Origin of the sequence: Ectopseudomonas oleovorans (genome assembly GCF_003052605.1) — a bacterium.
Lineage (GTDB): Bacteria > Pseudomonadota > Gammaproteobacteria > Pseudomonadales > Pseudomonadaceae > Aquipseudomonas > Aquipseudomonas oleovorans_A.
In genome coordinates, this window is record NZ_QASO01000142.1 from 1 (window position 1) to 54995 (window position 54995).

General features: G+C 63.1%; 52 protein-coding genes and 3 pseudogenes (1 of these 55 running past the window's edge). 14 read left to right on the forward strand and 41 right to left on the reverse strand.

Translation table 11 applies throughout. The features are described 5' to 3' along the window. Positions 1–121: 121 nt before the first annotated feature. Together DBO86_RS25270 and olsB are read right to left on the reverse strand one after the other, a co-directional pair. Positions 122–910 (reverse strand): lysophospholipid acyltransferase family protein, encoded by a 789-nt coding sequence (locus DBO86_RS25270; RefSeq protein ID WP_074859335.1) that lies wholly within the window; start codon positions 908–910, stop codon positions 122–124. 151 nt (positions 911–1061) lie between these two features. Continuing rightward, a complete protein-coding gene (olsB, locus tag DBO86_RS25275; RefSeq protein ID WP_003459597.1) occupies positions 1062–1793 on the reverse strand; it encodes an L-ornithine N(alpha)-acyltransferase in 732 nt (243 codons plus the stop codon). A 147-nt stretch (positions 1794–1940) separates the two neighbouring features. On the opposite strand from olsB, the gene DBO86_RS25280 reads away from it, so the two are divergent. The 6 genes from DBO86_RS25280 (at position 1941) to DBO86_RS25305 (ending at position 7061) form a co-directional block, all read left to right on the forward strand. After that, on the forward strand, positions 1941–2831 hold the full coding sequence (locus DBO86_RS25280; RefSeq protein ID WP_108235195.1) for an acyl-CoA dehydrogenase family protein: 891 nt from the start codon (positions 1941–1943) through the stop codon (positions 2829–2831). Positions 2832–2897: 66 nt separating this feature from the next. Next, positions 2898–3683, forward strand: a complete 786-nt coding sequence (locus DBO86_RS25285; RefSeq protein ID WP_003459601.1) for an oxygen-binding di-iron domain-containing protein — start codon at positions 2898–2900, stop codon at positions 3681–3683. An 83-nt stretch (positions 3684–3766) separates the two neighbouring features. Beyond that, positions 3767–4885, forward strand: coding sequence for a serine hydrolase domain-containing protein (locus DBO86_RS25290; protein WP_084341565.1), 1119 nt, complete (start codon positions 3767–3769; stop codon positions 4883–4885). Further along, positions 4882–5202 (forward strand): amidase, encoded by a 321-nt coding sequence (locus DBO86_RS25295; RefSeq protein WP_108235196.1) that lies wholly within the window; start codon positions 4882–4884, stop codon positions 5200–5202. Before DBO86_RS25290 ends, DBO86_RS25295 begins: the two co-directional genes overlap by 4 nt. 129 nt (positions 5203–5331) lie before the next feature. Then, positions 5332–5904 (forward strand): YceI family protein, encoded by a 573-nt coding sequence (locus DBO86_RS25300; protein ID WP_108235197.1) that lies wholly within the window; start codon positions 5332–5334, stop codon positions 5902–5904. 2 nt (positions 5905–5906) lie between these two features. Next, positions 5907–7061: a phospholipase D-like domain-containing protein gene (locus DBO86_RS25305; RefSeq protein WP_244185620.1), complete on the forward strand. Its 1155-nt coding sequence runs from the start codon at positions 5907–5909 to the stop codon at positions 7059–7061. Positions 7062–7100: 39 nt separating this feature from the next. Here the strand turns inward: DBO86_RS25305 and DBO86_RS25310 are convergent, their stop codons facing one another. The 4 genes from DBO86_RS25310 to DBO86_RS25325 form a co-directional block, all read right to left on the reverse strand. Next, positions 7101–8444, reverse strand: coding sequence for a short-chain fatty acid transporter (locus tag DBO86_RS25310; protein ID WP_108235199.1), 1344 nt, complete (start codon positions 8442–8444; stop codon positions 7101–7103). A 183-nt stretch (positions 8445–8627) separates the two neighbouring features. Then, positions 8628–9809, reverse strand: coding sequence for an acetyl-CoA C-acetyltransferase (locus tag DBO86_RS25315; protein WP_108235200.1), 1182 nt, complete (start codon positions 9807–9809; stop codon positions 8628–8630). A 148-nt stretch (positions 9810–9957) separates the two neighbouring features. Beyond that, the gene (locus DBO86_RS25320) at positions 9958–10614 is read right to left on the reverse strand and encodes a CoA transferase subunit B (RefSeq protein WP_108235201.1); all 657 of its coding nucleotides are present in this window, start codon (positions 10612–10614) and stop codon (positions 9958–9960) included. Positions 10615–10625: 11 nt separating this feature from the next. Next, positions 10626–11324: a CoA transferase subunit A gene (locus DBO86_RS25325; RefSeq protein ID WP_108235202.1), complete on the reverse strand. Its 699-nt coding sequence runs from the start codon at positions 11322–11324 to the stop codon at positions 10626–10628. A 121-nt stretch (positions 11325–11445) separates the two neighbouring features. Here DBO86_RS25325 and DBO86_RS25330 point away from each other — a divergent pair, with 121 nt between their 5' ends. Then, entirely contained in the window at positions 11446–12330 is an 885-nt protein-coding gene (locus DBO86_RS25330) for a LysR family transcriptional regulator (protein WP_003459617.1), read from the forward strand. Positions 12331–12383: 53 nt separating this feature from the next. On the opposite strand, the gene DBO86_RS25335 is transcribed toward DBO86_RS25330, so the two are convergent. The 3 genes and pseudogenes from DBO86_RS25335 to DBO86_RS25345 form a co-directional block, all read right to left on the reverse strand. After that, positions 12384–12977, reverse strand: a complete 594-nt coding sequence (locus tag DBO86_RS25335) for a nucleotidyltransferase family protein (RefSeq protein WP_108235203.1) — start codon at positions 12975–12977, stop codon at positions 12384–12386. A 2-nt stretch (positions 12978–12979) separates the two neighbouring features. After that, complete coding sequence (locus tag DBO86_RS25340) at positions 12980–15178, reverse strand: OsmC domain/YcaO domain-containing protein (protein WP_108235204.1); 2199 nt, start codon at positions 15176–15178, stop codon at positions 12980–12982. 129 nt (positions 15179–15307) lie between these two features. Further along, positions 15308–15751: pseudogene (locus DBO86_RS25345) on the reverse strand (LysR substrate-binding domain-containing protein); the annotation flags it as partial. Between DBO86_RS25345 and DBO86_RS25350 the strand changes: the two are divergent. Next, positions 15668–16078: pseudogene (locus DBO86_RS25350) on the forward strand (ATP-binding protein); the annotation flags it as partial. The pseudogenes DBO86_RS25345 and DBO86_RS25350 overlap by 84 nt on opposite strands. Positions 16079–16374: 296 nt before the next feature. On the opposite strand, the gene DBO86_RS25360 reads toward DBO86_RS25350, so the two are convergent. The 4 genes from DBO86_RS25360 to DBO86_RS25375 are packed head-to-tail and all read right to left on the reverse strand — an operon-like array spanning position 16375 to position 23050. Then, positions 16375–17538, reverse strand: a complete 1164-nt coding sequence (locus DBO86_RS25360) for a DUF3322 domain-containing protein (RefSeq protein ID WP_108235205.1) — start codon at positions 17536–17538, stop codon at positions 16375–16377. Beyond that, complete coding sequence (locus tag DBO86_RS25365; protein ID WP_108235206.1) at positions 17525–20899, reverse strand: ATP-binding protein; 3375 nt, start codon at positions 20897–20899, stop codon at positions 17525–17527. Before DBO86_RS25365 ends, DBO86_RS25360 begins: the two co-directional genes overlap by 14 nt. Next, on the reverse strand, positions 20896–21603 hold the full coding sequence (locus DBO86_RS25370) for a DUF4194 domain-containing protein (RefSeq protein ID WP_108235207.1): 708 nt from the start codon (positions 21601–21603) through the stop codon (positions 20896–20898). Before DBO86_RS25370 ends, DBO86_RS25365 begins: the two co-directional genes overlap by 4 nt. Next, positions 21590–23050, reverse strand: coding sequence for a DUF3375 domain-containing protein (locus tag DBO86_RS25375; RefSeq protein WP_017462912.1), 1461 nt, complete (start codon positions 23048–23050; stop codon positions 21590–21592). The genes DBO86_RS25370 and DBO86_RS25375 overlap by 14 nt, the downstream gene beginning before the upstream one ends. Positions 23051–23206: 156 nt before the next feature. Here DBO86_RS25375 and DBO86_RS25380 point away from each other — a divergent pair, with 156 nt between their 5' ends. The 4 genes and pseudogenes from DBO86_RS25380 (at position 23207) to DBO86_RS25400 (ending at position 29541) form a co-directional block, all read left to right on the forward strand. Then, a complete protein-coding gene (locus DBO86_RS25380; RefSeq protein WP_108235208.1) occupies positions 23207–24121 on the forward strand; it encodes a WYL domain-containing protein in 915 nt (304 codons plus the stop codon). A 203-nt stretch (positions 24122–24324) separates the two neighbouring features. Next, positions 24325–25362 (forward strand): annotated as a pseudogene (locus DBO86_RS25390) (IS630 family transposase). A gap of 199 nt (positions 25363–25561) precedes the next feature. Next, the gene (locus tag DBO86_RS25395) at positions 25562–28996 is read left to right on the forward strand and encodes an SbcC/MukB-like Walker B domain-containing protein (RefSeq protein WP_108235209.1); all 3435 of its coding nucleotides are present in this window, start codon (positions 25562–25564) and stop codon (positions 28994–28996) included. A gap of 2 nt (positions 28997–28998) precedes the next feature. Continuing rightward, the gene (locus tag DBO86_RS25400; protein WP_084342409.1) at positions 28999–29541 is read left to right on the forward strand and encodes a hydrolase; all 543 of its coding nucleotides are present in this window, start codon (positions 28999–29001) and stop codon (positions 29539–29541) included. 103 nt (positions 29542–29644) lie between these two features. On the opposite strand, the gene DBO86_RS25405 is transcribed toward DBO86_RS25400, so the two are convergent. From DBO86_RS25405 to DBO86_RS25445, 9 genes are all read right to left on the reverse strand, one after another. Then, entirely contained in the window at positions 29645–30214 is a 570-nt protein-coding gene (locus tag DBO86_RS25405) for a substrate-binding periplasmic protein (protein WP_177326190.1), read from the reverse strand. Positions 30215–30278: 64 nt separating this feature from the next. Continuing rightward, positions 30279–31280, reverse strand: coding sequence for a 23S rRNA (adenine(1618)-N(6))-methyltransferase RlmF (rlmF, locus tag DBO86_RS25410; protein WP_108235210.1), 1002 nt, complete (start codon positions 31278–31280; stop codon positions 30279–30281). A gap of 169 nt (positions 31281–31449) precedes the next feature. Continuing rightward, on the reverse strand, positions 31450–33279 hold the full coding sequence (locus DBO86_RS25415; protein ID WP_108235211.1) for an SLC13 family permease: 1830 nt from the start codon (positions 33277–33279) through the stop codon (positions 31450–31452). 32 nt (positions 33280–33311) lie between these two features. Continuing rightward, entirely contained in the window at positions 33312–33608 is a 297-nt protein-coding gene (locus tag DBO86_RS25420) for a winged helix-turn-helix domain-containing protein (protein ID WP_003459649.1), read from the reverse strand. Positions 33609–33754: 146 nt separating this feature from the next. After that, positions 33755–35185 carry a Na+/H+ antiporter NhaC gene (gene nhaC / locus DBO86_RS25425; protein ID WP_108235212.1) on the reverse strand — a complete coding sequence of 477 codons (1431 nt, stop codon included), beginning with the start codon at positions 35183–35185 and terminating at the stop codon, positions 33755–33757. A gap of 218 nt (positions 35186–35403) precedes the next feature. Further along, positions 35404–38235 (reverse strand): valine--tRNA ligase, encoded by a 2832-nt coding sequence (locus DBO86_RS25430; protein ID WP_108235213.1) that lies wholly within the window; start codon positions 38233–38235, stop codon positions 35404–35406. Positions 38236–38414: 179 nt separating this feature from the next. Continuing rightward, positions 38415–38843: a DNA polymerase III subunit chi gene (locus DBO86_RS25435; RefSeq protein ID WP_108235251.1), complete on the reverse strand. Its 429-nt coding sequence runs from the start codon at positions 38841–38843 to the stop codon at positions 38415–38417. A gap of 60 nt (positions 38844–38903) precedes the next feature. Next, a complete protein-coding gene (locus DBO86_RS25440) occupies positions 38904–39323 on the reverse strand; it encodes a DNA polymerase III subunit chi (protein ID WP_108235214.1) in 420 nt (139 codons plus the stop codon). Between the two features lie 137 nt (positions 39324–39460). After that, the gene (locus tag DBO86_RS25445) at positions 39461–40948 is read right to left on the reverse strand and encodes a leucyl aminopeptidase (protein ID WP_108235215.1); all 1488 of its coding nucleotides are present in this window, start codon (positions 40946–40948) and stop codon (positions 39461–39463) included. 143 nt (positions 40949–41091) lie between these two features. Here DBO86_RS25445 and lptF point away from each other — a divergent pair, with 143 nt between their 5' ends. Both lptF and lptG read left to right on the forward strand, forming a co-directional pair. Beyond that, complete coding sequence (gene lptF, locus DBO86_RS25450) at positions 41092–42216, forward strand: LPS export ABC transporter permease LptF (RefSeq protein ID WP_108235216.1); 1125 nt, start codon at positions 41092–41094, stop codon at positions 42214–42216. Continuing rightward, complete coding sequence (gene lptG, locus DBO86_RS25455; protein WP_108235217.1) at positions 42209–43273, forward strand: LPS export ABC transporter permease LptG; 1065 nt, start codon at positions 42209–42211, stop codon at positions 43271–43273. The genes lptF and lptG overlap by 8 nt, the downstream gene beginning before the upstream one ends. Before the next feature lie 60 nt (positions 43274–43333). Here the strand turns inward: lptG and DBO86_RS25460 are convergent, their stop codons facing one another. From DBO86_RS25460 to DBO86_RS25550, 19 genes are all read right to left on the reverse strand, one after another. After that, positions 43334–43831 (reverse strand): RDD family protein, encoded by a 498-nt coding sequence (locus DBO86_RS25460; protein ID WP_003459663.1) that lies wholly within the window; start codon positions 43829–43831, stop codon positions 43334–43336. A 157-nt stretch (positions 43832–43988) separates the two neighbouring features. After that, on the reverse strand, positions 43989–44201 hold the full coding sequence (locus DBO86_RS25465; protein ID WP_003459665.1) for a cold-shock protein: 213 nt from the start codon (positions 44199–44201) through the stop codon (positions 43989–43991). A 488-nt stretch (positions 44202–44689) separates the two neighbouring features. After that, positions 44690–45061, reverse strand: a complete 372-nt coding sequence (locus tag DBO86_RS25470; RefSeq protein WP_108235218.1) for a hypothetical protein — start codon at positions 45059–45061, stop codon at positions 44690–44692. Between the two features lie 681 nt (positions 45062–45742). After that, positions 45743–45916 carry a hypothetical protein gene (locus DBO86_RS26150; RefSeq protein ID WP_167399162.1) on the reverse strand — a complete coding sequence of 58 codons (174 nt, stop codon included), beginning with the start codon at positions 45914–45916 and terminating at the stop codon, positions 45743–45745. Between the two features lie 3 nt (positions 45917–45919). Continuing rightward, on the reverse strand, positions 45920–46567 hold the full coding sequence (locus DBO86_RS25480) for a helix-turn-helix domain-containing protein (RefSeq protein WP_108235220.1): 648 nt from the start codon (positions 46565–46567) through the stop codon (positions 45920–45922). Beyond that, positions 46560–46751 (reverse strand): hypothetical protein, encoded by a 192-nt coding sequence (locus DBO86_RS25485; protein WP_108235221.1) that lies wholly within the window; start codon positions 46749–46751, stop codon positions 46560–46562. The genes DBO86_RS25480 and DBO86_RS25485 overlap by 8 nt, the downstream gene beginning before the upstream one ends. Before the next feature lie 54 nt (positions 46752–46805). Next, the gene (locus tag DBO86_RS25490; RefSeq protein ID WP_108235222.1) at positions 46806–47402 is read right to left on the reverse strand and encodes a hypothetical protein; all 597 of its coding nucleotides are present in this window, start codon (positions 47400–47402) and stop codon (positions 46806–46808) included. Positions 47403–47596: 194 nt separating this feature from the next. Continuing rightward, the gene (locus DBO86_RS26995; RefSeq protein WP_244185621.1) at positions 47597–47953 is read right to left on the reverse strand and encodes a hypothetical protein; all 357 of its coding nucleotides are present in this window, start codon (positions 47951–47953) and stop codon (positions 47597–47599) included. A 312-nt stretch (positions 47954–48265) separates the two neighbouring features. Continuing rightward, on the reverse strand, positions 48266–50068 hold the full coding sequence (locus tag DBO86_RS25500) for a DUF927 domain-containing protein (protein WP_108235223.1): 1803 nt from the start codon (positions 50066–50068) through the stop codon (positions 48266–48268). Next, entirely contained in the window at positions 50065–50940 is an 876-nt protein-coding gene (locus DBO86_RS25505; RefSeq protein ID WP_108235224.1) for a toprim domain-containing protein, read from the reverse strand. The genes DBO86_RS25500 and DBO86_RS25505 overlap by 4 nt, the downstream gene beginning before the upstream one ends. Further along, complete coding sequence (locus DBO86_RS25510) at positions 50933–51214, reverse strand: hypothetical protein (protein ID WP_108235225.1); 282 nt, start codon at positions 51212–51214, stop codon at positions 50933–50935. Before DBO86_RS25510 ends, DBO86_RS25505 begins: the two co-directional genes overlap by 8 nt. 5 nt (positions 51215–51219) lie before the next feature. Further along, positions 51220–51570 carry a hypothetical protein gene (locus DBO86_RS25515; RefSeq protein WP_108235226.1) on the reverse strand — a complete coding sequence of 117 codons (351 nt, stop codon included), beginning with the start codon at positions 51568–51570 and terminating at the stop codon, positions 51220–51222. Beyond that, positions 51563–51850 carry a hypothetical protein gene (locus tag DBO86_RS25520; protein WP_108235227.1) on the reverse strand — a complete coding sequence of 96 codons (288 nt, stop codon included), beginning with the start codon at positions 51848–51850 and terminating at the stop codon, positions 51563–51565. Before DBO86_RS25520 ends, DBO86_RS25515 begins: the two co-directional genes overlap by 8 nt. Continuing rightward, positions 51847–52134 carry a hypothetical protein gene (locus tag DBO86_RS25525; protein ID WP_108235228.1) on the reverse strand — a complete coding sequence of 96 codons (288 nt, stop codon included), beginning with the start codon at positions 52132–52134 and terminating at the stop codon, positions 51847–51849. Before DBO86_RS25525 ends, DBO86_RS25520 begins: the two co-directional genes overlap by 4 nt. 278 nt (positions 52135–52412) lie before the next feature. Further along, positions 52413–52652, reverse strand: a complete 240-nt coding sequence (locus DBO86_RS25530; protein ID WP_108235229.1) for a hypothetical protein — start codon at positions 52650–52652, stop codon at positions 52413–52415. Continuing rightward, positions 52649–52975, reverse strand: coding sequence for a hypothetical protein (locus DBO86_RS25535; protein WP_108235230.1), 327 nt, complete (start codon positions 52973–52975; stop codon positions 52649–52651). The genes DBO86_RS25530 and DBO86_RS25535 overlap by 4 nt, the downstream gene beginning before the upstream one ends. Further along, positions 52972–53187: a helix-turn-helix transcriptional regulator gene (locus tag DBO86_RS25540; RefSeq protein ID WP_108235231.1), complete on the reverse strand. Its 216-nt coding sequence runs from the start codon at positions 53185–53187 to the stop codon at positions 52972–52974. Before DBO86_RS25540 ends, DBO86_RS25535 begins: the two co-directional genes overlap by 4 nt. A gap of 67 nt (positions 53188–53254) precedes the next feature. Beyond that, a complete protein-coding gene (locus tag DBO86_RS25545) occupies positions 53255–53923 on the reverse strand; it encodes a hypothetical protein (RefSeq protein WP_108235232.1) in 669 nt (222 codons plus the stop codon). Beyond that, positions 53920–54995: the 3' portion of a tyrosine-type recombinase/integrase gene (locus DBO86_RS25550; protein WP_108235233.1), read on the reverse strand. The gene runs 157 nt beyond the window's last position; 1076 of the gene's 1233 nt are visible here — the last part of the coding sequence; its start codon lies beyond the right edge, outside the window; its stop codon occupies positions 53920–53922. Before DBO86_RS25550 ends, DBO86_RS25545 begins: the two co-directional genes overlap by 4 nt.

The window sequence follows — 54995 nt, forward strand, 5'->3', positions numbered from 1 at the left end:
TCCACGCCTATGCGTTTAAGTTTCATGCGGGCTCCCCCTCCGGGATTGTTTGTTTCGTAACCTACAGTCTGGCGCAATGACGCCGTAGGAGGGAGGAGTCCATCTCATTGTACGCGGTGGATCAGGCGGCTTCGGCTTCGGCTTCGGTCGGCAGCGTGACCGGCGTTTCCAGTTGCAGGGCGCTGGCGATCATGGCCTGGCTGTGCCGGGCCAGTTCGTTACGGCTGCGTGAGGCGCTGGGAATCGGCGCGAGCAGGTGTATCTCCACCTCGCAGGCCGGCTGCGAGAGCAGGCGCAGCAGGTGCGAGAGCATGTCGTCATCGCCGACGAAGGGCGCTACCGGACACGGTTGGCCATCGCGCAAATAACGGATGGCCACAGGTTGCAGCGCCACGCCGCTGTCGATGGCGCTGCTCAGCAGACGGCCATGGAAGGTACGCAGGGCCAGGCCGTCGGTGGTGGTGCCTTCGGGAAATATCAGCAGGTGATGACCCTGCTGCAGATGGCGAGTGAGCTGCTGGCCGACCTGGCTGCTGTCGCCCGCACCGCGGCGGATGAACTGCGTACCACCCTTGTGTGCCAGCCAGCCGGCGACCGGCCAGTCGCGCACCTCCGCCTTGGACAGGAAGGACAGCGGCTGCAGAGCGCCCAACAGCGGAATGTCGGTCCATGACACATGGTTGCTGACCCACAGCATCGGTTGCGTCGGCAGCTCGCCCTCGACCCGCACGCGAAACGGCAGGGCGCCACCCAGGCGTGCCAGGAACCCGCGGGTCAGACGTTGGCGCAGCGGCATCAGGTCATGCCGAACCACCCGCTCGAACAGGCTGACGATGCCGGCCAGCAGGGCGCCAAAGGCGATTACCAGGGCCAGATGAAAGAGGCGCAGGGACAGACGCAGTTTGGCCATTGAGGCCTCCGCTTGAGGACGAGTGGCGGCATTATCCATTGATAGAGTCGTTTGGCGATGCTTGGGGGCATGCTGATGTGTAGGAGCGAGCTCTGCTCATGAATGCTGGACACTCTCGTTCGCGAGCAGAGCTCGCTCCTACAGCCGGGTGTCAGACTGCCGCCTTGAAGTGCCGGGCATAGCGCGGGCACAGCTCGTCGCGCTTGAGCAGGATGAACACGTCGGCCACCTGGAAGTCGCGATCCCAGCAGGGCTCGCCGCAGATCTTCGCGCCCAGGCGCATGTAGGCCTTGAGCAGTGGTGGCATCTCGGCGATGACGTTGCCCGGCAGATCCAGCTGTGGCAGCGGGTGCTTCGGCTCGGCGCGCAGGTGCTCGGTGCACAGGTAGCGTTCGCGCAGGCGCTGCATGATGGCCTGGGCCTGGATGCCGCCGTCCTGCATGGAGATGCTGGCGCAGCCCATCAGGTAGCGGTAGCCGCCTTCGTTGAGCACCTCGGCCAGTTCGCCCCAGAGCACGGCGATGGTGGCGCCGTTGCGGTAGGTGACATCGACGCAGGTGCGGCCGATTTCCAGTACCGGGCCTTCCAGTCTGGCCAGGCCGTGCAAGGCGAATTCCTCTTCGCTGTAGTAGCGGCCGAGACCGGCGGCGGCCTGGTGATCGAGCAGGCGAGTGGTGGCGACCAGTTCACCGCTGTTGAGATCACGCACGCCGATATGGCTGCAGTGGATGTCGTAGTCGTCCATGTCCAGACCCAGTTCGGCGCCGTTGAGCTTGGCATCGAATTCCGCGCTGAACACGCGGTAGCGCAAGGCCTGGGCTTCACGCAGGGCGGCGGGGCCTTGCAGGCGTTCGGCCTGCAGACGGCGAGCGGTTTGAGTCATGCCAGATCCTCCGTGTGCCGGCTGAATGCTTGCAGCCGGTCGATCTTGTTGGGCAAGCTCAGGCTAGGTAGCTGTGGTGTCACCACCGTGACGCTTTTTTGATGCTTATATGACGGCGCTCGAAGCGCTGCTGCGAGGAGGCCCGTGATGCCCTGGTCGAGTCTGTTTCAGCCTGTCGAGCGCCTGTCTGCCGAGCAGGGCCTGGAGGACTGGTACGCCCGTCTGCTGACCCGCCTGGGGGATACGCCGCAACCCTTCGAGCTGGCACTGGTGGGCGGCCTGCTGGCGGCCACGCCGTGGTTGGCGTTTCTCGCCGGCTATCAGGCGGCGTTGCGCATGCTGTGGCCGGCGGCGCCCTGGACGGCAGGCGCGCTGTGCGTGACGGAGAACCGCAGCACCCGCCCGGCGGACATGAACACACGTATCGACGGCCTGCAGATCACGGGGCGCAAGGATTTCGTCACCGCTGCCGAATGTGCCGACTGGCTGCTGGTGGCGGCGCGCGAGGAGGACGAGGGGCAGGCGCCGCGTCTGGCTCTGGGCGTGGTACGCCAGGGCGCGCCAGGTGTGCGTATCGAGCCGCTGCCGGCCCTGCCGTTGATGCCGGATATCGGCCATGCGCGACTGCACCTGGAACAGGCCCACGGCGAGCGCCTGGCCGGCGACGGCTGGGGCGACTACGTTAAACCCTTCCGCACCCTGGAAGACGTGCATGTACTTACCGCTGTTGTCGCCTGGCAGTTTGGCGTGGGGCGCGATTGTGCCTGGCCTGAAACGCTGCTATTGCGCCTGCAAGCGCTGCTGGCCGGTTGTGCCGAGGTCGCGCGGCAGGCGCCCGATGCGCCCACCACCCATCTGCTGCTGGCCGGGTTGTTCGCCGAGCAGCAGGCGTTGGCCGTTGAACTGAAGGTGGCCTTTGCCGGCGGGCCTGTGCACTGGGCCGAGCTGTGGCAGCGCGACAAGGGCTTGCTGCGCATCGCCGAGGCGGCACGCAGCAAGCGCCTGGAGAAAGCGCGGCGGATTGTCGCCGGCCGTTGACCCATATCAGTACCCATTGTTGCTTGCGCGCCTAAGCTTGCCTCGCGTTTCTTCTACGAGGTTTCCATGCGCCGCGAGCCCATCGTGCTGTTCGATAACGGCAGCCACCAATGCCTGATGTTCGATGACCTGGTCAGCGGCGAGGGCGTGCAATCCAACCAGTTCCTGATCACCGACAACGAACAGTATCTGCTGCTCGACCCGGGCGGTGACCTGACCTATACGCCGCTGTCGCTGGAACTGTCCAAGCATATTCCGGTGCAGGATCTGACCTACATCTTCGCCTCGCACCAGGACCCGGACATCATCGCCTCGCTGGACAAGTGGCTGCTGCACACCCGCGCGCGGGTAATCTGCTCCAAGCTTTGGGCGCGTTTTTTGCCGCACCTGACGGCCAATTACCTGGCGTTGAGCCGTGGCATCAATACCTATGACCGCATCATCGCGCTGCCCGATCGTGGCCAGAGCATCCCGTTGGGCAAATGCACGCTCAAGGCCGTGCCGGCGCACTTTCTTCACTCGGTGGGCAACTTCCAGGTCTATGATCCGGTGAGCAAGATTCTGTTCTCCGGTGACATGGGCGCCTCGCTGGTCGATGATGCCTCGCCGGTGCGTGACTTCGTCAATCACGTGCCCAACATGGAAGGTTTCCATCGTCGCTACATGGCCGGCAACAAGGCCTGTCGCCTGTGGGCGGCGATGGTGCGGCAGATGGATGTGGAAATGATTGTGCCGCAGCACGGCCGGCCCTTCGTCGGCCCGGAAATGATCAGCGCCTTCCTCTACTGGATCGAGAACCTGGAATGCGGTCTCGACCTGATGGGGCCGGAGGATTACCAACTGCCCAAATGAAGGTGAGAGATGGCGTTTTCGTCGCTTCAAGCCGTCATCATGGCCATGCTAGGGTGCGCCACGATTTCTGATCGAGGCCGTCCATGTCCATCTCCTTGCTTCGTCGACTGAGCCTGGCGCTCGGTTTCAGCCTGGCTGCCAGCAATGCCTTGGCGGAAAACTGGCCGCAACCCGACTGGCAGAGCCAACCCCGTATCGAGAGCCCCGCGCTGGCCGAGCTCGAACAGTACGCCTTCCCGAAGCGCGATGACGTCGAGCGTACGGGCGTGCGCACCGATGCGCTGCTGGTGATCCGCGACGGGCAGATCGTTTACGAGCGCTACGCCGAACCGACCACGGCGCGGACCGCGCACCTGACCTGGTCGATGGCCAAGAGCCTGCTCGCCACCACCCTCGGCGTCGCTTACGCCGAGGGGCGCTTCAAGCTCGATGCACCGGCCGCGCAGTACTACCCGGCGATGGCCGAGCACCCGCAGATCAAGATCGGTCACTTGCTCAACTGGGCCTCGGGCCTGGCCTGGGAAGAGGACTACGAGTACGCGCCGCTGAAATCCTCGGTAGTGGCCATGCTCTACACCCGCGGCCGCGCCGACATGGCGGCCTTCACCGCTGCGCATGCGGCGGACGCTGCGCCGGGCACGCGCTTTCGTTATTCCAGTGGCGACAGCAACGTGCTGGCTGCCGCGTTGCGCGGCATGGTCGGCGAGCAGGTTTACGCCGACTATCCCTGGACAGCGCTGTTCGAGCCGCTGGGCATTACCAGCGCGACCTGGGAGCGCGACGCCAGCGGCACCTTCGTTGCGTCGTCCTATGCCTACCTGAGCGCGCGCGACCTGGCCCGTGTCGGCCTGCTGATGCAGCGCGGCGGTCGCTGGGGCGAGCGCCAGTTGCTGCCGGCTGCCTGGGTCGATTTCGTCTCCACGCCTTTCGCTGGCTACCAGCCGCAGTTGGCCAAGTCGGGGGATGCCGTGCCAGGCGGGCATTGGTGGCTCAACGCCGAACTGCCAGGCAGCACGCGGCCCTGGCCGGATGCACCGGCCGATACCATCGCCGCGCTCGGGCATTGGGGGCAGGGGCTGTACGTGATGCCACAAGAAAACCTGCTGGTGGTGCGTTACGCCGATGACCGTGACGGCAGCTTCCAGCACAACGACCTGCTCAAACGCGTGCGTGCGGCCTTCGCCGCGGAGGTGCAGCCATGATCCGTCGCCATCCGATCCGCAGCGCGCTGGTGCTGCTGTTGGTTCTGCTGCTGGCCTGGGCCTGGCCTAATCGCGCCCATCTGGCCGCCTTCCCCGACATCATCGGCGCCTACACGGCCAAGGAGTACTGCTCCTGCCGCTACGTCAGCGGCAACCCGGCGGCCTACTGTGAAGGCTATGTGAAGCAGTACGTGCCGATCAGCAGCCTGCTGGATGACGAAAGCGCCAAGCGTGTGACCGCCAGCGGCCTTGGCCGCAACCACAGCGCTGTCTGGCTGGGTGAGCGGCAGGGCTGCCAGTTGCTGCCGAGCAAGTAGGGCGGGTGAAACCCGCCACCTCGGCAGCGGCGGGTTGCACCCGCCCTACGGTTCTGTGCGCGCCGGGCTTTGCAAGGCTCGCGCAGGCGACTATCGTTGCCGCTTGGTCATGCCGTTTTTCGAGTTCTCATGCGCCGTTCGCTTCTCGCCCTGTTGCTTGCCGCTGCCTTGCCCGTCCACGCCGACTGGTACCTGGACAACGAGTCTTCGCGGCTGTCGTTCATCTCCACCCATTCCGGCAGTCAGTCGGAGGTGCATCGCTTTCTCACCCTGCACGGGCAGATCGCCGCCGACGGTCGCGCGCGCCTGCGCGTGGATCTTGACTCGCTGAGCACCGGTGTCCCTCTGCGTGACGAGCGCCTGCGCACCATGTTGTTCGACACTTCACGTCTGCCCGAGGCGCGCATCAGCGCCCAGGTCAACCTGCCGCAACTCACCGACCTGGCACCCGGGGCACAGCTGGAACTGCGACTACCGCTGCAACTGACCCTCAACGAGCACAGCCGCGAGTTGGACAGCGAGCTACTGGTGACTCGCCTGGATGATCGACGCTTTCAGGTGGTGACCCTGGCTCCGCTGGTGTTGCATGCCGAAGACTTCGCCCTGGCCAGTGGCGTCGAGGCGCTGCGCAAGGTCGCTGACCTGCCTGCCATCAGCCTGTCGGTGCCGGTGGGCGCCGTGCTGATCTTCACGGCGCGGTGAGCGTGCACAAGCGCGGCCGCATCTTTCCCTGGCGGGGTGGCAATCGCTTCGAATTGCTGCTGGACGGGCCGGTGTTTTTCCCACGCATGCTGGCGGCCATCGAGGGCGCGCTGCAGCAGGTGGAAATCGAGCTTTACCTGATCGAGGACGGCCGCTGCAGTGAGCGCCTGGTCGATACCCTGTGCCGGGCGGCCGAGCGCGGCGTGGCGGTGCGCGGCCTGTTCGATGCCTATGGCGCGGCGGGGCTGGGAGTCGCGCTGCGTGAACGCATGCAGGCCGCGGGCGTGCAACTGCGCTGGTACAACCCGGTGCGTTGGCGGCGTGGCATCCGCAACTTTCACCGCGACCACCGCAAGCTGCTGCTGGTGGATCAGCGCCTTGCTTACGTCGGCGGCACTGGTTCTACCGACGAGTTCTGGCTGCCAGACGAGCCCCGCAGCCCCTGGCACGAAGTCATGGTGGAAATGGAAGGGCCGCTGGTGGGCGACTGGCAGCAGTTGTTCGAGCAACTCTGGCTGGCGCGCTTTTCCTGGCGCCCGAGCCATCAGCCGGCCGCGCTGAGCCTGCCCGAATGCCCGCCAGCAGGGATTGGCCTGGGGCGTGTGGCCTATGCTGACGCGGCGCAGCACCGCGACATCCTGCTGTCGCTGCTACGTGCCTTGCGCGGGGCCAAGCAGCGGGTCTGGCTGGCCACACCGTACTTCCTGCCTACCTGGAAAATACGCCGTGCCCTGCGCCGCGCAGCGGCCCGTGGCGTCGAAGTACGCCTGTTGCTGGCCGGGCGCCACACTGACCATCCTCCAGTACGTTTTGCTGGCCAGCGCTACTACCCCAAGTTGCTCAGGGCTGGAGTGCGGATCTTCGAATACCAGCCGCGTTTTCTGCACCTGAAGATGGTGCTGGTGGACGACTGGGTCAGCGTCGGCTCGTGCAACTTCGACCACTGGAACCTGCGCTTCAACCTCGACGCCAACGTCGAGGCGCTGGATCCGGATTTCACCCGGGCAGTGACGGCCAGCTTCATCGAGGACTTCGGCGTCAGCCGCGAGATCACCCTCGATGATTGGCACCAGCGCCCCTGGTGGCGCCGTGCGCAACAGCGCCTGTGGGGTTGGCTGGATCGGCTGGCGGTGAATCTGCTCGATCGCTGGCGTTGAGACAGGCTCGCTCGGAACGCTGAGCGGGCCTGATGGCTTTTAGCCGAGGAAGTAGAACGCGCCGCTGATGACGATGCCCGAGTACAGCAGCATGATCAGGCAGTAGCCCATGATGTCGCGCGCGCCGAGGCCGACGATACCCAGCAGCGGCAGTGCCCAGAACGGCTGGATCATGTTGGTCCAGGCGTCGCCCCAGGCAATCGCCATGGCGGTAACGGTGGTCGACACACCCAGCGCCTCGGCAGCCGGCAGCATGATCGGCCCTTGCACGGCCCACTGGCCACCACCGGACGGCACGAACACGTTGACCACGCCAGCGCTGAGGAAGGCCAGCAGCGGGAAGGTGTCGGCCGAGGACCAGGAGATGAACGCTTCGGTGATCTGCCGGCCGAGGGAAATACCGTCGGCGTTGGCGCCCATCATCATGCCCATGATCCCGGCGTAGAAGGGGAACAGCAGGACGATGCCGCCGATGCCGCGCACGCTCTCGTCCACCGCGCGCATGTAGCGCTCCGGGGTGCCGTGCATCAGCAGGCCGCTGAACAGGAAGATGGCGATGACCACATCCAGGCCAAGCACGAAGCCCTTGGTGGCGAAGTGGTTGAACAGGTAGATACCGGCCATGGCCACCAGTGCCAGACCGAGGATGCGGCTGTCGTCCAGGCGCTGCGCCGGGGTTTCACGAGCCGGCAGTTCCGCGCGCGCTTCCACCAGTTTGGCCGGGTCGGCCACCTTGGCGCCCTGGCGCGGATGCATGGCGCGGTTGAGCAGCGGCAGGCCGATGAACAGCAGCGCCACGATGGTCAGGTTCAACGGGCTGAACAGGGTTTCGGTGATGCTCACCGGGTCGGTCAGCACGCCTGCGGTGATGCGCGCCAGATCCGGGCCGCCGGTGGCCATGGACAGCGGAATCGAGCCGGCCAGGCCGCCGTGCCAGACCAGGAAGCCCGAGTAGGCCGAGGCCACCAGCAGCGGGTAATCGACGCCATCGACCTTGCGTGCCAGGGCGCGGGCGAACACCGCGCCGATTACCAGGCCGAAGCCCCAGTTGACCCAGCAACCGACCAGCGCCACCAGGGTGACCATGATAATCGCCTGGCCCGGCGTACGCGCCATGCCGGCCAGACGGTCGAGTTGACGGTTGATGATCGGTGCGCTGGCCAGGGCGTGTCCGGTGACGAAGATCAGCGCCATCTGCATGGCGAAGCCGAGTAACGTCCAGAAGCCGCCGCTCCAGTGCTGCACCATGGCCGGCAACGATTGGTTGGTGGAGAGGATGCCGGCGAGTAGTACGCCCAGCGTGAGCAAGGCGGAGAACACGAAGGGCGAGGGCAGGTACTTCTGTACCAGGCTCACGCTCATGCGGGTGAGGGTATTGAACATCGATGACGCCTCTTTCTTATGGTTGTGTAAGGGCTGTTCCAGGCATTCAGGTCGGTTGTGCCTGGCGGGTGGAAATGACAACGCCCGGCCGGAGCCGAGCGGATGGTTGTGTTGCTCCGTAGGGCGGGTGAAACCCGCCGGTTCCGATAGTGGCGGGTTGCACCCGCCCTACGGTTTCGCGCTTTACTCGCGCTCGATGGCCAGGGCCACGCCCTGGCCGCCACCGATGCACAGCGTGGCAAGGCCTTTCTTGGCATCGCGGCGGATCATCTCGTGCAACAGGCTGACCAGCACGCGGCAGCCCGAGGCGCCGATGGGGTGGCCGAGGGCGATGGCGCCGCCGTTGACGTTGACCTTGTCGGCATTCCACCCCAGCTCCTGGCCGACCGACAGCGCCTGGGCGGCGAAGGCTTCATTGGCTTCGATCAGATCCAGGTCAGCCAGGCTCCAGCCAGCTTTTTCCAGGCAACGACGGGTGGCCGAGACCGGGCCGATGCCCATGATCGCCGGGTCGACGCCGGCATTGGCGTAGCCGGCAATCTTCGCCAGCACCGGCAGGCCCAGCGCCTGTGCCTTGGCCGCGCTCATCAGCAGCACGGCGGCGGCGCCGTCGTTGAGGCTGGAGGCGTTGCCGGCGGTAACGCTGCCGTCCTTCTTGAACGCCGGCTTGAGCTTGGCCAGGGATTCGGCGGTGGTGCCGGCGCGTGGCTGCTCGTCACGGGCGAAGGCGACGGGGTCGCCCTTGCGCTGCGCGATCAGCACTGGAGTGATCTCGGCGTCGAAGCGACCGGCTTCGATGGCGGCCACGGCCTTCTGCTGCGACTCGGCGGCGAAGGCGTCCTGGGCTTCACGACTGATGCCGTACTTCTCCACCAGATTCTCGGCGGTGATGCCCATGTGGTAGTCGTTGAAGGCGTCCCACAGGCCATCGAGGATCATGCTGTCGAGCATCTGCGCGTGGCCCATGCGCAGGCCGGTGCGGGCCTTGGGCAGTACGTAGGGCGACAGGCTCATGTTCTCCATACCACCGGCGATCACCACCTCGGCATCGCCGCAACGAATGGCCTGGGCAGCCAGGTGCAGTGCTTTCAAACCCGAGCCACAGACCTTGTTCAGGGTCATGGCCGGTACGGCATGCGGCAGGCCGGCGCGGATGGCGGCCTGACGGGCGGGGTTCTGGCCGGAACCTGCGGTAAGTACCTGGCCAAGGATCACTTCATCGACCTGGGCCGCGTCGAGGCCGGTCTGCTCCAGCAGGCGCTTGATGACGATGGCGCCGAGTTCCGGCGCGGGTATATCGGCCAGGCTGCCCTGGAAGCTGCCGATGGCGGTGCGGGTGGCGGCGACGATGACGACGTCTTGCATGGGATGACTCCTCTCGGCTGATGGGCCGCGTATTGTGGGAGGGGCTTTAGCCGCGACGAGAAAGTCTCGCCGCTAAAGCGCCTCCCACAATGTAGAAAAACGCCTCGAAGACGCCGTGCGTGGTGGCGCCTTCGAGACGGTAGACAACCTAGAACTGCATTTCCGGGACGTGCTCGGGGACGATCAGCTTGCCGGCGGTCTTGGCGACGATTTCCTCGACGCTCACGCCCGGTGCGCGCTCGCGCAGGATGAAGGCGTTGTCCTCGATCTCCAGATAGGCCAGGTCGGTCAGCACCTTGCGAATGCAGCCACAGCCGGTCAGCGGCAGGCTGCAATGCTCCAGCAGCTTGGATTCGCCGTCCTTGGAGGCATGGGTCATGGTGACGATGATGTTGTCGGCGCCGGCCACCAGATCCATGGCGCCGCCCATGCCCTTGACCAGCTTGCCGGGGATCATCCACGAGGCGATGTTGCCGCGCACGTCCACCTCGAAGGCGCCGAGCACGGTCAGGTCGACGTGGCCGCCACGGATCATGGCGAAGGACTGCGACGAGTCGAAGATCGCCGCGCCCTTGATCGCGGTGACGGTCTGCTTGCCGGCGTTGATCATGTCGGCGTCCACTTCCTCTTCGGTGGGGAAGGCGCCCATGCCGAGCAGGCCGTTCTCCGACTGCAGCATCACCTGCATGCCCTCGGGCACGTAGTTGGCCACCAGGGTGGGGATGCCGATGCCGAGGTTGACGTAGAAGCCGTCCTGCAACTCGCGGGCGACGCGCTGAGCCATTTGTTCACGGGTAAGAGCCATGGTCTTTCTCCTCAGGCGCGCAGCGTGCGTTTTTCGATGCGTTTCTCGAAGCTGCCGCAGATCAGCCGGTCGACGTAGATGCCGGGGGTGTGAATCTGCGTCGGGTCGAGTTCACCGGGTTCGACGATCTCCTCGACCTCGACCACGGTGATGCGCCCGGCGGTGGCGACCACCGGGTTGAAGTTCTGCGCGGTATGGCGGTAGACCACGTTGCCGAAGTGGTCGGCCTTCCAGCCCTTGACGATGGCGAAGTCGCCGGTGATGGCCGGCTCGAGGATGTAGTAGCGGCCGTTGATCTCGCGCGCCTCCTTGCCCTCGGCGACCGGGGTGCCGTAACCGGTGGCGGTGAAGAAAGCGGGGATGCCGGCGCCGCCAGCGCGCAGCTTCTCGGCCAGGGTGCCTTGCGGGGTGAGTTCGACTTCCAGCTCGCCGGAGAGCAGTTGCTGTTCGAACAGGGCGTTCTCGCCGACGTAAGAGGCGATCATCTTGCGGATCTGCCGGTCTTCCAGCAGCACGCCGAGACCGAAACCGTCGACACCGCAGTTGTTGGACACCACGGTCAGATCGCGCACGCCGCGACGGCGGATCTCGGCGATTAGATTCTCGGGGATGCCACACAGGCCGAAACCGCCGGCCAGTACGGTCATGCCGTCCTGCAGGCCGTCCAGGGCTTCTTCATAGCTGCCGACGCGTTTGTCGAGTCCGCTCATTCGAGGCTGCCTCTCTTGTCGTTATGGGGCAGGAGCACTGCCAGGCTGCGGTCAAGCTTCAGTGTTGCGAGCTTATTTGTTAAGTTTGTTTTTCCTCTTGATTGATCAGGTAAATAAATCAATGACCGTCAAGCAGCTACGCGCCTTTCTCGCCGTGGCGCAGAGCCTGAGCTTCGCCCAGGCCTGCGAGCGCCTGCATCTGTCGCAGCCAGCACTGAGCCTGGCGATCAAGAACTTGGAGCAATCGCTCGGCGGCCAGTTGCTGGTGCGCACCACCCGCAGCGTGGCGCTGACGCCGGAGGGTGAGACGTTGTTGCCGATTGCCGTGCGCCTGCTGGCCGACTGGGACAACGCCGAGGATCTGCTGCGTCAGCACTTCACCCTGCAGATGGGCAAGGTGGCGGTAGCGGCCATGCCGTCGTTCGCCGGCAACCGTTTGCCGGCGGCGCTGCGCGCGTTTCGCGATGCCTACCCGCGGGTCAACGTGGCGGTGCACGACGTGATCAACGAACAGGTGATGGAGATGGTGCGCGACGGTCGCGTCGAGCTGGGCATCGCCTTCGAACCAACGACACTGGATGGCTTGCAGTTTACCCCCCTGTACGAGGACCGTTTCGTCGCCGTGGTGCCTGTCGCCAGCGAGTTGGCCGAACAGTCCGCGCTGACCTGGGCACAGCTGCTGGAACAACCCTTTATCACCCTGCAACGGCCCTCGGCGGTGCGTTTGCTACTGGAAGACAGCGTGACCGCCAGCCACGGCAAGCTACCGGTGGCGTTCGAGAGTCATCAGTTGGTCACGGTCGGGCGCATGGTCGCCGAAGGCCTCGGCGTCAGCGCCGTGCCGCAGCTGTGCCGGCAGCAGATGGAAGAACTGGGTGCGCGCTGCCTGCCGCTGAGCGAGCCGCAGGTGTCGCGTCGTGTCGGCCTGCTGCACCAGGCCGGACATCAGCTGTCCAGCGCGGCGCAGGCGTTGAGCGAGGTGCTGCTGCATCAGGTCGGGCAGTAGGGCGGGTGAAACCCGCCGCCTGCGTTGTGGCGGGTTGCACCCGCCCTACGAGCCTAGAGCTGAATCAGGTCTGCCGGGGTGTCGATGTCCTGCAGTACGCCAGGATCGTTCAGCTCGACGATGCGCACAGCCTCGGGGTGCTGCTGCAGCACCGGCTTGGCGCCAGCATCGCCGCTCAGCGTCGCGAGCTGCGGCCAGAAAGCGCGGCCGAACAGCACCGGATGGCCGCGTTTGCCCTGGTAGCTGGGCAGTACGATGGTGTTCGCGATGGCGTGAGCGAACAGGGTTTCCAGGCTGTCACGGCGAATCGCAGGCATATCGGCGAGAAAGATCGCCACGGCGTCAGCGCTCGATTCGGCCAGTAGTCGCTCGGCACCTGCCGCCAGGCTGTGGCCCATGCCCTGCGCGGTGGCCGGGTTCTGCACGATACGCACACCCGTCGGCAGATCCAGCTCTGCCGGCGCTTCGTCTGGGCGTAACACCAGCCAGACCTCTTCCAGCATCGAGCAGGGCAGTGCCAGGCTGGCGCTGAGCAACGAGCGTCCGTCGCCAAGTTGCAGGCGGCGCTTGTCGGCACCGAAGCGGCGGCTGTAGCCGGCCGCCAGCATCAGCGCTGCGACCTTGTGGGCTGGGCGCTCGCTGACCATGTTCAGCCGGCCAGCCCGGCTGCTTTGGCGCGCGCAGCGTGCAGTTTCTTGTAGCTGTCGATCAGGCGCAGGTGCTTGTCCAGGCCTTCCAGTTTCATGCTGGTCGGTGTCAGGCCATGGAAGCGCACGCTGCCGTCCACCGAGCCGATCACCGCGTCCATGCGCTCGTTGCCGAACATACGGCGTAGGTTGTGCTCGTAGTTGGCCAGTTCCAGCTCGTCGTCCAGCTGGATCTCCAGCACAGCGTTGACCGCCTGGTAGAACAGGCCGCGCTCGACGGTGTTGTCGTTGTACTGCAGGAAGGCCTCGACCAGCTCCTTGGCATCGTCGTATTTCTTCAGCGCCAGGTTGATCAGCAGCTTCAGCTCGAGGATGGTCAGCTGGCCCCACACCGTGTTGTCGTCGAACTCCACGCCGATCAGCGTGGTGATGTCGGTGTAGTCGTCGACTTCGGCGTTGTTCAGGTTGCGCAGCAGCGACTTGAGTTCGCGGTCGCTCAGGGCGTGCAGGTTGAGGATGTCCTTGCGGAACAGCAGCGCCTTGTTGGTGTTGTCCCAGATCAGGTCCTCGACCGGGTAGATCTCCGAGTAGCCGGGCACCAGGATGCGGCAGGCGTTGGCGCCGAGGTCGTCATAGGTGGCTACGTAGACCTCCTTGCCCATGTCCTCGAGGATGCCGAACAGGGTCGCGGCTTCCTGTTCGTTGGAGTCGCTGCCTTCGCCGGAGAAATCCCACTCGACGAATTCGAAGTCCGGTGTGGCGCCGAAGAAGCGCCAGGAGACCACGCCGCTGGAGTCGATGAAGTGCTCGACGAAGTTGTTCGGCTCGGTCAGTGCCAGGCTGTCGAAGGTCGGCTGCGGCAGGTCGTTGAGGCCCTCGAAGCTGCGGCCCTGGAGCAGCTCGGTGAGGCTGCGCCCCAGCGCCACTTCCAGGCTCGGGTGCGCGCCGAACGAGGCGAACACGCCGCCGGTGCGCGGGTTCATCAGGGTCACGCACATCACCGGGAATTCACCACCGAGCGATGCATCCTTCACCAGTACCGGGAAGCCTTGTTCTTCCAGGCCCCGGATGCCGGCGACGATGCCCGGGTACTTGGCCAGCACGTCCTGCGGCACGTCCGGCAGGCACAGCTCGCCTTCGAGGATTTCGCGTTTCACCGCCCGCTCGAATATCTCCGACAGGCACTGCACCTGAGCCTCGGCCAGGGTGTTGCCAGCGCTCATGCCGTTGGACAGGTACAGGTTCTCGATCAGGTTGGACGGGAAATACACCGTCTCGCCATCGCTGCGGCGCACAAAGGGCAGCGAGCAGATGCCGCGTGCGGTGTTGCCCGAGTTGGTGTCGAACAGGTGCGAGCCGCGCAGTTCGCCATCCGGGTTGTAGATGGCCAGGCAGTGCTCGTCGAGGATTTCCTTGGGCAGCGCATCCTTCGGCCCCGGCTTGAACCAGCGCTCGTTGGGGTAGTGGACGAATTCGGCAGCGGCGATGTCCTCGCCCCAGAACTGGTCGTTGTAGAAGAAGTTGCAGTTCAGCCGCTCGATGAACTCGCCCAGGGCCGAGGCCAGGGCGCTTTCCTTGGTCGAACCCTTGCCGTTGGTGAAGCACAGGTTCGACTGCGCGTCGCGGATATGCAGCGACCAGACGTTGGGCACGATATTGCGCCAGGAGGCGATCTCGATCTTCATCCCCAGCTCGGCGAGGATGCCCGACATGTTGGCGATGGTCTGCTCCAGCGGCAGGTCCTTGCCCGGGATGTAGGTGGTGGTGTCACTCACCGGCATCAGCAGCGCCTGGGCATCGGCGTCGAGGTTGTCCACTTCCTCGATGATGAACTCGGGGCCTTGCTGCACCACCTTCTTCACCGTGCAGCGGTCGATGGAGCGCAGGATGCCCAGGCGATCCTTCTCGGAGATGTCCGCCGGCAGCTCGACCTGGATCTTGAAGATCTGCGCGTAGCGGTTCTCCGGGTCGACGATGTTGTTCTGCGACAGGCGAATGTTCTCGGTGGGAATGTCGCGCGTCTGACAGTACAGCTTGACGAAGTACGCCGCGCACAGGGCCGAGGAGGCCAGGAAATAGTCGAACGGCCCCGGCGCCGAGCCGTCGCCCTTGTAGCGAATCGGCTGATCGGCAATCACCGTGAAGTCATCGAACTTGGCTTCGAGGCGAAGGTTGTCGAGAAAGTTGACCTTGATTTCCATGGGGCAATACCAGCGAGCGAAACAAAATGGCCGCCATTATCCGGGTTTTCGGCGGCCTGTCTTGCTCGCTGGTTGCGGATGAAAGCGCGTCGGACCGGCGGCGAGTGCGACGGTGGCCCGAGCGATGCCTCAGCTGTCGACTTCGGCGGGATTGCTGGTGCCAATGGAGGTGTAGCTCGGCCATTGCCGCAGCAGGGTTTCGACGAACTGTTCGGCTGCCGGCGACAGCGAAGAGCCGCGGCGGCGCACCAGACCCAGGGTACGGCTGATCACCGGATCGACCAGCGGCCGGCTGACCAGAATCGGATGATCCTCGGCCGGCATCGCCAAGCTGGGGAGGGCGGCGATGCCCAGGCCGGCCTCGACCATGCCGAGTGATGTCGACAGATGCTGCACCTCGTAGAACCAGCTTGGGCGCCAGTCGAGATGGGCCAGGCCGTGATCGAGCAGCACGCGGTTGCCACTGAGACGGCCGACGCCAATCAGGCGATAGTCGCTGAGCTCGCGCCAGGCCGCCTCCGAGCGTTTGGCCAGGGGATGATCGCGCCGGCAGGCGAGCACGAAAGGCTCGTTGGCCTGCTGGTCGACCGCGAGCTGACCGACCGCGACGACAAGCGCCTGAGTAGCCGCCTGCGCCAGGCCCGGCTCAAGCACAACGCCTGCATCGAAGACATCGACTACCGCAGCCCGCGCGGGCTGGATAAGGCGCTGATCCTGCAACTGAGCAGTGGCCAGTGGCTGCGCGACGGTCTCAACCTGATCATCGGCGGCCCCACCGGTGTCGGTAAAACCTGGCTGGCCTGTACCCTGGCCCACCAGGCCTGCCGGGCCGGCTACCGCGTGCGCTATCTGCGCCTGCTGCGGACATCCGCCACTTGCACTGCAGCCATCGGGTTCGGCGTGCTGCTCGGTTGCGCAACTTGGCTTCACGCCGTTTCGGCCCTTCGTAGTCGCCGCTCATCTTCTCGGCGCAGACGCACCCGACGTCGAAGCTCTCGTCCAGATCGGGATGCTCCATGATGTGGACGTAGCGGATCTTCTCGTTGCCGCACATTTGGCAGGTCGCTTAGTCGGTCTCGTCTGCTGACTCGCCGTCGGCCCTCAGATCGACCACGTCAACGCAGTGCCATCCCTTGTGGGGCACACCCGGCTGGTCCCATCGATTTCCACTCACGACTGACTTCCCTGATCCTGGATCATCGAATACTTGCCTGTATGGCATTCCACGCCACATCCCAGCGTATCCGCTCCTGCTCGAGGCGGACTTGTTGGTCCCAGACATTTCCTTTAATCGACTGGTAGAGCTTTTGTTCGGTATTGGTGAGTAGTGGGAGCTCTGTGGAAGAGTGCTGGTCTTTCTCTTCGACCCATAAATCGCGATGACTCATCAGCGTAAACTCGTCCATAAGCACAGTCTTCAGGCTTGGGATGTATGTTCTGGCTCGATTAAGAATGGCAAAGCCGTGCGTATCAATGTCACCCCAGTAGATACATTGCGCCTGTTGTAGCCATGGAAGCTGTCCCAAAACGTCAACCGCGTAACCCAGTCGCATGATCACAACCGCCCCTGGCAGATCATCAAAGGCCAGGCCAGTTTGAAGGTTCTCAACAACGAAGACACTCTTTGGTCGTATACCAATTCTCGCGACCTCATCACAAGGCGCAGAGATATCGCCAAGACCGCCAAAACGGGCCCTTAGGTCCGGGTCTAGAACGCGCATGCGCATTAACTGCGGCTGTGCCCTCAAGCCGCAGCGCCAGAAGAAGTCGCGCTCTCCTGTTGGGTCACCCTGGAGCGTTGTAATCAAGTCAGAGATGATGCCCTTTCTAGAATCCAGCCATTTGCTGTCGGCACCGGCAACCGGAATTTGTCGTGGGTAGAGATTCGATTTCGGATTGCGACTGATCCAATCCAGCATCTCTGCCAGTCGACGGAAATCGGCATCGCTGTAGTCAGCGAGGACATCAAAGTATCTCGGCAACTGCTGTGCAAGCACCGGCCAGCGAGCAGTGAGCGTCTGATACCGAGACAGGGAACGAACCCACCGTGCGGATGCACCGATCCACATGGCAACATCTTCAGGGCCTCGTAACGCCAGTTTCTCTGGCAGTCGCTGGACACCAAGCGCTTTCCACCGACGCTCACACCAGGACAGGGTGCCGACTCCTTGCCAGCCTTGCCATGCGCTCACCCAAGCGCGAACGCCGTCGACTTGCCTCAGCGCAGCCTGCTCCGTCGGTATGCCGAGGGGAACTTCCAATGGCCATTGGCCCTCGCCCGGATCACCGACCAACCATTCGCGGTGCTTGCTTTGAAAGCGACGGGCAAGAAACTGCCGAACATCTTCAGGAAGCTTCAACGCTAGCCTCCTCTCGTGCGTGCTCTGGCAGCTTCAACCGCTGACGATCACCGTCGTACTCGATGAGCAGGACGCCTGAGACGCGCCGATCGCTGATATCCACAAAGCAGGCGCCACCGATGAATGGCTCAAGGGTCATGACCGACTTTAGCGGCGTAGCGACCACCATCTGGAATCCGAAATTGGTAAAGATGTTCATCGCCAACGCGGTGAACTCGTTATCCGCCTTGTCGAAGGCTTCATCCAGCACGACGGGGGCATACATCGGCACGCCGTGGTCGTTCCCGCCCAGTTGATATCGCAGGGCTGCGGCCAAGCACGTGGTGGCTAGCTTCTGCCGTTGGCCGCCGGACTTGCCTGCTCCGCTGCGGTAGATCTCGACCTCGACACCGCTTTCGTCGATCTCCCGCCCGATGAATTCAACATGCTGTCGAACATCGAGCACAGTCTCACGCCAGCGTTTCTGCTCGGGGTCCTGACTGGCAAGTCGATCAACAAGTCGCCGCAAGGCCAGGAACCGCGCCTCGGCAAACTCGCGATCCTCCGTCCATGCGTGGCTCAGTGCCTGCTGGATCTCCCGCTTGAATTCCTTGACGTCGACAAGCTGCCGGTCACTGGCGTCGATGTGGAGATAGGTGCGTTGATTGGCGCTCTGGTTGAAGGGCACCTGGCCAAGACTGTCGTTGACCAGATCCATCCGCTCCAGGATCGCCTTACGCGCATCGTTCAGGTAGGTGGAAAGCGCCGCCAGATTCTGGTGACTTTGGTTCTGCAGCAATTCAAAGAATCGCTGCTCATAGGCGGGCAGCCCATCTGTCTCCAGCCGAACCAGTTTGGCGAAGAAGTCTGGCGCGCTGGCAAGGCTCGTGTCCATGTCGCCCGCGTCCATCGGCCATTGCCGTTTGAAGTCGGCAAAGCGTGCTTCTATTTCCTTCTCGCAGGCACCAATCCCACGGTTGACCTCTTCGATCTCCGCATTGAGTGCGCGTTCTACAGAAGTTGTCACCTTGTCGATGTTGTCGAGCCGGACTGCATCTGACTGCTTGGCGAAGCGCTCGTCGAGACCCGAAACCTGATGGGACGTCAATGGAACGATAGACGCGTCCTGCAGGAGGGATTCCAGTTTCTGGGTGCTGGTCTTGATCTGGTCAACAATCGAGTCGTGCGCACGCGTTGCCTGCCGAAGATCTTTGTCAGCATCATCGACGAGTTTCTTTTGCTTCTCGATCTGCTCACTGATTTGCAGCAGGGTGGTGTTCCCCTCGCGCGCTTCGCGGATTTGCCGCTCAATGGTGGAGATGCGATCCAGCAATGGGAGCAGATCTATTTCTTGCCACTGGAGATTCACCAGAGTCTGGCACTGTATCGCTCGGGCCGCACGATTCTTGTCTTGCTCGGAGAGTTTGTCGATCTCCCCGGCGAGGCGCGCAACCGCGTCAGCCTGCTCCTGCGCCTGAGCTTGAAAGAGCCCTAGCTTCTCCCGGTTATCAAATCCGAGCACCCAGTTTCGCCGGTCGCCGACACTTCTGCGGTCGTCTTTCTCGTGCCGAGTTTTGCTGTGCTTGACCTGACCCTCGCGGGTAATGGCGCGATCTGCGCTCCTGAACGACTGAATGGAATCGACGCACGCGTAATCGAAGCGTTGCCGCAGCTCGGCCTGGAGCCAATCAGCGTAGCTCCCCTCCTTGACGTTCAGCTTGAGGACGAGCGAATTGGTCCCGATGGGCTTGGCCTGCCGCGTCTCCGGGCGGCCAGTCCGGTAATACACCAAGCGCTGCCCAAGGTGGGTGGTGTTGATGTGATTGGCCAATGCCGAATACTGGCGCTCGTCTACCAGGAGTGAGAGCGCAAACCCGTGCAGTACGCGCTCAATGGCCCCCTGCCATTCGACCTCGTCAGACTTCACCTCGACGAGTTCGCCAACAAAGGGAAGTGCCGACTCCGAGATCCCGATGGCGGCGGCGATGTTTCGACGCATTTCCAGCATGTCCGCCGGAATGTTCGATGGCTGGCGCTGGAGTGCCTGCACCTCTTTCAATGCTTGCGAAAACGCGGTCTCGGCATCCTTCTTTTCTCTGTCCAGGCGGAACTGCTCGGCGCGGCTATCGTTGCTGCGCTGCTCCCAGTTTTCGACCTCCTGCCGCGCGCTGCCCAACAGTTCCGCAAAGGCTTGAGGCGAATCCGGGAGACTCCAGCCCAGCTTCTTGCACGCATCTTCGGCCTGGGCGCGTTTGCGCAAACGATCCGTGCGCTGGCCCTCCAGCCCCGATTTCTCGGTTTCCCATTGCTCGATCTGATCACCGCCTGCCTCACGGTGCTGTCGCTCCAGATCGCGCAAGATTGCGGCGTGGTTATCCAGCGTGCTTTGACGTCGCCCCACTTCACCTTCTGAGCCGTTGGCTTGCACCTCCAGGGATGCCACGTGCTCCTTGAGGAGATCAATGCGGCGGGTCTCCCGGTAGCCGTCCACGCCCAACCGAAGCTCATCCAAGCCATTGCGCTGCAGCATCAGCGAGTCCCTGCGCAGGTGCTGGTCCCGCGCTGGGGCGAGCGTTTGAACCTGCTCGCGGGCCGTGACGACTGACTGGTGGGCCGCATTGAGCTCGCCAAATTCACTGACCAAGCGATCCGCTACCTCGAAGGTCTCGGGCTTGTCGAGCATGAAGTCGCGCAGGAAGGTATTGAGGTCGCCGAGGTTTTTGGCGGATTGGGTTTTGTGCAGCAAACGTAGCGCCATTTCGCTCTCGATGCCGAGCAGACGGCAGAACCGTTCGCAATAGGGACGAAATTCGTCGCGGGCGAACGCCTCGGGGAAAGACTGCTTGAGCTTTCGGATGTCGAAGTTGGATTGACCGAAGTCCTCCAGCTCGCGCAGGTCAAAGGCCCGCTCCAGGACAAGGTAGTGGCGTTTGACGTCGGTGCTTCCATTCGCATTGCCGCGAAGCCAGAACACCTGAACCAGCACCACAGACTGGCCCAATGCGTTCTGGTAGGTCAGTGCCAGGGCAGACCACGTTGTCCCCGAGCGCAAGTAGCGGGTGGCGATCTCACCCGACTCTCCATCCTTCTGTTCGGCCCATGCCCCACGTACGTAGGTGACGAGGTTTCGGTCACGGCCACTGCGGTCAGCCTCCCGCGCGGCAGCGTTGAAGTCAATCCAGCGAGGTGGCGTCAGCAACGCCGAAAATGCATCGAGCAGCGTCGACTTCCCTGCGCCGGATCGACCCACAAACAGAAAGCCTCGCTCGCTGATTGGTACGTCGTGCAGGCCGGAGAAAGTACCCCAGTTGTAAACCTGCAGGCGGGTCATCCGGAACTGCTCGCGGGCAAACAAGGACGCGGTTTGGGGTTCCGAGATCATTGGTCGGCCTCCTCATCGGACTCGGTCTGAGCCAGTTGCGCTGGCGTCTCACCGGCGGCCATGCGCTGATACAAGTGGGTCAGGGCTTGTATTTCTTCTGCAGAGAAGAGGAGCTTCAGCGTTGGCGAAATCTCGAAGCGATCCTCACTCGAGCGAATTTTCTGAAGAATGCTGTGCTTCTTGATCTTCTCGATGGAGGCATGAACCCGTTTCACGAACCCTGCACGGTCGGTGTTGGCGGCGCGCTCATAGAGGGATAGAAACTCCGTGATCTCATCTGTCGACACCACGGCACGATCCCCCTGCGAGTCCGCCTGGGTCAATCGCTGGCGAAGGTGGAGCAACAGAATGGAGTCAATGAACGTCAGTTGGGCGCGACGCAGCAGCAGGGGCACTTCAAGGTCGCCGGTATCTGCCTGACGCGTGAAGGCCACTTGCACATCCCGATCGATGACCAGTTCGAGAAACAGTTCGGCAAGGCGCCGACGTATCACCGCTTCGTCTCGCGCCAAGATCGGCCAGAGCTTTGGATGTCGACGTCCGTCGAGCGAAGGTCCCGCAAGTAGCTGCACCAGGGCGCGCCGGGTATCCAGCGCCAACTCGCCGCTGTCACCCATGAAAAGGGTGTTAGCAGATGCCTGCGAAGCATCTGGCGCTTGTGCTTCGGCTGGCATTGCCGCTTCGTCGTTCTCAGACCAGTTCATTGGCCCGCTCCCTCAAAAAGAAGATCTTTGGAATTCGGGCGCTACGACGCTCGTCGTCGCCTCCAACCCAGCCTACGGTTTCGCTATGGTCGGCTTTGAAACCATGCCGACTGCCCAATGCAAGCAGGCCGACGACGCTGCCCAAACCCTGTGCAGCGGGGAACTGCTCCAGCACGTCGGCAATGGATGCCTGGGACCGTTGCTCCAGGACCGCCAGCACGTTGGCCTTCAATGTTCGGAAGTCGATCTCGGACTGGGCGACCAGTTCGCTGACGGACTCCAGGTCGATTGGCGGGGCATCCCCTTCCGCCATTTGGCCGGGCAAAGCTTGTAGGGAGGGGTCGTACAGCACCCATTGAGACAAGGAGCGCAAACGGCTGCTCGTGAGCTCAAGCGTGTACTGGAGGGTTTCTGTGGCCCTGACTTCGTCCTTCAGGGCGAGTGCTGCTCGCTGAGCGTCTTTCAGAAGGTGATTGAGTCGGCGTTGCTCGAGGTATTCACGACTCTGGACGAAGTGCTTCAGGCTGCGCGCGAAGGTCTGGAGCACCTCGTGAACCATGCCGCCCTGCTCGAGAAGGGTCCGCGTCAGCCGAAGAAGGAATCGTCGCTCCTTGGCTTCGAGCTGCCCCACGAACTCCCGCGACATAACGCTATCAAGCGCCTGATCAAGCGTGGCCGCTTGCTCTGGGTCCGTAAGCAATCGCCAGAAAGCGGAGAAAGTTCTTCCGGCGTCACTCTCTGAAATCAGGTCGATTCCGGCGAACAGCGAATCCAGCACATCCCCACGATTGCCATCGTTGTCCATGATGCGTTCACGAAGATCGCGATTCAGCTGGTCGAACTGATCGCGGACGCGTCGGAAATCACCTGCAAGATCATCAGCCAACGTGATGATCTCCCGCGTGCGCTCCAGCGCCGTTGCGTGGGGCAGCACGCGCATCTGCCCCTTCTGGATGGCGTCTATCTCCTTATCGATGCGGGCTTGCTCGGCCATGAGCCGGTCTATGCGACGGAATTTGTCGGTGTCGGTGTCCTCGGCAAGCCGGGCTAGTGCCTCGATAACAAGCGTCAGGCGGCTTTCGGTTGCGGCTGAGTGCGGCTGCTCCAGGCCAGAGACAAATCGAATGGCTTCGACGGCGGCCGTGGAGAGTTCATATTCCTCCTCTGAAGCCCCAGCCGGGAAGCGTCGCTCCAGGTACCCATCGGCAAGCCAGCTGGCGACGTACGCTTGTGCCGTTTGGGGGAAGTCTTCGCCTTGGGCGCGCAGCTCTTCCAGATCTCTTGCGATTCGTTCGTGAAAAATGGAGGCAGGAAGACTTCGCTCACTCTCGTAAAGATGGGCCTGAAGCAGGCCAATGACGGTAGGTCCAGTGTTCGAGGCAAGCAGGCGCCACAGCGGCTGCGCCCGCATGCGCCGGTACGTCGCGATGGCTTTGTCTGCTTTCACTCCTGTGCTCCAAGTGCGCGTCTCGCCCGCCTTGTGGTTATCACAACACGACGCATACACGCATCAAAAACAACTGATAGACAGATTCTAGAGCAGACAATATACTTTCCGCAATAACCCACACAAGCATTCGCTAACCCGAACGAGCTAGCCAGGATGTCGAACGAACAGCTTGCAGATCTAACCCAGCCACAACGCGACCGGCTCGCCTTCATTGAGCTGCGTGTGCGCTTCGTGGGGGAGATCCGCCGGCAGGACTTGGTTGCGCGGTTTGGCATCCAGTCCGCAGCGGCAACTCGGGATTTAGCGCTTTATAAGGAGTTGTCTCCGGGCAACATCGAATATGACCCGAAAGGCAAGGCCTACGTCCTGGGGTCGGACTTCCGGCCCGTGTTCGACTATCCCCCGGAACGGGTGATGTCGTGGCTAACGCAAGGCTTTGGAGACGGCGAGCCGATGCGACTCAAGGTGTGGGTGGCCAGCGAGAGTCCGTCGCGGCTTACGCACCCAGATCTGGATGTGTTGGCAAGTGTGACTCGAGCGATTCACCAGGAATGCGCACTTGCTATCGACTATTACTCGATCTCAAGTGGCAAGTCCGAACGAGAGATTGTTCCCTTCGCATTGATCGACAACGGCCTGCGCTGGCATGTCCGCGCCTTCGACCGGAAGTCCCAGGAGTTCCGGGATTTCGTCATCACCCGGATCAAGAACCCTGTCGTGCTCAAGGGGCGGCCAGTTGCAGCCCATGAGATGAGCGATCAAGACATCCAGTGGACGCGGATCGTCGAACTGGAGTTGGTGCCGCACCCGGATCAGCCCCGGCCGGAGATCACCGAAATGGATTACGGCATGCGCGACGGCGTGCTGCGGATGAAGCTGCGCGCTGCCACGGCTGGATACATCCTGCGCAAATGGAGTGTCGACTGCTCTCCTGACCACAGCCTCCGCGGGCATGAGTACCGGCTTTGGCTGAGAGACCACCTTGCCATCTACGGCGTGCGCAATGCTGTGCTGGCCCCGGGATATGCGGCACCAGGTAGCTCTGGCGCGGGAGCTGCTAATGACTGATCAACAGATGCATCAGCCTACGCGGGTCGTGTTGGAAAAACCAACGAACAAAGAGAAATGAAATGAAGGAATCCTACCTATCCACCCTGCTGCAAATGAGGCCCCTCGTCGGCTTCCTCGGTGAGCGTGCTCAGTGCATCTGGTGGTCCGCGGCGCTCTATTAATATGGCAAATAAATAGGGCATATTGCATAATCTACCTCCATGAAAATAGATGCCCGCAAACTCAGCCCCCAAGAACAACGTGAAAAGCGCTCCACGGCCCTACGCATGCGTGAGCAGGGTTACACCTACAAGGCTATTGGCGAAGCGGTTGGTGTTCACCCCCGCACTATTGCTCACTGGGCGCAGGTCGCAGAACATAAAGGCGAAAAGGCTGCCATAGCCGGCGGCCAGCGTGGTGTGCGCCAGGGTGATCGCCGCAGTTTGAGCTCCAGCCAGGAAGTGCTGATTCGCACCTTGATGACCGATAAGATGCCCGAGCAACTCAAGCTCGGCTTTGCGCTCTGGACGCGTGATGCGGTGCGAGAACTGATCCGCCAGCGCTGTGGTTTTCTCATGCCGGTTCGAACGGTTGGTGAATACCTCAAGCGTTGGGGCTACACCCCGCAGCGACCGCTGCATCGGGCTTATCAGCAGAAACCTGAAGTGGTTCAGCACTGGCTGGATAATGAATATCCACGCATCGCACAGCGGGCCAAGGCTGAGAATGGTGAGATTCAGTGGGGCGACGAAACCGGTATGCGCAGTGACAGCCATGCTGGCCGCAGCTACGCCCCTATTGGCGAAACGCCGGAGCGCCTGGTCAGCGGCAGTCGTTTTTCCACCAACATGATTTCCACCGTGACCAATCGGGGCAAACTGCGCTTCATGCTGTATCGGGAAACGCTGACAGCCCCAGCGCTGATTCGCTTCCTGAGTCGCCTGATTCGCGATGCTCAGGGCCGCAAGGTGTTCCTGATTCTCGACAACCTGCGCGTACACCACAGCAAAAAGGTGAGTGCCTGGGTCGGCGACCGCAAAGAGCAAATCGAACTGTTCTTCTTGCCGGCCTATGCCCCGGAGTTGAACCCTGACCGAGTATCTGAATTGTGATTTGAAACATCAGGTTCGTACGGGCTTGCCGGCGTGTAATCAGGACGAACTGGAAAGGCGTGTTCGCTCGGTCATGAGACGATTGCAATTACACCCTGAAAGATCCGTTCTTATTTCCGGCATCCACGTATCGCCTACGCAGCATGATTCGGGGTATTTGATTGCCGGGTTAATAGCTTTTCGATCCCGTCGCCAGCGCGGTTGCATTCACATATTCAGGCTGTTCTTGAAATCTACCGCCTTGGTCGTTCTGCAGTCCGCGCAGGCGGCTGAACCAGCCAAGCCGCTGCAGCCAGCGGCCAACAATGCCAGAATGCCTGCCTGATTCCCGGCTAGCCATTCCCGCATGAAAATCATCAGCCTGCGCCTCAAGAACCTCAATTCCCTCAAGGGCGAGTGGAAGATCGACTTCGCTGCCGAGCCTTTCGCCGGTAGCGGCCTGTTCGCCATTACCGGGCCGACCGGTGCGGGCAAGACCACCTTGCTCGACGGCATTTGCCTAGCCCTGTATCACCGCACGCCGCGCATGAGCACGCTGTCGGCCAGTGGCAACGAGCTGATGACGCGGCATACCGCCGACTGCCTGGCCGAGGTCGAGTTCGAGGTCAAGGGGCAGGGCTACCGCGCCTTCTGGAGCCAGCGCCGCGCGCGCGACAAGGTCGACGGTGCGTTGCAGGCGCCCAAGGTCGAGCTGGCACGTATCGCCGATGGTGAAATCCTCACCGACAAGATTCGCGAGAAGGAAAGTCTCACCGCCGAGCTGACCGGCCTCGATTTCGAGCGCTTCACCAAGTCCATGCTGCTGGCCCAGGGCGGCTTTGCGGCGTTTCTCGAAGCCAATGCCAACCAGCGCGCCGAGCTGCTGGAGGAACTGACCGGCACTGAGGTGTATGGGCAGATCTCGCAGCAGGTCTACGAGCGCACCAAGGCTGCCGAACAGGCACTCAATCTGCTGAAAAGCCGCGCTCAGGGCATGGAGTTGCTCGACGAAGCGCAGCGCGCCGAGCTGCAGGCCGAGCAGCAGCGTCTGAGCTTGGAGGAGTCGCCGCTGCTGGCCCGGCAGCAGGCTCTGCAGGCCCAGCGCCGTTGGCGTGAGGCACTGCAGCAGGCCGAGCAGCAACGGGAGCAGGCGCGACTCGGACTGCAGCAGGCCCAGCAGGCTCGTAACGAGGCAGCCGGTGAACTGCAGCGCCTGGCCGCCAGTGAGCCGGCAGCTCGATTGCAGCCGCTGTATCTGGCCTGGCAGCAGGCGCAGCAGGACAGGCAGCAGGCACAGCAGGTGCTGGATGACCTGCATCAGCAGCAACGCCACAGCGCTGAGCGCGAGCACCAGCAACTCTGGCTGGCCAGCCGCTATGCCCAGCAAAGCGCGAGCCTGCGTCACGAGGAGCTGCAGCGTCTGGCCGGGCAGCGTGAAACGCTGCACGCACGCATGAGTACTGCGCCGCAACGGGAACGCCTGGGCGAGCTTCTGGGTAGTTGGCGTGTGCAGTTCGATCAGCGCGGGCAACTGCTCAAGGAGCAACAGGCACTGCACGCACGCATGGCGCAGGAGGGTGAACAGCTCGCCGCCTTGCAGCAGCAGCGTGATCAGCTCGGTGTGCAGCAGGCCGACGCGCTGAAGCGGCTGGAGGATGCGCGCGCCAGCGAGGCCAGGCAGCAGAGCGAGCTGCAGGTCCTGCTGGGCGAGGGCGACGAGGCCGGACTGCGCCAGCGTTGGCAGCAACTGCAAGTGCAAGGGCGCGTATTGGATCGTCTGGAACAGTTGGCGCAGAGCCGTGAGCAAACGGCTGCACAGGTCGCCGAGTTGACCCCGCGTCTGGCTCAGTTGCAGCAACAGCACACCCGCAAGAACGATGAAATCACCGGCCTGCGCGAGCGTTACAAGGCGCTCAAGCAACAGCAGGCCGACAAGGAAAAGCTGCTTGAACAGGAGCAGCGCATTCAGGATCTGGAAGCCTACCGCGCCCAGCTGCAGCCCGGCGAAGCCTGCCCGTTGTGTGGTTCGCACGAGCATCCGGCGGTCAGTCAGTACCAGGCGCTCAACGTCTCCGCCACGCGCCAGGCGCTGGAACAGTGCCGCAACGAACTGGCGCAGCTGGAAAGCCAAGGCGGCACCCTGCGTGACGAGCTGACTCGGCTGGTCACGCAGATCGCTCAGGTTCAGCAGCAACTGGAGCAGGCGAGCCAGCAGGCCGCTCAGCAGGATGCGCAGTGGCAGCAGCAACTGATCGAGCAGGCCTTGCAGATATCTGACGGCGCCGCTTTGCGCGAACTGCAGCGCCAGCACGAGCAGAGCCTGACGCATCTGCAGACGCGACTCGCCTTGGTCGAGACCGGGCAGGCGCAACTGGCACAGGCGCGTGGTGCACGTGAAGTGGCCGAGCGGGCGTTGGCTGATGCGCAGCAGCGCCTGGCGCTACTGGCGCGTGATGAGGAGAACCTGCAGGCGCGACAAGCCGAGCAGGGCCAGGACCTGCAGCGTTTGCAGCAGGCGCTTCGGCGCCACGAGCAAATGCTGCTGAGCAGTCTGGAGGGCTTTGCTGTTGAGTTGCCGTCGGACGCTGGCCTCTGGCTGGACGAGCAGGAGCAGGCATGGCGCGACTGGCAGCAGGCCCAGGCGCAGGATCAGCAATTGCAGGAGCAGCAGCGCGAGGCGCAGCGCTTGCTCGCCGACGCCGAGACACAGGCCGGGCACTGGCAACAGCGCTGGCAGGACGAAGGTGCGCTGACGCTGGCTGAACCCGAGCCATCGGCACAGCCGCAACTGGCGTTGAATGAGGCCGCCAACAGCCTGGCCAGTGCCCAGCGCGAAAGCGATGCGTTGCGCGGCCGCGAGCAGAGTCAGCAGACCTTGTTGCTGCAGCTGCAGCAACGCTCGAGCGAGGCCGAGCAGCACTGGCTGACGGCTCTGACGGGCAGTCCTTTCAGCGATCTTGCGGCGTTTCTCGCTGCGCTGCTGGACGAGGGCGAGCGAGAGCGTCTGGCGGCTTTGCAGGCACGTGTGGAGCGCGCTCTTACCGAGGCTTCGACGCTGTTGGCTGCCGCCGACGCGCATCTGCAGCAACTCAGCGCTACACCGCAGACAGAGCTGGCGCTTGGTGAACTGGATGAGCAGTTGCAGGTACTGCAGAGCGAATTGCGTGCCCTGAGCCAGCGCCAGGGCGAGCTGCGTGCGCAGTTGCAGGCCGACGAGACGCGGCGCAGCAGCCAGCAGTCGCTGTTCGCCGAAATCAGTGCGCAGGAGAGTGAGCAGCGCCTGTGGCAACAGCTCAACGGCCTGATCGGCTCGGCCGACGGCGCCAAGTTCCGCAAGTTCGCCCAGGGCCTGACCCTCGATCATCTGATCCACCTGGCCAATCGCCAACTGACGCGTCTGCACGGGCGTTACCAGTTGGCGCGCAAGGGTAGCGGCGAACTCGAGCTGGAGGTCTGCGACACCTGGCAGGCTGATGTGGCACGCGACTGCCGCACGCTGTCCGGTGGCGAGAGTTTCCTGGTCAGCCTGGCGTTGGCCCTGGCGCTGTCGGATCTGGTCAGCCACAAGACCAGCATCGACTCGCTGTTTCTCGACGAAGGCTTCGGCACCCTCGATGGCGAGACGCTGGAGGTGGCGCTGGACGCGCTGGATAACCTCAACGCCAGCGGCAAGACCATCGGCGTGATCAGCCATGTCGAGGCAATGAAGGAACGCATTCCGGTGCAGTTACGGGTACACAAGGGCGTTGGCCTGGGTTACAGCCGGCTCGACGCACGTTTTGCAGTCAAAGAAGGGGCATGACGATGTTGATGCGAGCGAAGGATTCCACCCTGCTGGTGATCGACCTGCAGGAACGCCTGTTGCCCGCCATCGATGGCGGCGCGGCGGTGGTCGAGCATGCCACTTGGCTGGTACGCGTGGCGCAGCGCCTGCAGGTGCCGGTGATCGCCACCGAGCAATATCCCAAGGGGCTGGGCTACACCGAGCCGGCCCTGCATGAACTGCTGCCGGGCGATGGCCTGCGCGAGAAGATTCATTTTTCTGCCACGGCCGGGGCCGGGGTGTTCGATTTGCCCGGTGGCGAGCGCCAGCAGTTCATCGTTTGCGGCACGGAAACCCATGTTTGCGTGCTGCAGACGGTAATGGGCCTGTTGGCGGCCGGGCGTGAGGTATTCGTGGTGGATGAAGCCGTCGGCTCACGCCGCCCGCGCGACAAGGCGCTGGGCCTGGGGCGCATGGAGCGTGCCGGGGCGGTGATCGTGTCGCGTGAGATGGTCGCCTTCGAGTGGCTGGAACAGGCTGGCACCGAGCTGTTTCGCGAGGTCAGCAAGGGCTTTATTCGCTGATCATTGACTGCTCATTTGGGTCCCCGCCTTCGCGGGGATGACGGCTGTCTGGAGTTCTCATCATTCCCGCGCTGGCGGGAATCCAGGCGCCACGTTTTTTCGGTTATGGCGCGGCATCTTCCGGCCCGGGTTGGTAGTGGCCAGCCTGCAGGTCGTCGAAGTACTTCTGGTAACGACCGTCGTCGCGGAATTGTTGCAGGCGAGCGTTGAAACGTTCGCGTAGCGCTTCGCTCTGCGCCAGGCGCTTGGGCAGCATCAGGTAACTGCGATTGACCAGCAGCGGTTTGGGGTGGTGGGTGATGCGCTCGGCATCGGCGCTGGAGAACTCGTGACGCAGCGCGGCGTAGCCGACGTTGAGCTCCTGCGGGTAGAGCACCACGCGCTCCTTGAGCAGCTTCTCGAAGTTCTGCCGGTCGCTGGACACTCGTTCGATGCGCACCTTGCCTTTGGCGAGAAAGGCATCGAATGCCGGCCCGTAGCTGTATTCCAGGCCGCCGCCGAGGGTCATGCCGCTGAGGTCATCGAAGTGCAGCCAGTCGAAGGGCTGCGTTTTCAGGTGAAAGAACACGAGCTGTTCATCGAGCAGGGCGTCGCTGAGCATGGCCGTGGCCGGGCTTTGGCTGGCGCTGGGCGGCTGGTTGCCCTGGTAGGGCGAGCAGTGCGCACGGCACATCCTGCGGCCCAACCCGGTATCAACGTCGCCTCCGGGTAGGGTACGCCGTGCGCACCAGTAGGTCTCAGCGCCAGCGGCTGTCGCGCCAGGCGCAGCGGGCTTGTCCGTCCTTGAACGTCCAGGCCACCAGGCGGCTCTGCTTCTGACCCTGAGACATGCCGAGGATGCGTACCTCGACCGCACCGGCCCTGGCCAGCCAGCCTTGCAGCAGTTCAACGTTACCGCCTTTCGATACCAGGCTGCTGAACCACAGCACCTGCTCGGCGACCTGCGCGCTTTCGCTGGCCATGCGCTTGAGAAAGGCGGCCTCGCCACCGGGGCACCACAGCTCGGCCGCCTGCCCGCCGAAGTTGAGTACCGGTAACTGGCGTTTGGGGTCGAGCTTGCCGAGGTTGCGCCATTTGCGCATGCTGCCGCTGGTGGCCTCGGCGGCGCTGGCGTGGAAGGGCGGGTTGCACAGGGTCAGGTCGATACGCTCCTCGCTGCCCAGCAGGCCGAGGAAGATATGCTCGGGATTGGCCTGCAGGCGCAGTTCGATACCACTGGCCAGTTGCGGGTTGGCGGTGACGATGGCCCGCGCCGAGGCCAGCGCGGCCGGGGCGATATCGGCGCCGATAAAGTGCCAGGCGTACTCGCAATGGCCGATCAATGGGTAGATGCAGTTGGCCCCGACGCCGATATCCAGCGCGTACACTCTGGCGCCGCGAGGTATTTGCCCATCATTGTCGGTCGCCAGCAGATCGGCGAGGTTGTGCAAATAGTCGGCGCGACCGGGAATCGGCGGGCACAGGTAGCCGTCGGGTATGTCCCAGTGACGGATGCCGTAGTACTGCGCCAGCAGCGCGCGATTGAACACCTTGACCGCCGCCGGGTTGGCGAAGTCGATGCTGGGTTTGCCATAGGGGTTGGTGATCACGAACTGGCCCAGCTCGGGGCTGGCCTTGATCAGCGCGGGAAAATCGTAACGCCCCTGGTGACGGTTGCGTGGGTGCAACTGGCCCTTGCTTGGTGCAGTCTTTACAGCGGCAGGGGCAGGTTTGCGCGGGCGTTTAGGTGGCTTGGGCATGAACGGGCATCGACGAGTCGGGCGCGCGATTTTCCCATAGTCGGGCCAGGCACGCACTGCATTCGGGACAAGGGAAGCTGGTGCGCGCGGTGCCTCTTACGTTTCTGCTCTTGTAGGAGCCCGCTTGCGGGCGATCAGCGGTAGCGGATGATCGCTGGCAAGTCAGCTCCTACAGCGGAAAGATCAGCGGCACCAGCAGCACGCTGACCATCATCACCAGCAGGGTGAAGGGCACGCCGATGCGCACGAAGTCGCCGAAACGGTACTGGCCGGGACCGAGCACCAGGGTATTCACTGGCGAGGAGATCGGCGTCATGAAGGCGGCCGAGGCAGCCAGGGCCACGGTCATGGCGAAGGGCAGGGGCGACACATCCAGCGCCTGCGCCGTGGCGATGGCCACCGGGGCCATCAGTACCGCCGTGGCTGTGTTGGAAATGAACAGGCCAATCACCGCGGTAAGCACGAACAGGCTGGCCAGGATTAGATGCGGCCCGGCATCGCCCAGGCCGCCCACCAGGCCCTGCACGGCCAGCTCGACGCCGCCGGTCTGCTGCAAGGCCTGGGCGAAAGGCAGCATGCCGACGATAAGAATCAGCGTCGGCCAGTGGATGGCGCGGTAGGCGCTGTCCAGGTCGATACAGCGAAACGCGCCCATCAGCAGGCAGGCAATAAGTGCGGCCTGTACGTTGGGCACCAAGCCGAAAACCATCAGCACGACCATCACTGCCAGGCTGAGCAATGCGTAGGGCGCCTTGCGTGCGGCAGGCGCCACCTCGGCCACTTCCGCCGGCAGGCTGAGCACCAGAAAGTCGCGGCTCAGACCCTGAAGGCGGTGGATGTCGCGCCAGGCGCCGGCCACCAGCAGGGTGTCGGAGGCCTTGAGTTTTTCGTCCACCAGCACGCCTTCCAGCGCCTGGCCCTGACGGCGCAGGCCGACCACGTTGAGCTTGTGCCGCGAGCGAAAGCCCAGTTCCTGAATCGTTTTGCCGGGTAGTTGCGACTCCGGCGGCAGCGCCACTTCGGCCAAGCCCAGTTCATGGGCGTGCAGGCTGAAATACGAATGCGCCAGCGGCATGGGCTCCAGGCCCAGCGCCTGGTAGCTGCCGAGCAGGCCGATGGTGGGGCTGGCTATATCCACCAGCAGCACATCGCCTGGTTCCAGCTGGGTGTTGCCGCTGGCCATCAGCAGCAGGGTACGCAGGCGCTGGCGACGTTCGACAGCGATGACGTTGATGCCGTGTTCGCGGCGCAGTTGCAGTTCGTTGAGCACCTGATTGGCCAGGGGCGAGTCGGCGCGCACCTGCAGGCGTCGCTCGCGCTCACCCAGGCGATAGCGCTCGGCCAGATCGGCCAGAGTCAGGTGTGGCGGTTCGTTGTTGCCTCCTGCTTCGCTGCGCACAAGCCAGCGGCGCGCCAGCAGCATGTAGCCGATACCGAGCAGCAGCACGGTGAGGCCGATGGGGGTAAAGGCGAAAAAGTCGAAACCCTCCAGCCCGGCACGGCGCAGTTCGGCATGCACCACCAGGTTGGGCGGGGTGGCCACCAGGGTCAGCATGCCGCTGATCAGCCCGGCGAAGGCCAGCGGCATCATCAGGCGTGCCGGAGCAATGCGCAGGCGGGCGGCGACGCCAAGTACCACCGGGATGAAGATCGCCACCACGCCGGTGGAACTCATCACCGAGCCGAGCCCGGCCACGGCCAACATCAGCAGAATCAGCAGGCGCGTCTCGCTGCTGCCGGCCTTGGTCACCAGCCAGTCGCCCAGGCGGTAGGCGATGCCGGTGCGCACCAGACCGTCGCCGATGACGAACAGCGCGGCAATCAGGATGACGTTGGCGTCGCTGAAACCGGCCAGGGTCTGTTGCAGGTCGAGTACGCCGGTCAGCGGCAGGGCGACCAGCACCAGCAGGGCGACCACGTCCATGCGTGGCTTGCCGATGATGAAGAGGGTGACGGCGCCGGCCAGCAGGCCCAGCACCCAGAGCAGGTCAGGATTCATCGTACTTCCCAGGAGATATGGGACGAATTATCTCAGGGATAACCGAGCGTGGTTTTGATCTGCTGCAGGTTGGCGGCAATCCAGCGTTTGTCGATCGGCCCCCAGTCGCGAATCTGGTAGTGACCGGCGTTGTTGCGTTCGCCCTCGTTCTGCTCGAATTGGCAGTCGATATCCAGCTCGGAAAGGGCGGCCAGGGTGTCCTGCGCGGTGCGCCTGGGCATGCCGGTAACGTCCATCAGTGCCGGCACACTGACGGCCTGGCCGCTGTCGATCAGCCAGGCCACGTAGAGGCGACGGTAGAAGCTGGTGCGGGTCTTGCTCGTCTGCATGAGAAGTCCTTATGCGTTGATCCTCGCCACCGAAGCCGGCGAATGGCCTGAGCATATAGCCGCTGGCACCGTTGAGGTAGCCCCGCATGCCAGGCCGTCAGCCAATGCAGAGGTGCCGGGCGTTCGGCGGCGTCAGTGCGTATGACTCAAACGGCCGTTTGCACCCTGGGTGGCAGCAGATAGGCGAGGGCGATGGCCAGCACCGGCATGATCAGGTTGAAGAAGCAGTACGGCAGGTAGCTTAGCGTTGCCACGCCCAGTGTGGCGGCCATGTAGGCGCCGCAAGTGTTCCACGGCACCAGCACCGAGGTCAGGGTGCCGCCGTCTTCCAGCGCGCGTGACAGGCTGGTCGGCGCCAGGCCGCGTTTCTCGTATTCGGCACGGTACATGCGTCCCGGCAGCACCAGGGCGATGTACTGGTCGGCGGTAATGATGTTGGTGCCGATAGTGGTGGTGATGGTGCTGGCGACCAGGCCGCTGTTGCTGCGTACCAAACGCAGTGCGCTTTGCAGCAGGCGTTGCAGCAGGTCGAGGCGCTCCAGTACGCCACCGAAGCACATGGCGCAGATGATCAGCCAGACGGTGGTGAGCATGCTGGCCATGCCGCCCTTGGACAGCAGGCCATCGAGTTCGGCGTTGCCGCTGGCCGACGCGTAGCCGGCGAACAGCGCAGTCCATACCGTTTTCAGTGGCGCCAGGACGCCGGCTTGTGGGTCAGCCAGGCGCGCCATCACTTCTGGCTGGAACACTATGGCGAATACGGCGCCGAGCAGGGCGGCGAGAAACACCGCCGGGAAGGCGGCCCACTGGCGCACCGCGAGCAGCAGCAGGAAGGCCACCGGCAGCAGCAGGTGCCAGCCGAGCTTGAACTGTGCCTCCAGCGCGCTCAGCACCTCGGCGATACGACTGGTGTCATGTTCGGCGCTGGCCTGCTGGCCGAGGGTGAAGAAGATCGCCAGGGCGATCAGCAACGCCGGCACCGTGGTACGCAGCATGTTGCGGATATGCGCGAACAGGTCGGCGCCGGCTGCCGCTGGCGCCAGGTTGGTGGTGTCCGATAGTGGCGACAGCTTGTCGCCGAAGTAGGCGCCGGAAATGATCGCCCCGGCGGTGATCGCCGGGTCCAGGCCCAACCCGGCCGCCACGCCCATCAGGCCGATGCCGAGGGTGCCGGCCACCGTCCACGAGCTGCCGATGGACAGCGCGGTGAGCGCGCAGATCAGGCAACTGGTGAGGTAGAAGTACTCGGCGCTGATCAGCTTCAGGCCCAGCCAGATCATGGTCGGCACCGTGCCGGCGAGAATCCAGGTGCCGATCAGCGCGCCGACCGCCAGCAGGATCAGGTTGGCCTTCATCGCCATATGGATGCCGGCGAGGATGCCTTCCTCGATCTCGGCCCAGCGCAGGCCGTTCTTCAGGCCGACCAGGCCGGCGACGAAGGCGGCGCTCATCAGGGCGATCTGGTTCGGGCCGCTGGAGGAGGCGTCACCAAACAGGTAAACGGAGAGGCTGAGCAGCACGACGAGCACGCCAATTGGCAGCAAGGCGTCGAGCAGGGAAGGGGCGCGGGCGGTCATGGGTGTTCCGGGGGATTGATCAAACAAGGGGTAGAGGCCGTGGCGGCGCTCTTATGAAAAGGCCAAGTCTATTGTTGGACGGGCTTTGCGAGGGCGGCTCAATTGAGGCGCAGTATCGATTGTGGGCTGAAGCCCACCCTACGAGCTGGGCTGACGGCCTTCCCAAAAAAACAAACCCGCGCCGGTTGGGGCGCGGGTCTGTGGGTGTCGCGCGGTGATCAGAGTGCGGCGATCTTGCCGCGCTGCTCGACCATCTTGGCCAGGGCCTGCTCGGCCTCGGCCAGTTTGGCGCGCTCCTTCTCCAGCACTTCGGCCGGGGCTTTGGCGACGAAGCCTTCGTTGGCCAGCTTGCCACCGACGCGCTTGACCTCGCCTTCGAGGCGGGCAACTTCCTTGTCCAGGCGCGCCAGTTCGGCGTCCTTGTCGATCAGCCCGGCCATCGGCACCAGCACTTCCATCTCGCCGACCAGGGTGGTGGCGGACATCGGCGCTTCTTCACCAGCAGCCAGTACGCGCACCGATTCCAGTTTGGCCAGCTTGCTCAGCAGCGGCTCGAAGTCGGCCAGGCGGCGTAGGTCTTCGGCACTGGCGTTGGCGACGATGATGTCGATGCGCTTGGCCATGGAGATCTTCATCTCGCCACGAATCTGGCGTACGCCGAGCATCAGTTGCTTGACCCACTCGATGTCACCTTCGGCAGCGGTGTCGATGCGGCTTTCGTTGGCCACCGGCCAGGCCTGCAGCATGATGGTCTCGCCGCTGACGCCAGCCTGGGCCTTGATGCGCTGCCAGATTTCTTCGGTGATGAAGGGCATGAACGGGTGGGCCAGGCGCAGGATCACTTCCAGCACGCGCACCAGGGTGCGGCGGGTGCCGCGCTGGCGCTCGATCGGCGCGTTTTCGTCCCACAGAACGGGCTTCACCAGTTCCAAGTACCAGGCGCAGTACTCGTCCCAGATGAACTCGTACAAGGCCTGGGCGGCCAGGTCGAAGCGGAAGGCATCGAGGTGGCGGGTCACGTCCTGCTCGCAGCGCTGCAGGGCGGAGATGATCCAGCGGTCTACCGGCGACAGGTCTACGGTTTCGCCATTGATGCCGGTGTCCTGGTTATCGGTGTTCTCGATAACGAAGTTGGCGGCGTTCCACAGCTTGTTGCAGAAGTTGCGGTAACCCTCGACGCGGCCCATGTCGAACTTGATGTCGCGACCGGTGGAGGCCAGCGCCAGGTTGGTGAAGCGCAGGGCGTCGGTGCCGTAGGCGGCGATGCCGTCGGGGAATTCGGCGCGGGTCTGCTTGGCGATCTTCTCGGCCAGCTTGGGCTGCATCATGCCGCTGGTGCGCTTGGCCACCAGCGATTCCAGATCGATACCGTCGACGATATCCAGCGGGTCGAGCACGTTGCCCTTGGACTTGGACATCTTCTGGCCCTGTCCGTCGCGCACCAGACCGTGCACGTACACGGTCTTGAACGGGATCTGTCCGGTCAGGTGGGTGGACAGCATGATCATCCGGGCGACCCAGAAGAAGATGATATCGAAGCCCGTCACCAAGACATCCGTTGGGTGGAAGGTCTTGAGAAAATCGGTCTGCTGCGGCCAACCGAGGGTGGAGAAGGTCCACAGGCCGGAGCTGAACCAGGTGTCCAGCACGTCTTCGTCCTGGCGCAGGGCGATGTCACCGAGGTTGTGCTTGGCGCGTACTTCCGCCTCGTCGCGGCCCACGTAGACGTTGCCGGCATCGTCGTACCAGGCCGGAATGCGGTGGCCCCACCACAGCTGACGGCTGATGCACCAGTCCTGGATGTCACGCATCCAGCTGAAGTACATGTTCTCGTACTGCTTGGGCACGAACTGGATTTCACCGCTCTCGACCACGGCGATGGCTTTCTCGGCCAGCGGCTTGGTGGAGACGTACCACTGGTCGGTCAGCCACGGCTCGATAACGGTGCCGGAGCGGTCGCCTTTCGGCACTTTCAGGGCGTGGTCTTCGATCTTTTCCAGCAGGCCGGCAGCCTCGAAGGCGGCGACGATCTGCTTGCGCGCCTCGAAGCGATCCAGACCGGCGAACTGCGCCGGAATGTTCGCTTCGATCTGTTCATTGACGCTACCGTCGAGGTTGAACACCTGAGCGGTGGTCAGCACGGCGGCGTTCTTGTCGAAGATGTTGATCAGCGGCAGGTTGTGGCGCTTGCCCACTTCGTAGTCGTTGAAGTCGTGCGCCGGGGTGATCTTCACGCAGCCGGTGCCGAACTCGGGGTCGCAGTAATCATCGGCGATGATCGGGATGCGGCGGCCCACCAGCGGCAGCTCGACGTAACTGCCGATCAGCGCCTTGTAGCGCTCGTCTTCCGGGTGCACGGCCACGGCGGAGTCGCCGAGCATGGTTTCCGGACGGGTGGTGGCGACGATCAGGTAGTCCTTGCCTTCAGCGGTTTTCTTGCCATCGGCCAGCGGGTAGCGCAGGTTCCACAGGTGGCCTTTCTCGTCGTGGTTTTCCACTTCCAGGTCGGAAATGGCGGTGTGGAACTTGGTGTCCCAGTTGACCAGGCGCTTGCCGCGATAGATCAGACCATCCTCGTGCAGGCGGACGAAGGCTTCTTTCACGGCTTCGGACAGACCTTCGTCCATGGTGAAGCGCTCGCGCGACCAGTCCACCGAGCTGCCCAGGCGACGGATCTGGCGGGTGATGGTGCCGCCGGACTGTTCCTTCCACTCCCAGACTTTCTCGAGGAATTTCTCGCGGCCCAGGTCGTGGCGACCGATGCCATCGGCGGCCAACTGGCGCTCGACCACCATCTGCGTGGCGATACCCGCGTGGTCGGTGCCTGGCTGCCACAGGGTATTGCGGCCCTGCATGCGGCGGAAGCGGATCAGGCAGTCCATGATCGAGTTGTTGAAGCCGTGGCCCATGTGCAGGCTGCCGGTGACGTTCGGCGGCGGGATCATGATGGTGTAGGGCTCGCCCGAGCCTTGCGGGGCGAAATAGCCCTTGGCTTCCCAGTTCTGGTACAGGGCGGTTTCAATGGCGTGCGGCTGGTAGGTCTTGTCCATGCGCGGCGGGACCCTTTGACGGCTGATCGGAAAAGCCGACAAGTATACCGCTTCTGAGCGCCAAGCCATAAGCCCCGCGCGGCAGAGCAGACCTTTTGTAGGAGCCCCGCCTCGGGGCGAAGCTTTTGCTCTTTGCTGTCTGGCATTCGCCCCGGGGCGGGGCTCCTACAGGGCAGGGCTTACTTGCGTGGAGGCAGCAGACGCGGCAGGCGGGCTTCGAGGCGGCGCTTGAGTTCGGCCTCGATCTGCGGCACGAAATCGTCGATCACGTCCTGCAGGATCAACTGGGCGGCGGCGCGCAGCTCGGCATTGAGGTGTTGCAGATCGCGGGCGCTGTCATGCAGGTATGGCTCGATGCGCTCGCGCAGCACGCTTGGCGCTGGCGTAGGCTGCGGTGCTGGTGTCGGTTTGGGCGTCGGCGTTGCATGGAAGGACGGTGGCGGGCCAGGTGGCGCGCTGACGATATCGGACAGCACCGGAATGCTGTCCGGGTCCAGCGAGTCGATCAGCAGCGGTGGTTCACTGCCGTTATCGCCCAGCAGCTCGCGAATCGACTCCAGGTCGTGCAGCAGTTGAGCAGGTTTTTGCGGAGGCTTGGGGGTGTCCATGATCATCGGTGCAGCGAGAAAAAGGGCTGGAGTGACTTGTGTTGTGAGCGTACACGGACACTAAAGTTCGACGCGTTGCGGATCATACCCGCGCTGGCGATAGGTACGGAAATTCTCGCGACAGGCGTTGAGCAGTTCAGGCTGCTGATTGACGATCTCGATAATGCGGGAAAAGCGCTCGACATGCGGCGACAGGCTGCTGCCGAGGTTGATCAGCACGCCCTGCTCGCTACTCGGCACTTCGTCGATGCCCAGCACCACGGGCGACAGCGGCGCATCGCGATGCAGATCATGAGGCACGAAACGTTCGGCTTTGAGCGTCCACAGCAGTTCGTCGAGTTCACCGCACTGCGCCTCGTCGCTACCGCGAACGAACACCGGCAGGCCGGCACTCCAGGCCTTGAGCGCCAGTTGGCAGGCGGCGCGCAAGCGGCCCGTGGCGTCGTTGGAGGAGAGAACGTAGAACTCGATTCTGGGCATCTGATGATTTTCGATGTTGAAGGGCGGCTGTAGGAGCGAGCTCTGCTCGCGAATCTTGGCAATACAAAAGCTTCGCGAGCAGAGCTCGCTCCTACGATATCCATCGTAGCCCGGACTATGTCCGGGCTACAGGCGCATCAGACCTTGGCGCGATCCAGCAGGTACTGGGTCAGCATCGGCACGGGACGGCCAGTGCCGCCCTTGTCCTTGCCGCCACTGATCCAGGCGGTGCCGGCGATATCCAGGTGCGCCCAATGGAAGTTCTTGGCGAAGCGCGACAGGAAGCAGCCGGCAGTGATGGTGCCGGCCTTGGGCCCGCCGATATTGGCGATGTCGGCGAAGGGGCTGTCCAGCTGCTCCTGGTACTCGTCGTACAGCGGCAGTTGCCAGGCGCGGTCGTCGGCACTTTCGCCAGCCTTGAGAATCTGCTTGATCAGCGCGTCGTTGTTGCCCATCAGGCCGGAGACGTTGCTGCCCAGGGCGACGATGCACGCACCGGTCAGCGTGGCGATGTCGATCACCGCCTGCGGCTTGAAGCGCTCTGCGTAGGTCAGGGTATCGCACAGCACCAGACGGCCTTCGGCGTCGGTGTTGAGGATCTCCACGGTCTGCCCGCTCATGGTGGTGACGATGTCGCCAGGGCGGGTGGCGCGGCCGCTGGGCATGTTCTCGGCGCAGGCCAGCAGGCACACCAGGTTGATCGGCAGTTGTAGCTCGAGCACGGCTTTCAGGGTACCGAACACGCTGGCGGCGCCGCACATGTCGTACTTCATCTCGTCCATGCCGGCGGCCGGCTTGATGCTGATGCCGCCGGTGTCGAAGGTGATGCCCTTGCCGACCAGGGCGAAGGGTTTGTCGTCCTTCTTACCGCCCTGGTAGTGCATGACGATCATGCGTGGCGGCTGCTCGCTGCCCTGAGCGACGGCGAGGAAGGCGCCGGCGCCGAGTTCCTTGAGTTTCTTCTCGTCGAGGATTTCCACCTTGAGGTTCTTGTAGGCCTTGCCCAGGGTCTTGGCTTCTTCGGCCAGGTAGCTGGGGTGGCAGAGGTTGGGCGGCAGGTTGCCCAGGTTCTTGGTGAAGGCGACACCCGCGGCGATGGCGCGGGCATGTTGCAGGCCGCGTTCGGCATCGGCCAGCTCGGCCTTGTCGACGACCAGGGTGATCTTCTTCAGGGCGCATGGGTCGGCTTTCTGGCTCTTGAACTGTTCGAACAGGTAGCTGCCGTCGGCCAGGGTTTCGATGATCAGACGAGTCTTGCCGTAGGTATCGCGGCCCTTGACCTTGAGCTCGTCGAGGGCGAGCAGGGCATCGCTGCCGCCCAGGCCCTTGAGTACGCCATGCACGCTTGCAACCAACTTGCGTAGTTGACGGTCGGATAGATCACCCTTGCCGCAGCCCACCAGCAATACACGCTCGGCCTTGAGTCCCGGTAGGCTGTGCAGCAGCAGGGTCTGGCCCGGCTTGCCGGCGATATCGCCACGCTTGAGCATGGCGCTCAGCGCACCGTTGCTGGCCAGGTCGACGGCCTTGGCCGCAATGCCGAGCTTGCGGCCTTCGCCGATGGCGACGACCAGGGTCGCGGTTTTCAGGGTTTCCGGGCGGGTGCTTTTGACGAGGAATTCCATAGTGAGCTGTCCCCAAGACAAAGAGTCGGGTTTGACGGATAATAGCCGCCATTTTTCGAGGGTCCACCCTGCGGTGGGCCGGCAAGTAGGTGCGGCTAGTGTGAGCGCTCGCGCCTGAGCCTGACAACCCTGGAGCGTCCGGTTTGATCGTCTTCCGTTATCTGTCCCGCGAAGTGCTGGTGACCCTCAGTGCGGTGAGTGCCGTGCTGCTGGTGATCATCATGAGCGGTCGTTTCATCAAGTATCTGGCCCAGGCCGCGCAGGGCGTACTCGACCCGGGCGTACTGTTTCTGATCATGGGTTACCGGATTCCCGGCTTTCTGCAACTGATCCTGCCGCTGGGCCTGTTCCTCGGTTTCCTGCTGGCCTACGGGCGCCTCTACCTGGACAGCGAAATGACCGTGCTGTCGGCCACTGGCGTCAGCCAGCAGCGCCTTACTGTTTACAGCATGGCACCGGCGCTGGTCGTCGCCCTGTTGGTCGCCTGGCTGAGCATGGGCCTGGCGCCGCAAGGCGTGGCCAGCGTGGCGCGCATCCTCAATGAGCAGGATGCCCTGACCGAACTCGATACCCTGGTGCCGGGGCGCTTTCAGTCGCTCAAGGATGGCTCGCGGGTGACCTATTCGCAGGAGCTGTCAGCGGATCGTAGCGAGCTGCGCGGCGTGTTCATGTCGGAGAAGCGCTTCGCCGCCGATGGTCGTACCGAGCGCGGTATCACCGTGCTGGTCGCCGAAAGTGGTCGTCAGGAAGTTCAGGCGGATGGCAGCCGTTATCTGATTCTGGAAAACGGCTATCGCTATGATGGCGAGCCGGGCGAGGCGGATTACCGTGCCATCCAGTACGACACCTATGGCGTGTTGCTGCCCAAGCCTGAAGTCGCCGTCGAAGCCAGTGAGCGCGAGGCCACACCGACTCGCGAGTTGTTCGGTAGCGACGATCCGCGCCTGCAGGCTGAATTGCAATGGCGCCTGTCGCTGCCGCTGCTGGTCTTCATCGTCACCTTGCTGGCGGTGCCGCTGTCGAAAGTCAATCCGCGTCAGGGGCGTTTCCTCAAGCTGCTGCCGGCGATTTTCCTCTATATGGCCTACCTCGGCATGCTGATCGCCGCCCGTGGCGCGCTGGACAAAGGCAGGCTGCCGCCGGCCCTGGGCTTATGGTGGGTGCATGGCATCTTCTTCGCTGTCGGCATGCTGTTGTTGTACTGGGAGCGTCTGAGTCTATGGTGGGCCAGTCGTCGTGCGCCGGTGGCGGAGGTGGCTCATGGCTAAGTTGGATCGCTACATCGGCACTCAGGTACTCTTCGCCATTCTGGCGGTACTGGGCATCATTCTCGGGCTGGCATTGCTGTTCGCCTTCATCGACGAGCTTAGCGACCTCAACAAGGGTGACTATGGCCTGGGTCAGGTGCTCTGGTACGTGTTGCTGACGGCGCCGCGTCGTGCCTATGAAATGCTGCCGATGGCGGCGCTGATCGGTTGCCTGATCGGCCTCGGTACGCTGGCCAGCAACAGTGAGCTGACCATCATGCGCGCCGCCGGTGTCTCCATCGGGCGTATCGTCTGGGCGGTGATGAAACCCATGCTGGTGCTGATGCTGGCCGGTATTCTGATCGGCGAATACGTCGCACCTCTGACCGAGAATCAGGCCCAGGCGGATCGCGCGTTGGCCCAGGGCGGTGGCGCGGCGCAAAGCTCCAAGCGTGGCATGTGGCATCGCCAGGGCCAGGAGTTCGTGCATATCAACGCCGTGCAGCCCTATGGCATCCTGCTGGGGGTGACGCGTTATCGCTTCGATGACGAGCGTCGTCTGCTCTCGGCCAGCTTCGCCCGTCGTGCCGAGTACCGGGACAGCCACTGGATGCTGCGCAATGTGCAGACCACCGTGCTGCATGAGGATCGCTCCGAGGTGATCAACCAGCCAGAAGAGCGCTGGGATATCGAGCTCAATCCGGAACTGCTCGGCACTGTCGTGATGGAGCCCGAGGCGCTGTCGGTCACCGGACTGTGGCAGTACATCCATTACCTGGGCGAGCAGGGGTTGAATAACGCGCGCTACTGGCTGGCATTTTGGACCAAGGTGCTGCAGCCACTGGTAACCGGCGCGCTGGTATTGATGGCGATTTCCTTCATCTTCGGCCCGCTGCGCTCGGTGACCTTGGGGCAGCGTGTGTTCACGGGGGTGCTGGTGGGTTTCATCTTCCGTATTGCCCAGGACCTGCTCGGCCCATCGAGCCTGGTGTTCGGTTTCTCGCCGCTGCTGGCGGTGCTGGTGCCGGCCGGTATCTGTGCGCTGGCCGGGGTGTGGTTGCTGCGGCGTGCCGGTTGAGCAGATTGTCGTGGGCATGAAAAGCCGGTTCGATGAACCGGCTTTTTTGCATCTGCGCCACTACTTCTTGTGAATGTTCTTCGGCAGTTGCACCACGCGGCTGTCGGAGTAGATGTCGTGCCAGGTGCGGCCCTGCTTGTCCCACAGCAGCCAGAGAAAGCCCAGGCCGGCAAACAGCCAGGAGCCAATGGCGACCACGAAGCGCAGCAGAGCCTGCCACAGGTCGATGGCGCTGCCGTCGGCGTTCTGAATGCGCAATCCCCAGGCCTGCATGCCCAGCGTCTGGCCATTGTGCGTCCAGAACTTGGCGAAGAAGGCGAACAGTGACAGCAGCACCAGGCTGGCAAGCAGCGGGTCGTTATCCAGTGCGCCAGCTTCGGACATGGCCATCAGCCTATCGCCGCCGTGGATCAGGCGCAAAATGCCCTGCTGATAGATCAGGGTGACCACCATGATCAATGCCACGCAGAGCAGAGAATCGTAGAAGAGGGCCGCCAGGCGACGAATCGGCCCTGCAGTGGGGAAGTCACCCTGCGGGCGTAACGGGTGTTTCGGCATGATGGGCTCGCTGAGACGAAAGTGCGCGCCATTCTAACCGCGACTTCTCTGTCGGCATAAAGATGTGCGCGGGCTATCTGTAACCTGGCGCTGCTGCGGGAAAGACAGGCAAAAAAAACCCCTGACAGTTATCAGGGGTTTTTCAAGGCGGCGGCGATTAGCCCAGGACTTGAACCTGGTCAGCCTGCATACCTTTTTGACCTTGCACAGCTACGAAGCTGACTTTCTGGCCTTCTTTCAGGCTCTTGAAGCCATTACCTTCGATCGCGCGGAAGTGCACGAACAGATCCGGACCGCTTTCGGGAGTGATAAAACCAAAACCTTTCTCGTCGTTAAACCACTTGACGGTACCGTTCTGACGATTCGACATGTCTTTTTCCTTGAAACTAGAGTTGATGACAGCCTCCACATAGATAGAGGGCTGAGACTGGTTGCAAGGAGTAATAGAAGTCGAGCGGGATGTAGCGGATCTTGATGATCTGCTGCACCAGAGTCACGATTCACAGCGACCCATGCAAACAGTGGGTTCACTCTACGCTAAGTTTTGCGCAAATGCCAACCCCTGCCGGCAAGGTCGCCGGCCAGGTTTTGCGGGGGCTGTCCGGGCGCAATACCGGTGTAGCAGTAAGCTGCCCGTGAGTGGCGTCCGGGTTGCTCGGACGCAAACGAAAAAGCCCGTAAGACCAATGTCTTACGGGCTTCTTGTATCGTGGTGCCCGGGGGAGACTCGAACATGTCTGGATATTCGGGGCTTTCAGGTGTCTTGATGGTTAAGGCATACAGGCTGGCATACACGCTGCCATCTGCTGGGGGTGTTTTGGGTGTTTTTTGAACAGTGCCAGCCAATGGTGAGGGCTGTCACAGTTCAACCCAGCCGTCTTCCATCTCCCTCAGTCGCTCGCCAGTGGCCTTGTCCGTCACCTTGGTTACAAACAGGTTGAGCATGCCGCCCTCTGCGGCTTCGTCGAACTCGCCAGACTCGATGTAGCGGACAGCGCTTTCAATGTCGGCGTCTTCACTAAGGCTTGCCAGCCATCGGCACGGCTCGCCTCTGGGGTGGCCGGGCGGTAGCACGGCCACCCGTGATAGGTCGTCAGTGCGCCATGCCATGTAGTGACCAGTTGACGCCTTCGCAAAGGTGGCGCGGTCGAACCACTTATCGGCCTTGGTGTCGCTCCCACTCATCAGGTAGGCCAGGCGTATGCGGTAGCCCTTGAAGATCGTGGCCATGGTCGCCGCACTCCTTTCTGGTCTGCGTGGATATTCGCCTATTAACCACGCGCCAGGATAGCCCCCAGCATGCCCATAAAGCGGGCGTCTGCTTGCTTGACTCGCTCCAACTTCCTGGCGAACGTTAGCCCGTGCATGCCTTTGGGCTTCTCTATCCGTTCCGCGCCAAGCATGAGCGGGCCTTCGTTGACTCCGACTGCCTTCCTCAGCAATAGCGAACGATCAAGCGCGGCGCTGGTCTTGCTGGCTTGCTGGCTCGCGTAGTTCAGACAGTGGCACTGCCTACAGGCGAACAGGTCGCGCAAGTACAGCCGGGCGACACGGCGACTACAGCATGGGCAAAGGAACCACGCCCGCGTGCCGCCGAGGTGACACGGCGTCCGGGCAATAGTGACGCGGTAGTCCCTCAGCTCGGCGCCGGTCGCGGTCGCAACCCGGTAGCGCAGTCGCAGGCAATCAGCGGCCACAACTTCAAAGCACACCTGCCCGGCCTGCTTGCCGCTGCGCAGCCATTGCCATGTTCCACGCCCACCTACTACCAGCACGCCAGCCCTGTGCAGGGATCGCACGTCCAGGTTCAGGCGAGTCTCTACCGTCCCTTTCTCCCGCTGCCTGCTCATTGCTAACCTAAATCAATTGGGAATCTCACCGTTCTTCAGCGGTTAGGATGGTTTCTTGCTGTCACTGAAAACCATCGGCAATCCGTTGCATCTCGGCCAACTCGGCCAGTGCTTCGGCGGTTAGTCGGGCCTTCGCCTCAAGGTAGCAAAGCTGTGATATGGCGTGCGCCTGGCGATTGATCAGCCTCTTCCGGGCTGCGCTCAGGGTCAGCGACTTGCGGCGTCGGGGTGGCATAAATCACTCCAGAATCAAATTGAACTGCAAGGTATCCAGCCGTGCCATGGAAGCCTCCAGGTGGAGTTGTTTAAGGGATCGCACGGCGGTGCGGGCAGTTGATGCAGCTTGCTCGGTAGCGCTTGCCCAGCGCGAACCACCACGAACCTCTTGCCATTCTTCGGACTGCTCGACTCTGGCGCGGGCTCGGTCTGCCTCGGTTATCTGCTCAGCCATCAGCCCCACAAGCCGCTCCACCGTAACGACACGCTGGCGCAGCCCGCAAAGCGCTACGGCGTCGCGCAAGCGCTGGCGCTCGGTGTCTGCCAGCATCAAAGCGTTCAGCTCGCGCAAGGCGGCATGATCCACGTCGCTGCGCTCCATGGTTTCGGTATTGCCCAGCAGGTAATCAATTGATACGTCATACAGGCGAGCACTGCGCTTGATGACCCAGATAGGAATCTGGGAAGAGTCTTTGCCGCCTTCGATCTTGGCGAGCTTGGAGCTATTGGAGTAACCAAGCTGTTTGGCGGCGTAAACCTGGCTCATACCGGCAAACTCGCGTGCTTCTCGCAGGCGAGCGCCTACAGCCTTTGCCAAAACGGCTTGTTCCTGGCGGGTTGGCAACTTTCCCAAGGAGGCGCAGCGAATACCGCTGTAGTCGTCAGGCATTGCCCGCTCCCGCTTGGGTGCCGCCTATAGAAAAGATCAGCGGACGTTTCTCGGCCAAAGCGATCAGCGCAACAATGGCGCCAACGTCACCGGCATCGGCAGCAGCGCGAAGCTCCAGCCAATAGCGGCGTAATTCACCAGCCCCCGGACAAGATCGAGGGCCACGGGTTACGGGTTTCTTCATGGATGGCTCCTTGGCTCGGGACAGGCGAGCCGTTTCGGCGGCTCGCCTTGTTCGTCAGGCTGCGCTGTTCGTTTCGGGGTAGACGTGGCGCACCAGCGCGGCGGAACTTTTCATCAGTGACGCGGTTTCGGTCATGAGCGCGGGCATGGCTTCATGCTCGTCCTTCAAGCGCCGAATATCGTCCAATGTCGGGCGGGCAGATGACTGGGCAATCTCCAGCGGGACGCCCTCATCAACCAACATGCGCACCTTGGTGTCGCGTGCCATTTCGGCCTGCTGAATTGCGCTCTGTAGCGTCTTGCACTTCGCGCCGTGATCCAGGTTTTTCCGTACTTGTGCCGAACGGGCGTCATGCAGGCGGGCATCCTCGCGCAGTCGCGCCTTGCCGGCTCGGAGCGCCTCCTTTGCCTTCGTGCTGATATCCAGGCGACAAGTAACGTCTGCCAGCTCGGCACGGGCTGCGGCCAGCGCGTCACGCTCGCTACCGTGCTGCTGAACAGCCGCAACCCATTGCGCAGCGGTGTCGATTCGGAGCATTTGCAGGGTGGTCTGTTGAATGCGGTTGGTGATCGATGTGAACTCGTCGGGGCAAGCCGTTGCCAGGTCTACCCGTTGGGCGTCGGCCAAAAGTTGCTGTGGATCGGTGCTCATGGTCTTCCCTTGTTGGTGGTGTGAACGGCGCCGGCATTCAGCTCGGCATGGATTTGATTTGCCTGCCGAGTCAAGCGCTGGCGTTGCGGCAGTGAGGCAGTACGGGGCGCGGTATGGGCCTCGGGTGATTGACGGGGTTCATGGTGGCGAAGGTAAGCGGGGCCGCTTCTGTGGATTTTCCAACTTAAGGCGAATTAAGCCGATTTAGGCTCTTTTAATGGCTCACAGGAAAGGGGCGGCTCCATTGGTTCGTTGTCGTATTGATCGCGCAGGGTTACGCCATTGGCGCAGTAGCGGCCAGCCGGCGCATAGCAGGCGCGGCAGGCCATCAGGTGGTTTATGTATCGGTCACGGCGCTGGCGCCATTCAGGCGTTGCCGTGGCGGCAGTGAGGATAAACCCGCGTTGCTCGCCATCGAGAGCGCTCTGAGGTGCTGGCGCCGGGGTTGGTGGTGGTGGTGGTGCGACGGTCACCAGGGCGGGGCGGTCAGGGTGGCCACCAGCGGGCTGCGAGTCCATACGCTCGAACAGGTCGGCAAGTAGGCGACTCATGCGCTCGCCCTCTTGCTCAGATACACGTCTATATACGTCTGAATTTTCGCGGGAACGGTGGGAATGTGGGAAAAGCCAGTAACCATGCGGGTTACAGGCCGGGGAACTGTTCCCAACTTGTTTTGGAGTGGGAACAAACCAGCGTATTCAGGAATAAGAGAGGCTGCTTTTATACTCACAACATGAAGTGTGTTCCCACTGTTCTCACTTCTCTTTATAGAGCGGGAACGCTTGCAGGCCGCGCCATTGCTGGCCGTTCCCGCCGTTCCCACCGTTCCCACAGATTTCAGGTTCCTGTATGCGTGTAGTTGCTCATTCATGGGGCGCCCCTTCGCCGGCCAGGCGCTCGGGGTCGATCACATACAGGTTGACGGAGCCGCCACCAGGCAGACGATATTTCTTGGTGTAGCGCTTGGCGTCAGTGTCGCGCTTGGCGAGCGCCCCGGCGGTGTCCAGGGCTTTGCCGATGCGCGTCAGGCCAAAGCCGGTGGCGGCCTCTTGCAAGCCTGAACGATTGAACAGGTAGAGGCGGCGTTGCTGGTCAATCTTCCAATACCCGGCGCGGTCACGAACGATGCCGGTCGAATCACTCGCGTCCAGGTCAGAGAACCGACTATCGCCATGGCGCTCGATAAAGCTGGCGATGCTGCCCAGGATTTGCCGGTCTTCGGCGTTGCCGCTGCCGACACGTTCCAGCCATTCGCGGTACAGGGTCAGGCTGTCGGCCAGGCTGGCGCCTACCGGCCAGGGCAGCAGGCCGTAGGCAATGGCCATCTCACCAGCCAGGGCAATGACTGCGAAGCGATCCGCCACGCGGCCAGCTTGGGCGTTATCGACAATGAACCGGGCGCGCACCTTGGCGAAGTCTTCCAGCAGGCCGGCGCGGTCGTCTCCAGCCGTCAGCCGCTCAACGAATGCCGTGCCCAGGTGGCCATAGTTCTGCCCTGCCGCCACTGTCAGGGCGCGGTGGAAGTCTTCGCCGGTCATGCCGTGCAGATCATCGAAGGCGCGGTACTCCCGCGTGCCGGCGTCCACGTCCACCATGCGCAGCTCGGCGCCAGCATGGGCCGGGTTGCCGGCAATGGCGGCGTGCTCCGATAGCGAGCGCTCGCCACTGGAAAGGGTCAGCAGGCGCCAGGACAGTTTGGCGCGGCCCTCTCGTTCGCGGGTCATGGTGCCTTTACCCTGGCCGTTCGCCAGCGCGTATGCCATTTCTTGCACCTGCTTGGGGTTGGCTCGCTTGATTTCGTCCAGCGGTAGCAGGGTGTCGTTACGCCCTGCCGCTTCAATCTCAAGCCCGCCTTTGCTCATATCCCAACTGGCAGCGAATACCCCAGGGTTGCCCCAGGCTGAGGCGCCGACCAACTGCGCCAGTGACTTGCCGCTGGAGCTGTCGCCTATCAGGTGGACGCCGCCACCATTCACCCCCACCAGGCTCAGCAGCGGGCCAGCCAGCGCGCAGCCTATGGCCAGGGTAAGGACTGGGTTGCCCACGCAATACGCAGCTACCTGGCTCTGCCACGCCTCAAGCGAGCCGCCAACCGTGTACAGGTTCAGCGCTCGCCCGCTGCTCTGGTAGCGCACACCTTCGCCACCAATCACGCGCCCCGGCAGGACGAAAGCCCCGGACTCGTGCCAGCCTGGCCGGTTGGTGGTGGCCACGGTCTGGCGCGGCTCCTGCTCCAGCAGGTACTCCATGAAGGCGCAGCGCTTGCGCTGGCTGATTACCGCGCCCATGGCGAACAGGGTTCGGCGGGCGTCCTCGCCACTGCCGCCGAACACCTCCATAGGCATAACCCATTCGCGCATACCTCCATGCGTCACCAGGCGCAGCAGTCGGCCCTCGCTACCATCGTCGCTGTTCAGGGTGCGCGCCTCAACAAATACCGGCGAAGCGATCCATTCATCCACCAATGCCGGCTGCTTGTCCTCGTCGTCGCCCTCGGTCGCGCCCTTGGTGGTGTGGCGATAAACACCAGGCTTAAGGCGGCGCCCCTTCTCGTTTTGCACCCACGATTCGTACACCCCCCAACATGGGCGCTCGGGATTGATGGTCGGCGGCTCTGGCTTGCTGGCCAGGGCGACCATGGGCTTTGCAGGTTCGGGCTTGCTCATTGTTGGGACTCCAGCCATTGGCGCAGGTCGTTGTAGTCGGAAAGGTTCGGCGGCGCGTCGTCCGGCCACTCGGGGAACACCACTTGCCCACCGACCGCCACAGCGGCGGCATTGGCTGCGGTGCGGCCTGGATTGCCCTCGGTCTGGCGGTCGTCGTCGCCGGCGAAGATAAACACGGCTTCCGGGTGGCGGCGTTGCAGGTGGCGACCAGCCTCCAGCAGATTGCCGGCATTCATTGCGCAGGCGACCGGGTGGCCCGTTTCAGCGTGAAGCGTGGCGCCGGTTGCCCAGCCTTCGCAGACGTACAGCGGTTGGCCTGGCTCCAGTGTGCCGATGGGCGAATAGCAGCCCTTTACCCGTCCACCAGAAAGGAATCGCTTTTGCCCATCGGCGCCGATGCGTTGCAGGTTCACCAGCTCCCCGCCGTGGTACAGCGGCACCAGCAGCACGTCACCCTGCTGGCGCAGGTTGTACGGGCGGCAGCCCTTGGCGGTCAGGTAGGGGTGGCCCGGATCGGCGCGGCGGGCGTCGCGCCACAGCCGGGCGGCGTACTCGGCGGCGGCTTGCTGGCGCTGGTGCTGGTCGGCTTCGCGCTGGCGCCTGGCCTGCTCGATGCGCTGGCGCACCTGCTCGGCCTCCAGCGGGTTGGCCGGCTCCCGGCTGCTCCAGGTGTGCGAGGCGCCAGCCTTCCAACTGCCGAAACAGCCCGAGGCGATACCGTCGGGATACAGCACATACCAGCCGTTTTGCGTGCCGGCCTTGTCGCCTGGCACATGGAAGCGGCGCAGGGTGCCGTCAGGCACGGGCACCCACTCAAGCGGGCCATAGCTGGCTTGCATAGCGTCGCGGAACTGAAACACGGGGTCAGTCATGCCTCACCCCCTGGCGATCCATGAAGGCGCGGACGGTGCGCCCGTGGGCCTCGGCACGGATGCGGGTCAGGTCATCCATGCAATCGTGCGGGCGCGCCTCTACCACGGCGCCAGCGCTGCGGATGGCGATCAGCCCCAACTCTGCATCGGCCTGGCTCAGGAACGGGCCGAACAGCGGGCGGGGCGCCTTCGGGTGGGTGACGAAATACAGGGTTTCGGCTTTCTCCAGGCAAGCCGAACCCATCGGCGCATGGGCGCCGTTTTTCGTATGCATGGTGGTTACTCCTGCTTGGCGGTTGGCCAGAAGCCGGTGGCGGCCAGGAAAGCGTGGCCGGGATGCTCGGCTTCGCGTACCTCGATCACCTGGCGCTTGATGGCGTGCGTTTGCTGCTCGGCCTGCTCATGCTCAGTCGGGCGCAGATCGACACGAACTATGCAGACCAGGGCGGCGGGCAGTGCGTCGCGGATCATGCCGGCCAGCTCAAGCGCCAGCCCGCCGATGGTCAGCGGTGGCAGTTCGCGGCGGCGTCCGTTGCTTGGGTGGCAGACGGTGACAACATGCCCGAGGGTGGTTGCAGTGCTTTGCAGGCGGTCGCCTTGCTCGATGGCGAGGGGGATAAGGTCACGCATGGTCGGCCTCCGTCGCGTAGTCGAGTTGGGCAGCCAGTTCGGCGGCTTGTTCTGCCAGGTATTCGCGCCAGTCGGTCGCAGCGTTAAGGCCCAGGTCTGAAAGGTGACGGGTATCCATTAGCCCGCTGCGGATACCCTCGCTCAGCTCAGCGAATGCTGCCGGGTAGGCTTTGCGGATGGCGCGCAGGGTGGCGGCGAGCATGTCCAGATGCTCGCAGGTGGCCGTCAGCAGATCGATGGCATCCTGTGCCACGTTGGCGGCGGTTGGGGCTTGGCTCATTGCACACCCCCTACGGCTTCCAGTGCTGCCAGGCTCTGGCAGGCAGCGCGGTAGCTGGCAGCGAAGGCCAGCACGGCGTCACCTTGGCAAACGCGCCACATGCCGCCAACAGGGCGAATCTGCAAGGCGCCGGCATTAGCACGGGCCTCGATTTCACGGGCACGGGCCATGGCTGCGTCGTAGCGAGCCAGGCGGACGGACAGGGACGAATCAGAACGCAGCGCGGCGAAGGCGCGGGCCTTCCAGGCGGCGGCATGGGTGGACGGATTGCGGGTGGTTTGCATGGGTGGTGCTCCTTTTGCTGGGGAGCTACCGGAATCACTTCCACATGATTGGCGGTAGCTGCGTACGGGTGTGGAAGGCCGGGGCAAAAGGAACCCGGCAGGGCCGAAGCCCTCCCGCACGCAGCCACCAAGACACGAGACGGCGGGCACAAAAAAAGCGCCTGCTGTCGAACGGTGGCGCTTGTGCGCCTTCTGCTTTCTGGGGCTTCCACACCCACTGGCCGCCATGTGGGCGACGGACACACCATAGCGCCGGGGCAGGCGAAGTGCAAGCGCGTTCATTGCATTACCTCCGGGGCTTCATGGGTGGGGCAGTGCATGGCGTCTAGCGCTTTGTTGATGGTTTCGCGCCCAACTCCCTTAGATCGGATGATCGTGGCCATAGCCAGGAACGCAGCGAAGACGACTACCTCGGTCGGTACGCCTTTGCTGTCGGCATAGCCAACGATGGCGGGCAGTAGGTCGTCCAGCAGAAAGGCGGAATGATCTTCAGCGCGGTGGCTGTTGTGGATGTTCATACGGCAGCCCTCCTGCTTTTGCGGCACAGCATATGCAGCACCAGCCGGGCGCGGCGGTGCTCGCTTTCCGGCAGGCTGTAGCGGGTGACGGTGCAAGGTGCGCCCCAGTTGTTCGGAACTCGCTCTTGCTGGCGCTGGAAGGTCAGGCAATGGGTGTTCGCCAGCACGGCGATGGTGGACGGCAAACAGTGGTCGCCAATACGCTCGGCCTCAAAACGGTTGATGCTGGTGCCGCTCAGCAGGTGCGCCAGTACGCGGGCAATCTTGCTCGGCGCGTTGCGCATAAGTGCGTCGGGAGAGCGGGAGAGGGGGCCGGCGATCATGCCGCGTCCCTCGCTACGATCTTTGCTTTCAGCCAGGCATCTACCTCGGCAAGGTCGTAGTAGACGGCGGCTTGGCGGGTCGTTCCGTCCTTGATTGGCTTCGGGAAGGTCGGGTCTTTCTTGCGTAGGTTGAAAAAGCCGCTGTGGGACAGGTCAAGGCGTTCGCGCAGGGCTTTTTGACGAATGCGGCCACTCTGGTGAAGTGTGAACATGGGTGAATACCTCTATAGAGAGTTCACGCAACATTATTCACATCAATTTGAAGAGATCAGCCACCGCCTACGCCGATGCTAATTCTTTGCGCCATGCTGGCACCCAATTTCTCTGAATTGTGTCAGCCAAGCAGTTGTGTTTTTGGGCCATCTCCTCGCAAAAGCTGGCCAACTCACCGCGCTTGGCTCTGCGTTGGTGCAGGCCGGCACTTATCCAGGCCTGGCGCACGGTGCCCTTCCCTTTGTTGGTCATGGTGTCGCCTGCTTTTCTTTTTTCTGCTTTCAGCGCTTTATCTGCGTTATGGATCAAGCCATCAGGGAGCCAGCCACATTGCTCCTTGACTCTGCTCGGCTTCGTCGTTTGAGCGAGTGCGCTTAGCGCCTTGATCCAGTCTACGGCCTTCGATTCCAGTTGGTAGAACAGCCAAAGCAGGCTGACGGCATCCAGGCCGGTCACCTCTTTAAGCAGTTCGGCATGGCGCCCGAAAGCCTCCGCGGATAGCTCGCCTTCGGAAGTGACTTGCCCCCAGGTCACTCCCCCAAGAAACGCATCGGAAAGCATCTGGATGGTTTCACTCCGGCCCTTGTTCTGCTGTATGCGCTCTTCTATGACGTTATCGAGCATGGCTAGCATGTGGCCTCGGCGTTGCTCAACCTCATCGGGCTGGCATTGCTGAAGCTCTGCGCGAAGGCGCATCAGGCACGCAAAACTGTCTTTCGGTGGGTTTCTGCTCATGCTTGCTTCAACTCCACCACATTGCCAACGGCCAGCGCGTCAAGGTGATCGGCGTACCACTGCATCATGGTTCGGCGTTGCTCCAGGTACTGAGCTTTGTTGTAAACGCCTTTCACGCCTTCCTCCTTGTGTGCCAGTTGGGCGTCGATGTGCTGGCTCGGCCAATCGTGTTCGTTTAACAGGGTGCTGGCGGTGTGGCGGGTGCCGTGGCCAACCAAGCGGCCTTTGTAGCCAACGCCGGCATACACCTTGCAGATAGTGTTCTCACTAATGACGGGGTTCTTGGGGCCGATGCCAGGGAACAGCCAGCGGCTGTGGCCGGTGAGGCGATGAAGGTCGCGCAGCGCAGCAACGGCCTGTGCAGGTAAAGGGCTGGCGTAGTCACGATCCATCTTCATCTTGCCGGACGGCACTGACCAGATGGCGGCGTCAAGGTCGAACTCCGACCATTCTGCGAAGCGCAGCATGCCAGGGCGCACGGCCAGCCACAGGCAGAGCCAGGCAGCAGTGCGCGCAGGGATTCGGCTGGTGGTGGTTCGTAGTGCGCGCAGGAAGCCCGGCAGCTCATGTTCCAGTAAGTGGGGCTGTTGGCGAGTAGCGGGAGCTGGCGCGGCGATTTCGTCCAGGCGGCTGGCTGGATCGTTCTCCGTCAAGCCCTTGCCTATTGCGTGGCCAAATATCTGGTTGACCCAGCCACGCACCTTTTTGGCTACGTTGTGAGCGCCTCGCGCCTCAATAGATGCCTGCAAGGTTGCGCAGTCGCTGCGGGTTATCTCGTCAAGCTGCTTGTTACCCAGGACGGGCAAGATGTCCTTGTCGAGGTAGGTTCTGGCCTTGTCTAGGGTGGATTGCTCAAGCCCCTTGGCCTGCTGGCGCTGATACCAATCCTCGGCAGCAGCCCTGAAAGTGCGGGTAGCGACCTGCTCGGCCCGTTCTTTGGCGGCGCGCTTCTGTTCTAGAGGGTCAATTCCTCGGCTGAGTTGTTCTCGGTTGCTTCTGGCTTTCTTGCGTGCCAGTTCGCCGCCCACCTCGGGATAAGCGCCCATGCCTAGCCATGACCACTTGCCGGCGG

Excerpts from the sequence above, each read along its gene's own strand:
- lptG (WP_108235217.1), top strand. The coding sequence starts at position 42,209 with ATGGCTAAGTTGGATCGCTACATCGGCACTCAGGTACTCTTCGCCATT.
- DBO86_RS26995 (WP_244185621.1), bottom strand. The coding sequence starts at position 47,953 with ATGAGTCGCCTACTTGCCGACCTGTTCGAGCGTATGGACTCGCAGCCC.
- DBO86_RS25290 (WP_084341565.1), top strand. The coding sequence starts at position 3,767 with ATGTCCATCTCCTTGCTTCGTCGACTGAGCCTGGCGCTCGGTTTCAGC.
- DBO86_RS25270 (WP_074859335.1), bottom strand. The coding sequence starts at position 910 with ATGGCCAAACTGCGTCTGTCCCTGCGCCTCTTTCATCTGGCCCTGGTA.
- rlmF (WP_108235210.1), bottom strand. The coding sequence starts at position 31,280 with ATGCCCAAGCCACCTAAACGCCCGCGCAAACCTGCCCCTGCCGCTGTA.
- DBO86_RS25535 (WP_108235230.1), bottom strand. The coding sequence starts at position 52,975 with ATGATCGCCGGCCCCCTCTCCCGCTCTCCCGACGCACTTATGCGCAAC.
- DBO86_RS25470 (WP_108235218.1), bottom strand. The coding sequence starts at position 45,061 with ATGGCCACGATCTTCAAGGGCTACCGCATACGCCTGGCCTACCTGATG.
- DBO86_RS25395 (WP_108235209.1), top strand. The coding sequence starts at position 25,562 with ATGAAAATCATCAGCCTGCGCCTCAAGAACCTCAATTCCCTCAAGGGC.
- DBO86_RS25400 (WP_084342409.1), top strand. The coding sequence starts at position 28,999 with ATGTTGATGCGAGCGAAGGATTCCACCCTGCTGGTGATCGACCTGCAG.
- DBO86_RS25330 (WP_003459617.1), top strand. The coding sequence starts at position 11,446 with ATGACCGTCAAGCAGCTACGCGCCTTTCTCGCCGTGGCGCAGAGCCTG.
- DBO86_RS25480 (WP_108235220.1), bottom strand. The coding sequence starts at position 46,567 with ATGCCTGACGACTACAGCGGTATTCGCTGCGCCTCCTTGGGAAAGTTG.
- DBO86_RS25530 (WP_108235229.1), bottom strand. The coding sequence starts at position 52,652 with ATGAACATCCACAACAGCCACCGCGCTGAAGATCATTCCGCCTTTCTG.
- DBO86_RS25435 (WP_108235251.1), bottom strand. The coding sequence starts at position 38,843 with ATGGACACCCCCAAGCCTCCGCAAAAACCTGCTCAACTGCTGCACGAC.
- DBO86_RS25335 (WP_108235203.1), bottom strand. The coding sequence starts at position 12,977 with ATGGTCAGCGAGCGCCCAGCCCACAAGGTCGCAGCGCTGATGCTGGCG.
- DBO86_RS25310 (WP_108235199.1), bottom strand. The coding sequence starts at position 8,444 with ATGTTCAATACCCTCACCCGCATGAGCGTGAGCCTGGTACAGAAGTAC.
- DBO86_RS25420 (WP_003459649.1), bottom strand. The coding sequence starts at position 33,608 with ATGCAGACGAGCAAGACCCGCACCAGCTTCTACCGTCGCCTCTACGTG.
- DBO86_RS25510 (WP_108235225.1), bottom strand. The coding sequence starts at position 51,214 with ATGCATACGAAAAACGGCGCCCATGCGCCGATGGGTTCGGCTTGCCTG.
- DBO86_RS25515 (WP_108235226.1), bottom strand. The coding sequence starts at position 51,570 with ATGCGTGACCTTATCCCCCTCGCCATCGAGCAAGGCGACCGCCTGCAA.
- DBO86_RS25380 (WP_108235208.1), top strand. The coding sequence starts at position 23,207 with ATGTCGAACGAACAGCTTGCAGATCTAACCCAGCCACAACGCGACCGG.
- nhaC (WP_108235212.1), bottom strand. The coding sequence starts at position 35,185 with ATGACCGCCCGCGCCCCTTCCCTGCTCGACGCCTTGCTGCCAATTGGC.
- DBO86_RS25445 (WP_108235215.1), bottom strand. The coding sequence starts at position 40,948 with ATGGAATTCCTCGTCAAAAGCACCCGCCCGGAAACCCTGAAAACCGCG.
- DBO86_RS25465 (WP_003459665.1), bottom strand. The coding sequence starts at position 44,201 with ATGTCGAATCGTCAGAACGGTACCGTCAAGTGGTTTAACGACGAGAAA.
- DBO86_RS25315 (WP_108235200.1), bottom strand. The coding sequence starts at position 9,809 with ATGCAAGACGTCGTCATCGTCGCCGCCACCCGCACCGCCATCGGCAGC.
- DBO86_RS25520 (WP_108235227.1), bottom strand. The coding sequence starts at position 51,850 with ATGAGCCAAGCCCCAACCGCCGCCAACGTGGCACAGGATGCCATCGAT.
- DBO86_RS25440 (WP_108235214.1), bottom strand. The coding sequence starts at position 39,323 with ATGCCCAGAATCGAGTTCTACGTTCTCTCCTCCAACGACGCCACGGGC.
- DBO86_RS25545 (WP_108235232.1), bottom strand. The coding sequence starts at position 53,923 with ATGAGCAGAAACCCACCGAAAGACAGTTTTGCGTGCCTGATGCGCCTT.
- DBO86_RS25405 (WP_177326190.1), bottom strand. The coding sequence starts at position 30,214 with ATGTGCCGTGCGCACTGCTCGCCCTACCAGGGCAACCAGCCGCCCAGC.
- DBO86_RS25525 (WP_108235228.1), bottom strand. The coding sequence starts at position 52,134 with ATGCAAACCACCCGCAATCCGTCCACCCATGCCGCCGCCTGGAAGGCC.
- DBO86_RS25285 (WP_003459601.1), top strand. The coding sequence starts at position 2,898 with ATGCGCCGCGAGCCCATCGTGCTGTTCGATAACGGCAGCCACCAATGC.
- DBO86_RS25485 (WP_108235221.1), bottom strand. The coding sequence starts at position 46,751 with ATGAAGAAACCCGTAACCCGTGGCCCTCGATCTTGTCCGGGGGCTGGT.
- DBO86_RS25415 (WP_108235211.1), bottom strand. The coding sequence starts at position 33,279 with ATGAATCCTGACCTGCTCTGGGTGCTGGGCCTGCTGGCCGGCGCCGTC.
- DBO86_RS25370 (WP_108235207.1), bottom strand. The coding sequence starts at position 21,603 with ATGAACTGGTCTGAGAACGACGAAGCGGCAATGCCAGCCGAAGCACAA.
- DBO86_RS25490 (WP_108235222.1), bottom strand. The coding sequence starts at position 47,402 with ATGAGCACCGATCCACAGCAACTTTTGGCCGACGCCCAACGGGTAGAC.
- olsB (WP_003459597.1), bottom strand. The coding sequence starts at position 1,793 with ATGACTCAAACCGCTCGCCGTCTGCAGGCCGAACGCCTGCAAGGCCCC.
- DBO86_RS25460 (WP_003459663.1), bottom strand. The coding sequence starts at position 43,831 with ATGCCGAAACACCCGTTACGCCCGCAGGGTGACTTCCCCACTGCAGGG.
- DBO86_RS25500 (WP_108235223.1), bottom strand. The coding sequence starts at position 50,068 with ATGAGCAAGCCCGAACCTGCAAAGCCCATGGTCGCCCTGGCCAGCAAG.
- DBO86_RS26150 (WP_167399162.1), bottom strand. The coding sequence starts at position 45,916 with ATGCCACCCCGACGCCGCAAGTCGCTGACCCTGAGCGCAGCCCGGAAG.
- DBO86_RS25430 (WP_108235213.1), bottom strand. The coding sequence starts at position 38,235 with ATGGACAAGACCTACCAGCCGCACGCCATTGAAACCGCCCTGTACCAG.
- DBO86_RS25365 (WP_108235206.1), bottom strand. The coding sequence starts at position 20,899 with ATGATCTCGGAACCCCAAACCGCGTCCTTGTTTGCCCGCGAGCAGTTC.
- DBO86_RS25325 (WP_108235202.1), bottom strand. The coding sequence starts at position 11,324 with ATGAGCGGACTCGACAAACGCGTCGGCAGCTATGAAGAAGCCCTGGAC.
- DBO86_RS25320 (WP_108235201.1), bottom strand. The coding sequence starts at position 10,614 with ATGGCTCTTACCCGTGAACAAATGGCTCAGCGCGTCGCCCGCGAGTTG.
- DBO86_RS25340 (WP_108235204.1), bottom strand. The coding sequence starts at position 15,178 with ATGGAAATCAAGGTCAACTTTCTCGACAACCTTCGCCTCGAAGCCAAG.
- DBO86_RS25280 (WP_108235195.1), top strand. The coding sequence starts at position 1,941 with ATGCCCTGGTCGAGTCTGTTTCAGCCTGTCGAGCGCCTGTCTGCCGAG.
- DBO86_RS25295 (WP_108235196.1), top strand. The coding sequence starts at position 4,882 with ATGATCCGTCGCCATCCGATCCGCAGCGCGCTGGTGCTGCTGTTGGTT.
- DBO86_RS25300 (WP_108235197.1), top strand. The coding sequence starts at position 5,332 with ATGCGCCGTTCGCTTCTCGCCCTGTTGCTTGCCGCTGCCTTGCCCGTC.
- DBO86_RS25540 (WP_108235231.1), bottom strand. The coding sequence starts at position 53,187 with ATGTTCACACTTCACCAGAGTGGCCGCATTCGTCAAAAAGCCCTGCGC.
- DBO86_RS25505 (WP_108235224.1), bottom strand. The coding sequence starts at position 50,940 with ATGACTGACCCCGTGTTTCAGTTCCGCGACGCTATGCAAGCCAGCTAT.